Below are 57,671 nucleotides of genomic sequence, written 5' to 3' on the forward strand. Positions count from 1 at the left end.
TTTGCTTCGACCGAAGTCTAAGCTCCTTGCACATTTGGTTCGTTCATTCTTCATTCAGTTTTCAAAGGTCTAATGTGTCGCACGCTCTCACATGACAACTTCTATATAATACCACTTGCGGAACCAATTTGTCAACAACTTTTTCAAAAAATGTTATTTTTATGAATTGGTCTGAAAGTTCGTACGAGCATCAACAGCCGTGGATACTTTTTACGGGTATCCGTTTGGCCTGTCAACGAATATCAATCATACCTGTGATAGGGGTTTTTGGCAAGCCTTTTTTGATTATTTATATTTTTTTGTCGCATGCTAAAATCAAAAGGTCCTTGGAATAGGCCAATACTGCCATGGGCAGCAAAAAAGAAGAGCCCTACCAAAGTGATTTCTTCGGAAGGACTCTTCTTTACTATTTTGTTGTCTAAGAAAGCTTTCTACTTTTTCCAATGCGATTCGATATACGAATCTCTGCCTGAATGGGAACGATACCCATGATAATGCGCACTGCTTTTTTTGTAGAAATCCTGATGATATTCTTCTGCAGCATAAAACGGTTGTGCCGGTTCGATGGAAGTCACGATAGGTTTAGTGAATTTCCCGCTGTCTTGCAGCGCTTGTTTGGAAGCTTCTGCTATCTCTTTTTGTTCCGGTGAATGATAAAAAATAACCGGACGGTAAGAAGCACCGCGATCTACGAACTGACCCATGGCATCAGTAGGATCTGTCTGCTGCCAGTATACCTCCACTAAATCTTTGTACGGAAACAAAGCTGGATCAAATGTAATTTGGACGGCTTCCGTATGCCCGGTTGTTCCGGCGCACACTTCTTCATAGGTCGGATTCTCTTTATGTCCGCCAGTATAGCCGGAAACAACTGATTCGATACCCGGAAGGCTATCGAACGGCTTGACCATACACCAAAAACATCCTCCGGCAAAAGTAGCTTTTTCCAATCTTGGTTTTGTCACTTTTATCATTCCTTTCGTACGCATTTTCGTCTGAAATGATTGTATCACATGACCAAAAGCTTACTCGCATATCTTGCTTGCGATCAGCGTTTGTTGCTTGCGTTTTCTTTGGTTATTTTCGTGATGCCGCCCATGTATGGCACAAGTGCATCAGGGATCGTGACGGAACCGTCTTCGTTTTGGTAATTCTCAAGTATCGCAGTCACCGTGCGGCCGACAGCCAGCCCTGAGCCATTTAACGTGTGCACAAATTCCAGTTTCCCTGTTTCTTCGTTGCGGTAACGGATTTTCGCACGGCGGGCTTGGAATGCCTCCGTATTTGAACAAGAACTGATTTCCCGATAGGTATCTTGAGCTGGGATCCAGACTTCTATGTCATAAGTTTTGGCTGCGGAGAAGCCCATGTCACCCGTGCATAAAGTGATGGTTCGGTGCGGCAGGTTCAAGCCTCTCAGTACAGATTCAGCATCGTCCGTCATTTTTTCCAATTCTTCATAGGAAGTTTCTGGTTTGCTGAATTTCACCATCTCCACTTTATGGAACTGGTGCATCCTGATCAAGCCTCTTGTGTCGCGTCCTGCACTTCCAGCTTCAGAACGGAATGAAGGACTCATTGCCGTGAAATAGACAGGCAGTTCCGCTTCATTCATGATTTCATCGCGGTAATAGTTCGTCAAAGGAACTTCTGCTGTAGGGATCAGCGTGAAATTGCGCTCATCCGTCAACTGGAAGACGTCCTCTTTGAATTTAGGGAATTGTCCGGTACCGAACATAGAAGCTTCATTCGCCATGTAGGGAGGAATGATTTCCGTGTAGCCATGTTCTTCGGTATGCAAGTCCAGCATATAGTTGTAGCAAGCGCGTTCCAGGCGTGCTCCTAGGCCTTTATAGAAGACAAAACGGCTTCCGGTCACCTTAGCGCCACGTTCAAAATCCAGGATATCCAATGCCTCGGCGATATCATAGTGGGCTTTCGGTTCGAAATCGAACGCGCGCGGTGTCCCCCATCTTCTTACTTCCACGTTATCCTCTTCGTCCGCACCGACAGGAACGGAGGCATGCGGCAAGTTAGGCAATCTTGTTGCGATGTAGGTCGTCTTCTCTTCGATTTCATTCAGTTCTTCATCCAGCGCTTTGATTTTATCGCCGACTTCTTTCATTTCGGCAATCTTATCATCCGCATTCTCTTTGTTGCGTTTCAATTGCGCAATTTCCTGGGAAACACCATTGCGGTATTGCTTCAGGTTTTCCGTCTCAACGATTTTCTCCCGGCGTTGTGCATCCAATTCCTTGAACGTCACCAACTCTTCCGTTTTAACGCCACGTGCAGCCAACTTTTCTGCAGTGTCTTCAAATCCATCCCTCAAAAATTTTACATCCAACATACTCTTTCCTCCTCATTATGTGTACAAAAATAGCCACTCCATCCCTAGAATAATCTGGGACGAAATGGCTTTAACGTTCGCGGTACCACCCAACTTCAGCCAATCCTAAATAGGTCTGGCTGCGCTTCATTGCGTTAACGGACGGATCCGGAACAATTTAGTCAATTGCTTGTTTTCATTGTTCGCTTCATGTGGGGATTCAACAGGTGAAGGGTCAGTTCTCACCGAACCACTGACTCTCTGGGGCGCTTCACATCATCTACTGGTCACATGCATGGCTTTCTCTATTCAATTAGTCTAAGATTCGATATCCTCATTTTACTGAACAAACCCTATGCTGTCAACAAAGCGGCCGGTCCAAATTAGCCTGCAACTATTCCGGATCAGTCAAAAAATCCTCCGACAAAATCGGATACTGTTTGCCAAGCTTTACCGAACAAGTCTCCGACAACGCGGCCGCCGCGCACAAAGATATTGGCTTTCTCAACGCTGCTTGCCACCGCGACTTTGACATCTTCGGAAGTCGTTCCGTCCAAATAGCCCAACTCGTCGCCTTCAACCGTCACAGCGACAGATCCGACTTCTGTGCCTTTTTCGATAGGCGCTTCAATCTCGCCGTCTTCATTCAGGCTCTCTTTAGCCGGTGTGAAAACAGTTGTGAGCGCCAGCTCTTCTGCGCCTTTTTCGGTAACAGTCACAAGGTCTTCATTGTAGACTAGCCCGACTTCAGTTTGCTTCCCTTTGGCTACGGTAATCGGCTCTTGCGTGGAAACAGCATCGCCTTTCGCCGCTATTGTCGTCTTTTCGAAGGTCGAGAAGGCATAGTCCATCAAACGATCGGTTTCAGTGAAACGTTTGGTGCTCTCATCAGCGCCAATGACCACAGTGATGATCCGCATTTCATCTTGCACTGCGGTACCAGTAAAGGATGCACCGGATTCCAGCGTTGTTCCGGTCTTCAGACCGTCCACACCTTCACGGTAATAAAACATTCCAGGCAACATCACGTTATAGCTGTGCATCATGATTTCGTCGGAGGTTCCCGCTTGGAAAGCCAACTCCGGAATGGAAGTCGTTTCCAAAACTTCAGGGTAATCATCGATCAGATGATCCGCGACCATCGCGATGCCACGCGCTGTCATTTTGTTGTAGCCGTCAGCCGGAGCACCCGGATAAAGGTTTTCTTCCGCGACATCGCTGTTAGACAAGCCGGTTGCATTATAGAGCTCATAGTTTTCTACGCCCCACTCATCCAACTGGGCCTTCATCAGATCGACGAATTTCGCTTCCGAACCAGCCAAAGCTTCCGCCAAAGCGATCGTCGATCCGTTTGCGGAATAGATCAATGCGGATTGGTACAGCTCTTCCACAGAATACGTGATGTCCTGGCGCAAAGGCACATTCGAAAAATTGTAGTTCTGGCTGACTTCATAGACGTAGTCACTGACGGTGATTTGCTTGTTCCAAGTCAATTTGCCTTCTTCGATGGCTTCCAGTACCAAGTAGATACTCAGCATCTTTGTCATTGAGGCTATGCCCAGCGCTTCTTCCCCGTTTTGGTTGACAAGCACTTTGTCAGTCTCGTCTTCTATCACGAAAGCGGCTTTCGCATCGACAGAAGGTTGTTCAGCAGCCAAAGCAGCCGGTGCAGCAAACAAGCTGTTCGCCAATACAGCAGCAGCTGATAGTGTTCCCATAATCATTTTTCGGTTTTTTATAGTTATCATTGTTTGTAGTTATCTCCAATCAGTCATATCGTTCGGTTCATATACCCTTCTATGTTAGCGGAAATATTGTAAAAAGACAACCAAAAAAAGGAACGTACACAGAAAGCGTACGTTCCTTATTCATTGACAGGCGGAGTCTGTCTCAAAGGGAGATGAAGCACGAATTTAGTTTCCGCCTCATCCGATTCCGCATAGATATACCCGCCATGAAGCGTGACGATGCTTTGGGCGATCGCCAGCCCCAACCCGGTCCCGCCCGTCTCTTTGGAACGGGAATTTTCCACCCGATAGAAGCGCCCGAACAATTCCTGCAGCGATTCTTCAGGGATGCGCTCCCCGTTGTTTTTCACGGCAACGATCACTTCAGAGCCGATCTTTTCCGCTTCGATGTGTACCCAAGTGCCGCCATGCGCATACTTCAGGGCATTGGAAATCAAATTATTGAAGACACGGGCCATCTTATCGACATCCATTTCGATCATCAACGGATCCGTCTTCATGATGACCTCAGTCTCCATATGGCGTTTGCGCGACTCCAGTTCATAATCCGCGACGATCTGCTCCAAAAAATTGCCGATATTGATTGTCTTCAACAACAGCGGAGTCGTCGGTTGACGCACTTTTGTGTATTCGAAAAGATCATCGACAAGCACCTTCATCTGCAGCGCCTTTGTGTAAGCGATATGGATATAACGCAAGGCATCCTCTTCACTCGTGAATTGCTTGTCCTCTATCAATCCCAGGTAGCCGATGATCGAAGTCAAAGGGGTGCGGATATCGTGACTGACGTTCGTGATCAATTCATCCTTTGATTGTTCGATTTTCCGCTCCTCTGCCATCGCTTGGACCGTACTTTCCACCAGCGTATTGATGCTGTCGACAACATCAACATAGCTGCCGGCATTGTTTGCGTCGATTCGATGATCGAAGTGCCCCGCTGCGATATAATGCAACTCGTCCAGGATATGCGTCAACTGCATCTGCTTGTATCTCCTGGCCAAACGCCAACCGGTGAAGATGGCCGCAAAAATCGCCGCTATCCATTGGAAAACATCATCATATATGGTCAGAAACGCGTCAACCACCATCACGAATCGCCTTAATGAGGGGATTTCCTTCAAAATTGAGGGAGGGGTCGCGACCAGTCGGTTGAACATCAGCTCCATCCCGATATAGAGCAGATAGACGATGCCCAGCGTCAAAGCCCCTTCAAAAACGAGTTCACTCAGTTCTTTTTTCTTCAACTTGTTAAACAAAGCAGCACCCTCCCGACTCAGCTGATTTTTTCAGGCCTGCCCTTATGCAGGCCTGCCTACTCCCCGATCTTATAGCCTACACCCCATACTGTCTGGATGACTTTCTCGCCACCTGTAGCCTCTTCAATTTTATCGCGAAGATGGCTCACATGCACCATCACGGTTTTGGCGGATACGATGCTTTCCTGTTGCCAAACGCGTTCAAAGATTTCATCGGCACTGAAGACGCGATTCGGATGGCTCGCCAATAAATGCAGGATGCCGAATTCCAGCGCGGTCAACTGGATGCTCTTTCCGTTCAGTGTCTTCACTTCATGGGAATCCTTCTTGATGATCAGCGGACCTATTTCGATCGAGTCCACCTCTGAAGCATCCACCTGCATATTGGTCCGGCGCAAAAGCGATTTGATGCGGGCCATTACTTCCAGTGGGTTGAATGGCTTGGAAACATAGTCGTCCGCGCCTGTCGTCAAGCCTTGGATCTTATCCATGTCCGTGGATTTTGCGCTCAGCATCAGAATCGGGATCGGATTATTCTGTTCCCGCAGCTCCTTCACTACCGATATGCCGTCCTTCTTCGGCATCATCACATCCAAAATGATCAACTGGATGTCCGCATTTTCCTCCAACTTGCGAAATGCATCGGTGCCGTCATAGGCTTTTATCGGATCGTACCCTTCATTTTTGCAATAGATGCTCAGTAAATCCACGATTTCCCTGTCGTCATCGACGATCAACACTTTATTCATATAGGACAATCCTTTCCCCAAAATATATATTTTCCCTCATCGTACCAAATTGTTCTAAATTTTTGCTTAAGGAAGCATAAAGAAATTCCGTTTTAATTATATCAGAAAGCTCCCACAAACCGTGAGCATAAGAAAAAAATGTCCGGGAACAGTGTCCCGGACATTTTGGGTTCTTGCGTTGTTATCTTTGGATGGAGTAGTTTGGTGCTTCTTTTGTGATTTGGATGTCATGCGGGTGGGATTCGATCAATCCGGCACCGGACATCTTGATGAATTGCGCATTATCACGAAGCTCTTGCAAATTAGCTGCACCGACATAACCCATACCGGAACGGACACCGCCGAGCAGTTGGAAGATGATATCACTGGCTGCCCCTTTATAGGCTACACGACCTTCAATACCTTCCGGCACCATTTTCTTCGCTTCATTCACGCCGCCTTGGAAGTAACGGTCGCTTGAGCCTTTTTCCATTGCTGCCAGACTGCCCATACCACGGTAAGTCTTGAAACGACGGCCCTGGAAGATTTCGAATTCGCCCGGGGACTCATCCGTACCAGCCAACATGCTGCCCAGCATGACTGCGTGTCCACCGGCAGCCATCGCTTTGACGATGTCTCCCGAATACTTGATCCCTCCGTCAGCGATGATTGCTCTGCCGTATTCTCTCGCTACGCTTGCAGCATCATAGATGGCTGTTATCTGCGGAACACCGACACCGGCTACCACACGAGTCGTACAGATGGAGCCCGGTCCGATTCCGACTTTGACTACGTCGACCCCGACATCAAAAAGTGCGCGGGTTCCTTCTGCAGTCGCTACGTTTCCGGCAATCAGGGTCGCTTCAGGGAACTGTTCGCGGATTTCTTTAATTTTGCGGATAACGCCGGCGCTGTGGCCATGCGCTGTATCGATGACGATTGCATCTGCACCTGCGTCCAATAACGCTTGGGCGCGTTCGAATGTGTCACTTGTGACACCCACTGCAGCCGCAACGATCAAACGGCCGTGTGCATCTTTTGCGGAGTTGGGAAACTCGATTACTTTTTCGATATCCTTGATCGTGATCAGGCCAGCCAAACGGCCAGTTTCATCGACTAAAGGCAGTTTTTCGATTTTGTATTTTTGCAGAATGGATTCAGCGTCCTTCAAAGAAGTCCCTACAGGAGCGGTAACCAAATGTTCTTTGGTCATGACATCGCCGATTGGAACTTGGTAATCCGCAATGAAGCGCAGATCGCGGTTCGTCAAAATCCCTACCAACTTGCGCTCTCCCATATCGTTAACGATAGGCACGCCGCTGATGCGGTATTTGCTCATCAAGTTCTCTGCTTCAGCAACCAAGTGATCAGGAGTCAGGAAGAATGGGTCGATGATGACGCCACTTTCGGAACGTTTTACTTTGTGCACTTCTTCAGCCTGCGCTTCGATGGTCATGTTCTTGTGGATGACGCCCAAGCCTCCTTGGCGAGCCATTGCGATTGCCATTGCTGCATCGGTTACAGTGTCCATACTTGCGCTCATTATAGGAATATTCAAGTGTAAATTTTTAGCTAAATCAATCGATAAATCCACATCGTTAGGTAATACATGGCTTTCAGCCGGGACTAATAATACATCATCAAAAGTAAAACCTTCTTTAGCGAATTTTGTTTCCCAATTTGACATTTTCGATGAACACTCCTTTTTATTTGTGCTGATTTTTATCATCTAAAATACCACCACCAACAACCTACGTCAAGCGCAAAGCTCCCTTTATCATACAATTCTCATATAGAAGCGTTTTTATCGAATGCTGTTGATTCGCGACTGCCGTAACGTTCGGAATTGGCACTTACGTTTGCATCCAGGGATTCATATACAGTTTTTTTCTGTCAATATACGAAAATAGCCGAGATACAAGTTTTATTTGCATCTCGGCCTCCACCACTTGACGGCCTACAAAATGCCGCCCACGATATGATATTTTTTCTTCAGATATACTTTTGCGCCAAAACCTACACCAGCGATCCCAAGGTACAACCATGCAGGCAAAGCGATATTGATTGTGGCTGGAATAAGCATCATGGAAACAGTCATGATGAGCATCCAAAGCAACATAGCGGCCGTCGTCGCAAAGATGTATTTCCCGAAGCCTTTTTCACCTTTTGGTGCATCTGGATTCGGTGTGTATTTGGAGATGATGAGCATGGCGATGCCGCCTACGATAAAGTTAAGGATCAAGCTGATCAGACCCATTCCGATTACGTCTTCTCCACTGTTGGTCAGCAAGGAAACGCCTGAAATCATCGCGAAAAGAGACCCCAGCAATAAGCCGCCATCCAAAGCGATCAACCAATCAGTCGAACGCACTTTCAGTTCGTTGTCTGTCGGATTTACCAGGATGTTTGATGCGCACTCAGACACTGTGCCGTATAATTGGCGGGCAGTTTTACCGGTTTTTTGGGCGTCCAACAATTCCCGCATCATTTTGTTGTAGATTTCCTCTCTGCGCCCATCTTCCAGGTTTGCAGCTCTCAAGGTTCTGTCCAGCCCCAGCATGTATTGTTCATTTCTTTTTGTCAAACTCTGCCATAAGGCTTTGTTTTCGACCTTCATTTGTGCAACGCTCTTCGTTTCTTCCAATGGTAAATCCTCCCTTGATTACATGCGGTATCCTTTATAGAACGGTTCTGAATCCTAGAGTTCTCCGCCTAACACTGTTCAGGCCCACTCAGCCAAAACCGGGCTGCTTGGTCCTGACCTTCGTTAGTGCTTAAACTCTGAACTCAGGATTCATCACACTCTTATACGTTAAAGCGGAATTCCATTACGTCGCCGTCTTGGACTACGTAGTCTTTTCCTTCAAGTCTTACTTTTCCTGCTTCTTTGGCTGCTTGCATGCTGCCGTAAGCCAACAGATCATTGTAGGAAACTGTTTCGGCACGGATGAAGCCGCGTTCGAAGTCGGAATGGATGATTCCGGCTGTCTGAGGTGCTTTCATCCCTAATCTGAATGTCCAGGCACGTACTTCTTTTTCGCCTGCTGTGAAGTAAGTTCCCAGCCCAAGCAGCGTGTAAGCTTTTTGGATCAGTTGATCAAGCCCGGATTGTTCGATGCCCAACTCTGACAGGAATTCAGCTTTTTCTTCATCATCCAATTCGGCCACTTCTTCTTCGATACGGGCACAGACGGTAACAACCTCTGCGCCTTCTGTCGCTGCAAAATCTCGGACAATCTTCACCATTTCATTGTCTCCGCCAGCTATTACGTCCTCTTCGGAGATGTTTGCGACATACAGAACAGGTTTTGTCGTCAATAGGAACAGGTTTTTCACGTACACTTCTTCTTCAGGTGTGAATTCGATTGTGCGCGCGGATTTACCAGCTTCCAGCGTTTCTTTGATTTTATCCAATATCGCTAATTCGTAAACAGCATCTTTATCCTTCGTACGCGCAATTTTGCTGATGCGTGTATAGCGTTTCTCGATGGATTCCAAATCCGCGAAAATCAGTTCCAAGTTGATGGTTTCGACATCATCCAATGGATCCACTTTACCGCTGACGTGTGTGATGTTATCGTCTTCGAAACAACGGACAACATGACAGATGGCATCCACTTGGCGGATGTTGGCCAAGAATTTATTCCCTAGACCTTCTCCTTTGCTGGCGCCTTTTACGATTCCGGCGATATCCGTGAATTCAAAAGTTGTAGGGACGGTTTTTTTGGGTTTCACCAATTCTGTTAATTTATTCAAACGTTCATCGGGAACTTCGACTACTCCGACATTTGGGTCGATTGTCGCGAATGGGTAGTTTGCCGCTTCCACTCCCGCTTTAGTGATGGCGTTGAACAAAGTGGATTTCCCGACGTTCGGTAATCCTACGATTCCTGCTGTTAATGACATTTCTTCACACTCTTTCCACTTAATATTGCTAATATTTATTCCTTCAAAGACTTATTCGACAGTTTCTTCTGCCTTAGTCAGTACTTTTTTCATTTTCTTCTCGAATTCACGGCGCGGCATCATGACCATCTGCCCGCATTTCAGGCATTTGATCCGGATATCCATACCCATTCGGATGATTTCCCATGAGTTGTTTTTGCAGGGATGCGGTTTTTTCATTTCCACCACATCATGCAATCCATAATCTTGTTGTACCAAGGCTAGATGCACCTCTTTCTGATGTCTTCGTCTATTCTTAATCGTCCAGGGAAATTTGCAGGATATCCAAAATCCGGGTCAGGTCGGCTGGAGAAAGGTATTCAATCTCGATTTTGCCTTTTTCGCCCTTGCTGGATATTTGTACGGATGTCCCGAATTTGTCCATCAAGCGTTCTTCGCTCTCTTTGATGTATACTGGCTTCGTTTCTTTTTTCTTCTTGGTTGTCTTTTTAGCGACATCTCCAGGATTGTTCAGTTGTTGGACCAGCAATTCCAGATGTCGGACAGTGATGCCTTCCTCGGCAGCACGTTTCGCTAATTCACTGATCAACGATTCATCGTTCAAGCCTAAAAGTGTACGGGCTTGCCCCATGGAGACCAATCCCTCTTGCAGCATCCGTTTGACGTCCTGCGGCAGATTCAACAAGCGCAGGTGGTTGGCAATATACGGACGGCTCTTCCCTAATCTTTGGGCGACATCCACTTGCGTAAGATTCAGCTTGTTCATCAAGGTTTGGTAGCCTTCCGCCTCTTCCAGCGGAGTCAGATCCTCACGCTGCAGGTTTTCCAGAATGGCGACTTCTATCATTGCTGTTTCGTCAAATTCACGGACGATTGCCGGGATTGTTGTTTTGCCGGCCAAGCGGGACGCGCGGACGCGGCGTTCGCCTGCAATGATCTCATAACCTTTTACGCTGGATTGGCGCAGGATGACCGGTTGGATGACGCCGTTCAGCATGATCGAGTCAGCCAATTCCCGCAAAGTCGAGTCATCGAAGGTTTTCCGTGGCTGATAAGGATTGGGACGGATTTCGTCTAAAGTGATCTCCTGCACCTTCTCTGTCTTTTCATCGATCTTCTCGATATCTTCAAAGTTGCTGAAGAGCGCGTCGATGCCGCGTCCTAGCCCTTTGCTGTTTTTATTCGCCATCTGCTAACACTTCCTTTGCCAACTCAAGATAAACTTCCGCTCCTTTTGAACGGATATCATAGTCAACGATCGATTGTCCATAGCTTGGCGCTTCGGATAAGCGGACATTTCGTGGAATGATTGTCTTGTATACTTTCTCTTTGAAATATTTTTTGACCTCATCAACGACTTCGAAGCCGAGATTCGTACGGGCATCCAGCATCGTCAATAAGACCCCTTCCAATTTCAGGTCCTTATTGAAATGCTTCTGAACCAAGCGGAAGGTGTTCAACAGTTGGCTCAGCCCTTCCAAGGCATAGTATTCGCACTGGACCGGAATCAAAACGGAATCGCTGGCGGTGAAAGCATTGATCGTCAAATGCCCCAGCGATGGCGGGCAATCGATGAAAATGAAGTCGTATTCGTCACGCAACGACTGCACTGCATCATAAAGGCGCGCCTCACGATGCGGTTGATTCGTCAACTCGATTTCGGCTCCTGCCAATTGGATGGTTGCCGGCACGACCCATAAATTTTCCCGCGAGGATTCTCTGATGACATTCTCGATGGGCTCTTGGTTCACTAATACATCATATATATCTTTTTCAACATCTGCTTTTGAAATGCCGAGTCCGCTGGTGGCGTTCCCTTGGGCATCACTATCTATCAATAACACTTTTTTGCCTAAGTAGGCCAAAGAAGCTGCTAAATTGACGGTGGTCGTCGTTTTTCCGACGCCGCCTTTCTGATTTGCGACTGCAATAATCCGTGCCATCTATTCTCCTCCACTTTCTGTCGTTCATTTGAAGCTGCTGTACCGCCGTTCTACTTTTTTGCCTAAAAAAAGAGAAAAAACGATACCTGCGCCTTTTCTCCTACGCATTTCTTCAAAATGAATCATCATTTATCGCTCAGTATGTCTATTTATAAAAAAGGCTATAACTTTACCAGACTATTGTAACAAAAAAAATTGGAAAAATATAGGATAGATAAAACCGATGACATAAAATCACTTTATGCTCGCATCTCAAACCCAAAAAGCCCGGCCTGCCTGCAAAGAAGCAGACGGTCGGGCCGTTCCTTTTCCGATTTACAATGGATTTTTGTTCGGTGTCCCGGCTTTTCTCGGGTAGGTCTTCGGTGTTTCTTTCGTTTTCTTGATCTTCACAATATGGCGTTCGCCTGCATCATTCGGCAGTTCAAAAAAGATATCCTCTTCTAGTTTGCCGCCCAGAGTTGCGATGGCGCGCTCTGCATCGCGGAGCTCTTCTTCCGTACTGGCTGCTTTCATCGCGACAAAAGTACCACCTTTTTTGGCCAAAGGCAGACACAGTTCGCTCAGGACGCTCAAGCGCGCAACCGCACGCGCCGTCACCACATCGAATTGGGCGCGGAATTTCTTGTTCTGTCCAAAAGTCTCCGCACGGTCGTGGAAGCAGGAGACACCCGTCAAACCTAATTCGGCAACCAGCGTTTCCAGGAAAGTGATCCGTTTGTTCAATGAGTCCACGATCGTCACCTGCAATTTAGGGAAGGCGATCTTGAGGGGGATGCTCGGGAAACCGGCCCCGGCACCCACATCGCAAAGCGTGACTTCTTCTTCAGTGAAATCCATGTGGAATCCCAATGAAATGGAGTCATAGAAATGCTTCAGATAGACTTCATCCGGCTCAGTGATGGCTGTCAGGTTGATTTTTTCGTTCCATTCGCGCAATAAACGCAAATAGGTTGCGTATTGTTCGAGTTGCGTTTCATTCAAAAGGATCCCTTTTTCGGCAAGGGCCTCGGTAAATTGTTCTGGATTCATAATGTTTCCTTTCATCATTGGCTTCGTCTGTTTTTCTACCTCTCTACTTTATCCTGAAAGAGCGGTCTGTACAAGGGCTAAATCAACTTTAAAGCCGCCGTCCCGAATAAAGGACAGCGGCTTTTTCCAATCTATTTAAGCATCAAGCAGACTTGCGATGATGATTTCCAGTTCCACAAAGGAGTTGGCGATGCGATCGGGGTTTTCCGCGCGCAAGGTTTGGGCGGAACTCCCTCCCCAGGTGATGCCGATGGTCTTTGTGCCTGCCATTTTGCCCATCTGCATATCATAGATGGTATCACCGATCATCACGGTTTCTTCTTTCGCCATCGGGATTTTCTCCCAGGCGGTGAAGATGCCTTCCGGATTCGGTTTGTGCTGGTTCATGTTGTCCAATCCGATGACGACCTCCATCAGGTCCAACAGGTCCACTGCAGCAAGACTGCGCAGCAAAGCTTTGGTTGCTTTGTTGGAAATCACGCCGAGATGGTGTCCGTTCCCTTTCAGTTCCATTAAGGACTCCCGCGATAAATCGTATGGTTCCAACAGCATATTTTCAAATTTTTCGTATTTATCCCAAAAGACTTCCATCAGCTTATCCAGCTCGACCGGAGAGAGTGCGTGTTTCTTCAGATAGCCGATAAACTTCACAAAATGGGGCTTTCCTCTATCCTCACGCAGTTGCTCAGGGGTTGGAACGGGATAGCCGAAATGTTCAAATGTATCCATTGTAGCCATTTCGCTAATTTTGCATGTTTCCGCCAAGGTACCGTCAAAATCGAATAATAGTAATCCCATCTTCCATCTTCCCTTCGATCGCAAATATGAACCGGATGCGGACAATAGAGTGTACTCTACTTTTGGCGCAGGAGCCCAAAAATTCCGAATGTTCACTATAATCAAAATTATAGCAAACAAAAACGACAGAATAATGAGGGTTTATTTAGAATTTGGAAAGAATTCCCTAGTTTTCGCCGTCTCTAACCCGCAATTTCCGAACGTTAAGAGATGGACGGTTTATTAATGTACTGAATTTACCCGTCCACTTCTTGCCCGTTGCGGTCTCCATCTTGGGACAGGGGCAATTGACGGAATATCAAAATTTGCGTATGCTTTTTAATGAATCCTGAAAGGAAGTTGGAAATGGAATGACACAGAGAAAAGAACTGCGGCGCCAATTCGAAGAGGTGCCTATCGAAGCGGGTGTTTACGAAGTAAAGAACACAGAAAACCAAAAGAGTTTCATCGGCAAAACCCCGAACCTGAAGACCTTGAACGGCATGAAACATATTTTGAACATGGGGGCGAACAACAACAAGGAGCTCCAAGCCGATTGGAACCACTTCGGGCAGGACGCCTTCACCTTTACGATCTTGGAAGTGCTGAAAAAGAGCGAGGACCCTTCCTTCAACGAGAAGAAGGCCTTGGAACAACTGGAGGAAAAATGGCTGAGCGACAAGCAACCTTTCGGGGAACGCGGCTACAACCGCAGGCCTAAAGCATAAAAAAGAAAACAAGCGCTCGCGCCTGTTTTCTTTTTTAGTTGATGCGGTAAGCGTGATTGAGTGGGCCGCTGCCCTTGCCCAGATCCAGTCCGTCGCGCAGTGCGCCGGTGATGTAGGCTTTGGCCTTGCGGATGCTCTCTTCCATTCCGTGACCTAAAGCCAGATTCGCTGCGATGGCTGAGGAAAGCGTGCAGCCGGTGCCGTGCGTATTAGGGTTTTCGATCCGTTCCGACTCGAACCAGCTGACTTTCCCGTCCATAAAGAGCAAATCGTCGGCACTGTCCTTGAGATGGCCGCCTTTCAGGAGCACACTGGTTCCCGCTGCTGAAGCGATGCGGTCCGCTGCTTCCAGCATATCCGCTTTCGTCTCGATTTTGACACCGCTCAGCACCTCCCCTTCAGGAACATTTGGGGTGATCACATCAGCCAACGGCAACAGCAGCGTCCGCAAAGCCTGGCTGGCATCGTCCTGCATCAGGCTGCTGCCGCTGGTGGCCACCATGACCGGGTCCACGACGATATTCTCTGCTTTGTATTCGACCAGCTTCTCTGCGATGACTTTGATGATTGCGGCGTTCGACACCATGCCGATTTTTACTGCATCCGGGCGGATATCCTTGAACACGCAATCCAGCTGCTGCGCCACAAATTCGGGCGTCACTTCCATGATTCCGGCCACGCCTGTCGTGTTCTGTGCCGTCAGCGCCGTGATCACGCTCATCCCGTAGACTTTGTGCGCCATCATCGTCTTCAGGTCCGCTTGGATCCCCGCTCCGCCGCTGCTGTCCGAACCGGCGATCGTCAATACTGTTTTCATGTTTTGGCTCATCCTTTCCAATCCGAAAATGAATAGATGTACTGCTCCGTCAACGCTTTGATGCGCTCCCTATCCTGTGCTGATGTCTCATCATAGACGCCGACTACCCGGAAACCGGCTGCCGTTGCCGTTACGATGGCATGCAGGGCATCCTCAAAGACGACGGTCTTCCTGGAGGGAGCCCCAAGCTGTTCGAGCGCCCGCTGGTAAATGAGCGGATCCTCTTTGCCTGCCTTTACCTCACTGCTGGTCAGGATGGTGCTGAAATATTTCCGGATGCCCAATCGTTCCAAGGCGCTCTCGGCCAAATGCCTTTCGGTCGCGGTGGCGATGCACATCTTCACATTCTGTGCCTGCAATTTCTGCAGGTATTCCGCTACGCCAGCTTTAAGCGGGACTTCATAGCGGTAAAAATCCGCAATCAGCGTTGTTATTTCCGAAAGGATCGTTTCTTCGGCTTCGCGCAATCCGTAGACCGCTTGAAAATGTTGTGCGGCTTGCGGCAGGCTCATCTTCTTCAACGCATCCTGCAGACCTCGAGCCGGCTGCAGCTTTTTCTGAAGCAAGTAATTTTCTCCCAATCCTTGCCAGATCGGCATGGAATCCAGCAGTGTCCCGTCCAGATCGAAGATGGCTGCTTCCAGTTTCATGATTGCACCATCGCTTCTGCTAACGGGCGCAGCCTTTTCACTGCCGCGGTTATGTCAGGCTGCGCAAAGATAGCGGATACGACGGCAACCCCATCAATGCCGCTGCCCTTCAGGTTGAGGATATTCCCTTCAGCGATGCCTCCGATCCCCACAATCGGTATGCTCACCGCTTGGCAGATCTGCTGCAGCGTTTCGATCGACAGCGTGTTGACATCCAGCTTCGTCGCTGTCCCGTAGATGGCACCGACACCCAGATAATCGGCCCCATTCCGTTCCGCCGCCAGCGCCTCTTCGACGGAATGGGCAGAAACGCCCAAGATTTTCTCCTCGCCGATCCGGCTACGGACATCTCCCGCCTGCATATCGCTCTGCCCCACGTGGACGCCATCCGCATCCAGCGCCAAGGCCACATCGACCGCATCATTAATGATGAAGGGAACGCGGTGGCGTTTGGCCACGGCCTGCAGTTCCTTGCCCAGGGAGACAAAGGCGTCGAAATCCAGTTCCTTCTCCCGCAACTGCACGACGGTAACGCCCGCCTGGATGGCTTCTTCAAGCTGTTCCGCCAAAGACGCATTGCCCAGCCATTGGCGATCGGTCACCGCATAAAGCAGCAAATCATTCTTATCTACTCTCAATTTTAGCGCCCCCTTCCAGTTTTTCGGCCGACATCTTGCTGATTTCATCGATGATGTAGCTGCGGTAGGATGAAGTCCCTGTGGCATTGCTTATCATCCTTTCGTAAGCCAACTCGCCGCTGACTCCCATTAGGCATACCGCTGCCGCCGTGGCATCCAGCAATTGCTCCGGATTCGCTCCGCAATAGGCTGCGATCAATGCCGACAGCATGCACCCGGTTCCGGATACCTTCGCCATCTGCGGATGTCCGTTGCGGATGATGAAAGCTCTGTCCCGGTCCGCGACGATATCGATCGCACCGGTGATCGCGACGACCGCATCATTCCGGTCGGCCAATCGTTTGGCGAAAGCGACAGTTGCCTCAAGCGTCTCTTCGGTCACGGCATCACTGATGTCGGCATCGACGCCTTTCGTCGTGCCACTGCCGGAATGGATCGTCTTCATTTCCGAAATGTTCCCTTTGATCACGGTGAAGGCAATTTCCTCCAGCAATCTGAATGTCGCTTCGGTCCTGAAAGGGGATGCCCCCGCACCGACCGGATCCAAAACGACGGGATGGGAGAGCGCATTGGCTTGGTGCCCTGCCAGCAGCATGGACTCCACGGCTCGGCTATTCAGTGTTCCGATGTTCAGATTCAGGGATGTACAAATGCTTGTGATATCCGCTACTTCCTCGGGGGCATCCGCCATGATTGGGGAGCCTCCAGCAGCCAAAAGGACATTGGCGACATCATTCACAGTGACATAATTGGTGATGCAGTGGACCAGTGGTGTCTGTTGCTGTACATTTTCGAATAGCTTATTGAACATGGGTTACCTCCAAATAGTTTGTTTGATGCGACAAAAAAAGCGGGAAATGTCCGAATAGGCATTTCCCGCTGAATGGATTCATTCAATGTTATTTCCCTACGTTGGCATTATCCAAATCAGGTAATAGGTCGAAGTTGATTACTTCCTCTCAGCCTGCTGACACAAGCTCCCTTTTTTCGTATGCAGTTATGACCTCATCTTAGCATATGAGCCATCCTTACTCAAGGATGATTTTTTATTTCGATTGATCGTTCAGCCACTCGAAAATATTTGTATAAGTGGTTTCGCCGACTGTCGCTGCAGCGGTTCCCCCTCCGGTAGCGTTGCTTGCTTCGAAGCCGAATGTTTCAGCGTCAGCCGAGGCAGCGATCGCCGCTTTGTCCTGAACGCCCGTCACCTGGTTATTGAACAAGTAGATCCAGGAGAAATGGCCTAGGTAAGTAGTGCTCGGGCTGTCCGTTCCTTCAACCGTTTCAAAGTAGGAAACCCAAGTGTTTTCCGCTCCTGCCTGGACGAGTGCCTGGTAAGTCGGCAACAGATAGTTCATAGGTACGACAACCGGATCGTCCGCGGATTGGACCAACCAGATCGGCAAGTCTTTGATCGCTTGGATTTTTTCTTCCGTGAACCAAACTTGTTCTGTTTTGACAAAACTGGATGTTCCGGTAGCTTCATCATCCGTTTTCACGTACGTGCCGTCGCTGTTGCGTTCGTATTCATAATACGCATATGCCTCGCAGACAGGGTAAGCCGCCGCAAAATAGGCAGGGTATTGGATGGCCATATTCATGGTCATGTAGCCGCCGTTCGAGCAGCCTCCAAGATAGATGCGGTCGGTATCGACATCCGGATGGGCAGCGACATAGTCATCGATCGTGTCCATCAAGATTTCCGTGTATCGGGAGATGCCGCTGCCGTTTCCGTTCGTTCCGTCCCCTTCATCCATCCAATAGGTAGGCGTTTGGACAGTCAAAACGTAAGCACCGGTCACGTCATCGGTTTGGAAATAGGACTGGATTTCCTCTTTTGCCAAGGCGGACACTTCATTCCCAAGGATGGCGATATCGGGATCGGTCCCGCCTTCCCCTTGGCCGTGCAGCCAAATGACCAACGGATTCGCTTCCCCTTCGGCAAGTTCTGCCGGCTCATAGGCAGCTGTCGAGAGCGTCAATTCCTCTTCCAGATCCGTCAGCGGATTCACGTAGGTGCCGCTGAAAGTCCCTCTGGCCGTGAATAAGTCGGTATCCGGTGAGATGCGGTTGTTCACGGCATCCTCCGTGATGCTCAAGGAGTAGGTTTCATCCTCGATTGTGACGGCCGGCGCAGCGATTGCGACCTCATAAGCTGGGGACCATTCATTCATCGATGTCGTCGTATTGTAGGTGAATGGGGATCCGACCACGCTGAAGGTTTCATCATTAAACCCGGTCTCCATATCGATCGCGATGAAGTTTGAGTTTTCCTGCGGATTCCCGTTCTCATCGGATGTGTAGACGTCCGTAACCGTGCGTTCCGCCCCGGCTGTCATGACCTGCCAGCCACTAGGATCGACACTGTCGACCGCATCCGCCAGCTCGATGATAAGCTTCGGTACGCCCGGTCCTCCTTCGTAGCCTTTCACATAGATGCTGGTCTTGACGACGCCATCGTATGTCTCCGCCTGTTGCATACTTTCTTGTTTGGCCGAATCCTGTTGATCCGCCGATTCTCCGGATCCGCAACTGGCAAGCAAGCCTGCCGTTATCCCTAATGTTAAAATCGTGCTGAATGTCTTACGTCTCATTCCCTAATCCCTCCATATCCCATTTATCCATCCAAACAGGTAAAAACCTACCCTTCTATAAAACGGTTTCATTCTAACAATAGCCGAAACGGGTAGCGCTTTCCCTACTTGTTATTTTAGGGAATTTCCGGCAGAAAAAGGGGCGATTTGTGCCATCATTATGGGCAGTTTATGCCCTGTTCTCATCCCGGTAACGTTTCGGAGTCAGGCCGTATTTGTTTTTGAAGGCCGACGAAAAGGATTTTTGATTGGGAAAACCGCAAGCATCCACAATGTAACGGATGTTTTTGTCCGTGAACATCAGCAGTTTCACTGCTTTGTTGAGGCGTTGTTCTACAATATAGCTGTGGATCGTGCTGCCGGTTTCCTTTTTGAACAATCTGCACAGATGCGTATAGGAGAGATGGAAGGCCGCTGCCAGTTTATCGACCGCCAGATCTTTGTCCAGATTCTCGTCGATGTATTCCGTTATGGCGGAAATCAGCGGCAACGAAGCGATGCCTCTGTTCTTCTCCATTTTTGGGACAGAAAAGTACGTATCCAGAAGAAAGAGGATCTGGTACAGCATCCCTTTCAGCAAAAGTCTGGATTTTACGGCGCCGTCGCTTTCCATAACGAAAAAGTAGCGGTCCAGCAAGACGCGCAATTCATTCAGCTTCTCTCTTTGCAGATCTGTGAAGCCAGTTCGATTCGTCAAACGGAAGCTTTTGTTATCGTAGTCAGGTATCTCGGATTTGATGAAGGCATACGGGAAAATGAGCGACAGAGCTTTCGTCTTGTTGTGATCATCCCATATGGAATGGATTTCATTTGAATTGACGACGAGGATGTCGCCGGCATTCGTTTCGTGGATGGTCCCATCGATCGTGAATTCGCTGATCTTTCCCGACATCGTATAGCTGATTTCCAGTGATTTGTGCCAATGGGCAAGGACGCCGGAATCCGTTCTTTCGTTGTGATAAATATAGAACACGGGGAGTTCCGGATTCGATTCGATGATTTCATGATGATAACGCATCTGCTGCCTCCTATCCTTCTTGATTCAGTTCCAGAAGACGCTTGAACTTCTAAAACTCAAGCTCCATTATACTATAATTTCCCCTTCAAAAATCCAGGTCTGCAATCAAAAAAGCCGCTGCCCACTTATTCGGGCAACGGCTTCATACTCTATTAAACGCGTTCTGAATCCCAGAAATCTGCGCCTAAGCTGATTACCACAAGCGGACAAAAGCGTCCGCGTTGTGGTAATCCTCTTAGTGCTCGATTTCTACCCGGGATTCATCTCGCTCTCATTCATTCTGAAACTTTAGCGATTTTCCCTTGGGTCACGTAGACCATCAAAACGGAAATATCGGCTGGGTTGACGCCGCTGATCCGGCTTGCTTGGGCAATCGTTTCCGGTTGGATCTTCTTCAGATTTTGTTTGGCTTCGTTGGCGATTCCGTTGATGGCATCGTAATCGATGTTCGCAGGGATGCGTTTTTCTTCCATCTTCTTCAGCTTGTCCACTTTTTCGGCGGCTTTCTTGATGTAGCCAGCATATTTGATCTGCACTTCCACTTGTTTGATTACCTCTTTCGGCAAGGCTACTTCAAACGGCGCAAAAGCGATCAGGCCTTCATACTTCAATTCCGGACGCTTCAGCAGGTCGGCAAACAAAATGCCGTCCTTCAGCGGAGCGGATTCTTGTTCCGCAAGAAAAGCCTGCAGTTCTTCAGTCGGTTTCAGACGGGTTTTTTCAAGGCGGGCGATTTCCTTTTCAACGGACTGTTTTTTCTCCAGGAAGGTTTCGTAGCGTTCTTCCGTCACCAAACCGATCTCACGGCTCATTTCGGTCAAGCGGAAGTCGGCGTTGTCATGGCGAAGCAACAGACGGTACTCGGCACGTGAAGTCAACAAGCGATAAGGCTCCATTGTTCCTTTGGTGACCAAATCATCAATCATGACGCCGATGTAGCCATCGCTGCGTTTCAGGATCATTGGTTCTTTCCCTTGCACAGCCAAAGCGGCATTGATGCCGGCAACGATGCCTTGTCCGGCAGCTTCTTCATAACCGGATGTGCCGTTCGTTTGGCCGGCAGTAAACAGATTCTTCACCAATTTCGTCTCCAAGGAAAGGCGCAACTGATGCGGTTTCACGACATCGTATTCGATGGCATAGCCTGTCCGCATCATTTGCGCATTTTCCATCCCCGGTACGGAACGGATCAGATCAAGCTGAACATCCTCCGGCAATGAGGTGGATAAGCCTTGCACATAGACTTCTTCGTTCTCGCGGCCTTCAGGCTCAAGGAAGAGCTGATGGCGCGGTTTGTCGCTGAAACGGACGATTTTGTCTTCGATTGATGGGCAATAACGCGCCCCTACGCCTTCCACGATACCCGTGAACATCGGCGCGCGGTGAAGATTGTCGCGGATGATTTCATGGCTTTCCGGACTCGTATAAGTCAGCCAGCAGGATAATTGATCCTTCAGATAGTCTTCATCTTTGGAAAGGAAGCTGAAATGGTTCGGCTCAACGTCACCGGGTTGTTCCTCGGTTTTGGAATAATCGATGGTCGAAGCCATCACCCGCGGCGGCGTGCCGGTCTTGAAGCGCGCCAATTCAAATCCCAGATCAAGCAGATTTTCGGATAACTTGATGGATGGCTGCGAGTTGTTGGGTCCTGATGAATAAACCAAGTCCCCGATGATGATTTTTCCTCGTGAAGAGGTTCCGGCCGTGATGACGACAGCCCCGGCGCGGTAAACAGCACCAGTATGCGTCACTACGCCTTTGACTTCGCCGTCTTCTACGATCAATTCCTCAACGATGGCTTGCTTCAGCAGCAGGTTCTCCTGTTTTTCGATGGTGTGCTTCATATGGTGGGCATAGTCATCCTTATCCGCTTGTGCGCGCAACGCTTGGACGGCAGGGCCTTTCCCTGTGTTCAGCATACGCATTTGGATATACGTCTTGTCGATGTTGCGTCCCATCTCGCCGCCCAATGCATCAATTTCTCTTACGACGACACCTTTCGCAGGCCCGCCAATGGATGGGTTGCAGGGCATAAAGGCGACCATGTTCAAATCGATCGTGACCAGCATCGTGCTGCATCCCATCCGCGCAGCGGCAAGCGCCGCTTCGGATCCGGCATGTCCGGCTCCTACAACAATCACATCAAAACTTCCAGCTTCAAATCTGTTCATTTTTCCATTCCTTTCGTTTGTGCTATCTATTTGTTCTTATTATTTTAGTTGATTTCTGAATTCTTTTAGAACGGTTCTGAATCCTAGAGTTCTCCGCCTAACGCTGATCTCAGGATTCATCACACACTGTTATTTACCCAAGCAAAACTGTGTGAATAGTTGGGTGAGGAGTTCGTCTTGGACGCTGTCGCCGGTGATTTCTCCGAGGAGATCCCAGCATCGGGTGAAATCGATCTGGACGAGGTCGATCGGCATGCCTGATTCGATGCCGCTCAGCACTTCATCCAGCGAATCCATCGCATCATTCAACAGCGCGATATGGCGGACGTTGGATACATAGGTTGCATCCGTCTCGCCGGTTTCCCCGGAGAAGAACATCTTCGTGATCTGTTTTTCCAGTTGGTCCAGGCCGGTTTCGCTCAACATCGATGTTTCGATGATTCTTTCAGGATCGCTCCAAGGTTCCAGCTCACCGGTTGTCATCTTCGCTTCCAGATCCATTTTGTTCATAAGGATGATGCGGTTCATGTCCTTCGTGTCTTCCAGAAGCTGCTTGTCCTCTTCCGTCAGCCCTTCGTTCTGGTTGATCAGCAGGAGAATCAGATCGGCTTCAGCCAAAGCTTTGCGGCTGCGTTCGACCCCGATCTTTTCCACGACGTCATCCGTTTCGCGGATGCCCGCAGTGTCGATCAGCTTCAAAGGAACGCCTCTGACGTTTACGTATTCCTCGATCGTATCGCGGGTGGTGCCGGCGATGTCCGTCACGATGGCTTTCTCTTCGCGCAACAGGCGGTTCAGCAAACTGGATTTCCCTACGTTGGGGCGGCCGATGATGGCTGTCTGAAGGCCTTCGCGCAGGATCTTCCCTTGCTTGGCGGTATCCAACAGATGCTGGATGTGTCCGCGCACTTCAATGGTGCGTTCCTGCAACAGCTTCGTCGTCACTTCCTCGACGTCATCGTATTCCGGGTAGTCGATGTTCACTTCGACCTCAGCCAACGTGTTCAGGATGATCTGACGGATATCACGGATCATGCCGGATAATTTTCCGTCCAACTGATGCAGAGCCACATTCATCGCGCGATCGGTTTTGGCACGGATCAAGTCCATGACCGCTTCGGCCTGCGACAGATCGATCCGGCCGTTCAGGAAGGCGCGCTTCGTGAATTCCCCTGGCTCGGCCATGCGGGCGCCGTTCTGGAGAATCGTCTGCAGAATCCGGTTGACGCTCACGACACCGCCATGGCAGTTGATCTCCACGACATCTTCGCGGGTGAAGGTCTTCGGTCCGTGCATGACTGACACCATGACTTCATCGATCATGTCGCCTGTGCGCGGATCATAAAGGTGGCCGTAATTGATGGTGTGCGTGGCGACATCGGCCAAGTGCTTCGTCCCGGATCGGTATAGGGCATCGGCTATCTGGATCGCTTGGTCCCCGCTCAAACGCACAATCCCGATGGCCCCTTCTCCCGGCGGCGTCGAAATGGCGGCGATGGTATCAAATTCATTTATAATCATTCATTATCGTCCTTTCTCGGTTGTTTCAGCGTACAAAAAAAGCGCCCACTCCTCCCCTTCGTTCAAGCGGGAGGAAAAGCACTTTGACTGCATTTCATTTTGGATATTCTTTTCAGCTTACTATAAATAGATTTCTAGCCGATTATACAAGCAATGCCGGCGCAATGCAAGCATTTAATGAACGGCTATTTATTTCATCATCAGGTAGGCCGTACTCAACAAACCGCCGGTCACCAATAAGATGATCACGTTGCGGATGTATCTTTTCCTGTCTACCTGGACACGCAATTGGATGTGCATCAAATCCATCACACCCAACACAATGATCATCACGACACCCACAAACCCTACGATCAAAGTAATCATCGATACGATGAACAACAACTCACTGGTATTCACGGAAATCCTCCTCAAATAGTATGCGCTGAACTTCTAAAATAGTATAGCACAGCGTTTTGAGGAGGTCCTGCTTTCCCGCCGGATTTATTTTATCCATTTTATTACGGATCAGCCGATCTGCAGGGCGATTTTCCCCGTCTGTTCGGCATTTTCCAACCGCATGAAGGCCGATTTGAAATCCTCTGCAGGATAAACGGCGTCCACCACAGGATGGAGCGCATATTCCTCAACAAAACGGATCATCGCTTCATATTCTTCAAAACTGCCCAGCGTCGAACCTTTCAGCGTGTACTGTCCGTAAAAAAATTTCCGCAGATCGAAGGTGACCAGATCGCCTGTCGATGATCCGAAAGTCACGATGGTGCCGCCTCTGCGGACCGCATCCAGCGATTTGTCGAAAGTAGCTGCGCCGACCGACTCGATCACCACGTCCACTTTTTCGCCGCCCATCGCTTCCACCCAATCCTCATCGTGCAGCAAACCTTTGGCGGCTCCGTGCTGCAGGGCCTTCGCCAATTTTTCTTGGGAGCGGGAAGTGACATATACAGTCGCTCCGGCGGCCTTGGCGAATTGCAGCAGGTAGGTGGCCACTCCGCCGCCGATGCCTGGAATCAGGACTTTCATGCCTTCCGACACGCCGCCTTTTGTGAATAAGGCGCGGTAAGCCGTCAACGCGGACAGGGACAGGACGCCTGCTTCTTCCCAAGACAGATGAGCCGGTTTATGGACAGCATTCTCTTCGGAAACAACGATTTCCTCCGCCATCGCGCCCTGTTCGGAACTCCCGAGGATCGTGAAAGTTGCCGGGGCTGTGTCGCTGTTCTCGCGCCAACCGCTTCCGGGATAAAGCATCACTTCATCGCCGATCTTGAAACGAGTCACTTCTTCACCTACAGCCACGACGATGCCGGCAGCATCTGAGCCGATGACCACCGGGTGCTTCTCATGGACTTGGCTCAAGGCAAAAAGGTCGCGATGATTCAGTCCGGCTGCTTTGACCTTTATTTTTATCTCGGAAGGTCCTGCCGGCTGTTCCGCACGGTCTTCCCATTTCAAACCTTCCAGTCCGACTTTTCCGCTGTGAATCAATGTTTTCACCATATCGATCACTCCTCAAATGGATATTTCTGTTAGATTCAGTATAGCTTTCCCGGGCAGAAATACAAAGAGGGAGACCGCAGCCTCCCCCTCAACTTGCTATTTTTCCGTAAAACGGATCGCTTTTGCTCCGATGTCGGAACGGTAGAACGTATGCGCAATCGGATTTGCGTTCAGGTAACGGTAAGCTTTGTCTTGCGCAGCCTGCAGCGTTTCGCCTTGGCCAGCGATCAACAGGATGCGTCCGCCGTTTGACAACAAACCTTGTTCGCCATTCTTCACGCCTGCTGCATAGACGATGCAGTCCGCATTTTCCGTATCCAGATCAGGCAACGGAATATCTTTCATCGGCGCTTCCGGATAGCCTTCAGCGGCGACAACGACACCCAACGTGTAACGATCGGTATACATTTCGATGACCGGATCTTTTCCATTCAGGATGTCATCGATGACTTGCGCCAAGTCGGAAGCCATCTGGTTCATGATGACCTGCGTTTCCGGATCTCCGAAACGGGCATTGAATTCGATGACGCGCAACCCTTTGGCGGTGATCATCAAGCCGGCGTAGACAACACCCTTGAATGGGATGCCCTCAGCTACCATCGCCTCTACAGTCGGTTTTACGACCGTATCCAGCACTTCTTGAATCATCGCTTCAGATACTTGCGGTACAGGCGAATAAGCGCCCATTCCGCCCGTATTAGGGCCTTTGTCTCCGTCGTAGGCACGCTTGTGGTCTTGTGCGACGCCTGAATAATAATACTTCGCACCGTTCGCCAGCGCGAACAACGAGAATTCTTCCCCTTCAAGGTACTCTTCGATGACGACTTTCGGCTTGCCGGCTGCATATTTCCCTTGCAGGAGCATGTCGTTCAGTGCATCCAGAGCCTCAGTCATCGTCATCGCGACAACGACGCCTTTGCCGGCTGCCAGACCGTCCGCCTTGATGACGATCGGAACACCATTGGCTTCCACGTAAGCGACAGCTGCTTCATAGTCTTCGAATGTCTCATAGGCTGCAGTCGGGATGCCATATTTTTTCATCAGGTCTTTTGCGAATTGCTTGGAGCATTCCAAGTCGGCCGCTTTTTTGCTAGGTCCGAAGACTTTCAGGCCAGCCGCTTCAAATACATCCGTAACACCTTCAAACAAAGGGATTTCCGGTCCGACGAAAGTCCAAGCGATGTCGTTTTCTTTAACGAATTGAACCAATCCTTGATGGTCGTTTTCCGCAATGTCGACTAACGTGATGCCGTCCTGGGCCATCCCTGGGTTGCCTTTGGCGCAGTAAACTGTCTCCACCAACGGGCTTTGAGTTAATTTTTTAGCGATGGCATGCTCGCGTCCGCCACTGCCGATTACAAGAAGTTTCATCTTTGAGATCCTCCAACCTTTTATATGAAGCTTGATATTAGTGCCAGTACTCAAAATGCTAAAGACCTCAAACGTCGCACTGTGACGTTTGAGTGCCTAAGCTGTCAACCGCACACGGGCAAAAAATGCCCGCTTTGCGGTTGCCCTCTTAATGTCTGAAGTGTCTTACGCTTGTTTTCAGCATCGTGATGCCGTATTTGTTTGCCATTTCGATCGAATCTTGGTCCTTGATGCTGCCGCCTGGTTGAACGATTGCTTTGATGCCGTGTTTGGCAGCATATTCCACGCTGTCGTTCATCGGGAAGAAAGCGTCACTCGCCAATACAGCGCCTTCGATGGCGTTGGCTGCTTCAGCTTGCTCGATTGCGATTTTGACCGATCCGACACGGTTCATCTGGCCTGCGCCGATGCCGACTGTCTGTTTGCTGTTTGCCAATACGATGGCGTTGCTCTTCACGTGTTTAACGACTTTCCAGGCGAAATCCATTGCTTTCATTTCGTCTTCAGTCGGTTGACGTTCGGTCATGACTTCCCAATTAGCCGGTACGTCTTCTGTGTTGATGTCTTGCGTCTGTTCCAACATGCCGCCCAATACGGAGACAAATTCTTTTCCGCCTGCTTTTGCTGCAGTGAAGTCCAGCGTCATGATGCGGACGTTTTTCTTCTTGGACAAAATGGCCAAAGCCGCTTCCGTATAGCTTGGCGCCAGAACGATTTCCAGGAACATGCTGTTCAGTTTTTCGGCAGTCGCCACATCCAAAGGACGGTTCGCAACCACGATGCCGCCGAAGATGGATACAGGATCAGCTGCATAGCAACGATCGAAGGCTGCATCGATGTCGTCTGCGATACCGACGCCGCATGGATTCATGTGCTTGACGGCAACCACAGCGGGCTCGTCAAATTCGCGGGCGATACGGATGGCCGCATCAGCATCTTTGATGTTGTTGTAGGACAATTCTTTTCCGTGCAATTGGATTGCGCTCGCGATCGAGAACGGCACAGCCAATGGTTCTTGGTAGAAAGTCGCGGTTTGGTGGCCGTTTTCTCCGTAACGCAGGCTTTGTTTCAGATCATAAGTCAATGTCAATTTTTCAGGTTCGGTTTCGCCGACCACATTGGTCAAATATTGCGCAATCAAAGCATCATAACTGGCTGTATGACGGAACACTTTTGCAGCCAAAGCTTGGCGCGTCTCGAAAGTCGTTTCGCCTGCATCTTCCAATTCGGCAAGGACTTTTGCATAGTCGATCGGATCGGTCAGGACAGTCACGCTCGCGTAGTTCTTAGCCGCGCTGCGGAGCATGCTCGGGCCGCCGATGTCGATGTTTTCGATGGCATCAGCCAAAGTCACATCGTTTTTGCTGATGGTTTCCTTGAATGGGTACAGGTTGACGACAACGAAATCAATCGGTGCAATATTGTGCTCTTTCATGGCTTGCATATGGTCCGCAAGATCGCGTCTGCCCAAAAGTCCGCCATGGATCAGTGGGTGCAATGTTTTTACGCGGCCGTCCATCATTTCAGGAAAGCCGGTTACATCCTCTACGGAAATAGTCGGTACGCCTGCATCTTCCAAAGCCTTCTTCGTTCCGCCAGTTGAGATGATTTCGATTCCTTTTGCTGCTAATGCCTGTGCAAATGCTACAACGCCTGTTTTATCTGAAACACTGATCAATGCTCTTGTCACTGTGTGTCACTCCTTAAATTTATGATGGATTAATGCGGTTCTAACAAAAGGAAGGACTTCCGCAAGCGCGGAGTCCTCATCCATTTTGTTAACCTTTATTCTTTTGTGCCAATTGCTGGATCACTTGCGGGAAGATCCGGTGCTCCACTTGATGGATACGAGTCTCCAAAGTATCCAGCGTATCCTCCGGAAGGATCGCCACTTTTTCTTGGGCGATGATCGGGCCGGTGTCGACCCCTTCATCGACGAAATGGACGGTGACGCCTGTCTCCGGAACGCCTGCTTCGAAAGCGTCCTGGATGCCATGCCGACCCGGGAAATCAGGCAGCAAGGACGGGTGGATGTTGACGATGCGGTCGGCGTAGGCCGTCAATAAAGTCGGTCCGACGATCCGCATATAGCCGGCCAGTACGACCAAGTCGACCTTTTCTTCAGCCAGATGCTTCAAAATTTCATTTTCGTAGGCGACCCGATCCTCGAAGCCTTTCGGCGTAAAGGAGATCACCGGGATATTGTATTGTTTGGCGCGCTCGATCGCATATGCTTTCGGCTTGTCGCAGAACAGGAAAGCGATCGTCGCATCCACTTCGCCTGACGCGATGGCTTCGGCGATGGCTTGAAAATTCGAGCCGTTTCCTGAAGCAAAGACAGCTATCCTCATGCTTGAGCCTCTTTCAGGATAACCTCTTTTTCTGATGTTTTTGCAGCCACGGATCCGATCACATAGGCTTTTTCATCGTTCTCAGTCAGAACGCCCAGTACTTCCGTCAAGTTTTCGGGAGCGACCGCCAGCACCATGCCAATGCCCATGTTGAAGATTTCGTACATTTCAAGAGCCGGAATGTTGCCGATTTTTTCCATCACTTGGAAGATCGGTAAGACAGGCCAGCTGCCTAATTGGATTTCCGCTTGGACGTTCTCGGGAAGCATGCGCGGCACATTTTCGACGAAGCCGCCGCCTGTGATGTGGGCAACGCCATGCAACAGCTGTTTTTTGATCAACGGCAATAGGGCATTCACGTAGATTCTTGTAGGAGTCAATAAAACGTCGCCCAATTCTTGGTCTTCGATGCCTTCCACTTTGTCGGCCAATTTGTAGTCATTGTCCTTGAAGAAGATTTTGCGCACCAAAGAGTAGCCGTTCGAATGGATACCTGATGAAGGCAACCCAACCAACACATCGCCTTCTTTGATCAATGCAGGTGTCAACAAAGCATCTTTTTCCGCAATCCCTACCGTAAATCCAGCCAGATCGAAATCTTCCGGATCGTACATATCAGGCATTTCAGCTGTTTCTCCACCGATCAGGGCAGCACCGGCTTGGACGCAGCCTTCAGCTACGCCAGCAACGATCTGCTCCAATTTTTCCGGACGGTTTTTGCCGACAGCTACATAATCCAAGAAATAAAGAGGTTCTGCACCTTGCGCTACGACATCGTTGACGCACATTGCGACACAATCGATCCCGATCGTATCGAATTTTCCGGCTTCGATGGCCAGCATCAGCTTCGTACCGACACCGTCCGTACCCGATACAAGCACAGGTTTTTTGTAGTTCAATTCAGAAAGGTCAAAGTTTCCGCCGAATCCGCCGACTTCACCAAAAACGCCTGGACGTTTTGTGCGGTCGATGTGTTTCTTGATGCGGCTTACTGTTTCATAACCGGCTGTGACATCCACACCCGCTTTTGCATATGCGTTTTCCATCAAACTTGTCCTCCCTTTAGATTCTCTTTTTGAATAGCTGTCATGTTGTTCACGTAATCCGCTTCATAGTCATAAAGCCCAGTCGGGTAGACCCCGTTGAAGCTGTCCATGCACAAGCCTGAATATGGCATATCAAATTTCAAACCGATTGAATCGATCAGACCTTCTTGGCTAAGGAAAGACAAGCTGTCCGCACCGATATACTCACAGATTTCGTCAACCGTCATTTTGGCAGCGATCAGTTCAGCTGACTTGCTGATGTCGATGCCGTAAAAACTTGGGTAGATCAACGGCGGGGAAGAGATGCGGACATGCACTTCTTTGGCTCCCGCTTCTTTTAATAAAGTCACGATGCGTTTGCTGGTCGTCCCGCGCACGATGGAATCGTCCACCATGACGACGCTCTTGCCTTGGACAACCCCTTTTACGGCGGACAACTTCATTTTTACTCCCAATTCGCGCAGCTCCTGCGTCGGTTGGATGAACGTTCGTCCAACATACTGATTCTTGATCAATCCCATTTCGTAAGGTGTTCCGCTCTCTTCCGCGAATCCGCTCGCTGCGGACAAGGAAGAGTTGGGCACACCGATGACGATATCGGCTGTCACTGCAGGTGCTTCGATGGCCAAACGCGTTCCCATCCGTTTGCGCGCAGTATGCACGTTCACGCCGGCAATATTGGAATCCGGACGCGCGAAGTAGATATACTCCATCGCAGCGATGGAGATGGTTGTATCATCGGTATATTTTTCGATCGTCAAGCCGTTGTCGTCAATAATCGCCAGTTCGCCGGCGTTGACGTTGCGGACAAAATCAGCGCCGATCGTATCGATGGCACACGTTTCGCTGGCCATCACATACGCGCCATTCGGCAATTGGCCGATGACAAGCGGACGGAATGAATTCGGATCGACGGCACCGAACATTTTCTCTTCGGTCAAAAGGATATAAGTGAAGCCGCCTTTAACTTGGTTCAAGCTCTCTTTGATCTTTTCGATCAAGCTGTCTTTCTGGCTGCGTCTGATCAGATGCATCAGAACTTCCGTATCCGAAGTCGAATGGAAGATGGCGCCATTTTCCTCAAGATTGCGGCGCAATGATTTGGCATTCACCAAGTTGCCGTTGTGGCAAATGGCGATGTCCATATCATAGAAATGATACAAAAACGGCTGCACATTCTCTATGCTGTTCTGTCCGGAAGTGGAGTAACGCACATGCCCGATGGCACGGTTACCGGTCAACCTCTGCAGATCCGCTTCGTCCTTGAAGACTTCGCTGATCAACCCAAGATTGCGGTGCACCAACAGTTTTCCTTCATCACATGAAACTATCCCCGCACCCTCTTGTCCGCGGTGCTGCAAGCTGTGCAAACCGAAGTAAGTCAACTGGCTGGCATTGTCGTCTCCCCAAATGCCGAATACGCCACATTCTTCGTTTAAGCTTTTTGTTTCAGCAAGCATGGAATAGCCTCCTCCCATTTCGTTTGTACTTCTTTAACATCCAAAGTGATTGTTTCGTTCTCGGCAGCGATTTTTGCGACAGCGTCAGCAGTCACGGTTCCGATTTGTGCAGCAGCTGATCCGAAGATTGCTTCCACAGCGGCAACATTTTCAGGTTTCACGGTCAGGATGAAGCGTGATTGCGTTTCGCTGAACAACAACGTTTTATCCATGTCAACCGTTACATCAAAACCTAGGCCAGTGTCAAAGACGCTCTCCATCAAGCCGACAGCCAAACCGCCTTCTGATAAGTCATGCGCGCTTGCGATCAGACCAGCTTTGATTGCTTTCAGGACGTTCGCTTGGTTTTCTTTTTCGACAGCCAAGTCAAAGTCCATCAGTTTCCCTTCGATTTTGCCCAATTCCATTTTTTGCAGTTCGGACCCGTTGAAGTCCGCTTTTGTAGCGCCGATCAGGACAATGCGGTCGCCGGCAGTCTTGAAGGCTTGCGTTGTGATGTGCGCAAGATCCTCGATCAAGCCGACCATACCGATCATCGGTGTCGGATAAACGGCCACGCCGTCGGTTTCATTATAAAGTGACACGTTACCTGAGATGACAGGAGTATCCAATTGGCGGCAAGCTTCAGAGATGCCGTCTGCGGAAGTGCTTAATTCCCAGAAAATTTCTGGTTTATCAGGGTTTCCGTAGTTCAAGCAGTCTGTGATCGCCAATGGTTTCCCGCCGCTGGCAACGATATTGCGGGCAGCTTCAGCGACAGCGATCTGTCCGCCGATTTCCGGGTTCAAATACAGGTAACGGCCGTTGCAGTCTGTTGTCATTGCGATCGCTTTTTTGGTGCCGCGGACGCGGACAACTGCAGCATCGCTTCCTGGTCCTACGACCGTGCTGGTGCGGACCATGGAATCATACGTGTCGTAGACGCTCTTCTTGGAAGCCAACGTCGCTTGTTGCAATAAAGACACTAAGGTATCCTGCGCTGATGTGAAGACAGGTTTGTAGTCTTCCATAGCTGCGAATTCAGCGATGCGCGCAGGTACTGCAGTCGGTTTGTAGTAGACCGGTGCATCTTCAGCCAAAGCATCCACCGGAAGTTCAGCCACCACTTTGCCTGCATGGGATAGACGGTACATACCATCATCGGTAACTTCACCGATCACGACTGCATCCAATTCATATTTTTTGAACAAGTCGACGATGCGTTGCTCTTCGCCCTTCTTGATGCACAAAAGCATACGCTCCTGCGACTCGGAAAGCATCATTTCGTAAGGTGTCATTTCTGTTTCGCGCTGCGGAACATCATCAAGGTTCAAAAGCAAGCCGCTGCCTGCCTTTGAAGCCATTTCCGAGCTGGAGGAGACCAAACCGGCAGCACCCATGTCCTGGATACCGATCAAAGCGTCGGAGTAGTCATAAATGCATTCCAAACAAGCTTCCATCAATAGTTTTTCCATGAACGGATCGCCTACTTGGACAGCCGAACGTTGAGCTTCTTCCTCTTCCTTGAATTCTTCGGAAGCGAAAGTGGCGCCATGGATACCATCGCGGCCAGTTTTTGCACCCACGTACATGATCGAGTTGCCGACTCCGGCAGCTTGACCTTTTTGCATATCTTTTTGATCGATCAAGCCGACGCACATTGCGTTGACTAACGGGTTGCCTTTGTAGCAAGGGTCGAAGACCGTTTCGCCGCCGACAGTCGGGATGCCGATACAGTTGCCGTAACCGCTGATGCCGGCAACGACTTCTTCGAAGATGTGTTTCGTGCGGTCATTGTCCAATTCGCCGAAACGCAAAGAGTCCAGGATCGCAATCGGGCGCGCGCCCATGCTGAAGATGTCACGGATGATTCCGCCGACACCGGTAGCCGCGCCTTCATAAGGCTCGATAGCTGATGGGTGGTTGTGGCTTTCCGCTTTGAAAACGACAGCTTGGCCGTCGCCGATGTCCACGATACCAGCGCCTTCACCAGGTCCTTGCAATACTTGCGGGCCGGTAGTAGGGAATTTTCTCAGGACTGGTTTTGAATTTTTATAAGAACAGTGTTCGCTCCACATAACGGCAAACAGGCCAGTTTCAGTATAATTCGGCAAACGATGCAAAATTTTATCGCAGATTGTGCCGTACTCTTCGTCTGTCAGACCCCATTCACGATAAATTTTGGATTCTTTTACTTGTTCTGGCGTTGGTTCTAAAAATGCCATTATTTGTTCAGCTCCTTCTTATAATTTTCAACCATGGATTGGAACAGGCGAAGGCCGTCCGCTGATCCCAGCAAAGCTTCGACAGCACGCTCCGGGTGAGGCATCATGCCTAGGACGTTGCCTTTTTTGTTGATGATGCCGGCGATGTCTTCGATGCTTCCGTTCGGGTTGCCGTTGGCATAAGTGAATACGATTTGGTTGTTGGCTTTCAGGTCAGCCAAAGTCTCTGCATCGCAGAAGTAGTTTCCTTCACCATGTGCGATCGGAACAGAGATGATTTCGCCTTCTTTATAGAGGGAAGTGAATTGCGTATCGGCATTCACGACTTTCAGATCCTGCGGTTTGCAGACGAACTTCAATGTGTCATTGCGGCGCAAAGCACCAGGCAATAAGCCGGCTTCAGCCAAAATTTGGAATCCGTTGCAAGTGCCGAATACAGGCTTGCCTTCTTCAGCGAAACGGACTACTTCGCTCATGATGTTCGCAAAGCGGGCAATCGCACCTGTACGCAAGTAATCGCCATAAGTGAATCCGCCGGGCAATAGGACAGCATCGAAACCTTCAAGACTTGTTTCATAATGTTGCACATACTCTGCATCTTCTCCAAGAATATCTTTAATGGCTGCATACATATCTAAATCACAGTTAGATCCAGGAAAAACGATGACAGCGAATTTCATTAAGCTTCAACCTCCTGGATTTCATAACGGTAAGTTTCCATAACCACGTTAGCCAGCAACTTGTCGCAGATCTCTTCGATGACTTGTTCAACGTTCTCTTCATCTTTGGATACTTGGATTTCAAAATATTTTCCTATGCGGATATCTTCGATTGTTGGGTAGCCCATACGGTGGACGGCACCCTTCACGGCTTCCCCTTGCGGGTCCAATACTGAGTCTTTATACGTTACATACACGGTTACTTTATACATGTCCAAATTCCTCGCTTTTGTTTTTTTATTTTTTGTTTTTTTGTTTATTCGTTGGTTTCATTCGGATGGCTTACATTTTGTTCAGGCGGTCCAGCACTTCCACGTAGACAGGGATCAGATCTCCCAAGTCACGGCGGTAGATGTCTTTATCCAAGTGTTCGTTCGTTTCGATATCCCAAAGGCGGCAAGTATCCGGTGAAATTTCATCAGCCAGGATGATTTCTCCCTCAGCTGTCTTGCCGAATTCGATTTTGAAATCGATCAGGCGGATGCCGATTGCCTTGAACATCTCGATCAAGGCTGCATTGATCTTCAGCGCTTGCTTCTTGATTTCCGCGACTTCTTCTTCCGTTGCTGCTCCCAAAACTTGTACATGGGCATCATTGATGAACGGATCATTGAGGGCATCGTCTTTGTAATAGAACTCCAAAACAGGGAACGGCAAGTCGATGCCTTCCTCCATGCCGAAACGTTTCGCGAAGCTTCCTGCGGATACATTACGCACAACCACTTCCAATGGGAACATATTGACTCTTTTTACTGATTGTTCGGTTTCTGATAGTTCTTGGATGTAATGGCTTGCGATTCCCTTTTTAGCCAGGTACTCGAAGATGCGGCCGGTGATCTGGTTGTTGAGTCTGCCTTTGCCCTCGATAGTGTCCTTCTTTACGCCGTTTAATGCGGTAGCCTGATTTAGGTATTCTGCCCAAAGGACATTCTCCTGATCTGTAGCGTACATCTTTTTAGCTTTCCCAGTATAAAGCAATTCTTTTCTTTCCATCGTCCCCGTCCCTTTCTAAATCCGAACATTAATTTGTATAAACACCTAATTCATTCGTTTATATTGTATCATCTGCCACCCGCTTGTCAATGGAATTTTCATGAAAATTGAAATAAATTTCCGATTTTTTTCAATGATTTCAAGGCATCCGGTGGACGAAAAAAGGCCGGAACCGTAGTCCCAGCCTTTCCATCAGTCGCCTAAACCAAGTCTTTCGAATACTTCGTCGACGTGACTCAAGTGATAGTTATAGTTGAAGGCATCAGCGATGTCTTCTTTCGTTAATTTTGCCATAATGACTTCGTCAGCTTCCACCAATGGACGGAAATCGGTCTGATTATCCCATGAAAGGGCAGTCTTCGGCTGTACCAAGTCATAAGCTTCTTCACGGCTCATGCCTTTGTCGATCAATTTCAACAGAACGCGTTGGCTATAGATCAAGCCGAAAGTCGCATTCATGTTGCGGAGCATATTTTCAGGGAACACTGTCAAGTTCTTGATGATGTTCGCAAAACGGTTCAATTGGTAGTTCAACAATGTCGTTGCATCAGGCAGGATGATCCGTTCCGCTGAAGAGTGCGAAATGTCGCGTTCATGCCATAAGCCTACATTTTCGTAAGCAGTGACCATGTAGCCGCGGATGACGCGGGCAAGGCCTACCATATTTTCGGAACCGATCGGATTGCGTTTGTGCGGCATAGCCGAAGAACCTTTTTGGCCTTTCGCGAAGAATTCTTCAACTTCACGTGTTTCCGATTTCTGCAATCCACGGATTTCTGTAGCGAAGCGTTCGATGCTTGTCGCAATCAAAGCGATAGTTGCCATATATTCGGCATGCAGATCGCGCGGCAGAACCTGTGTCGAAATTTCTTGCGGTCTTGTGCCCAATTTTTCGCAGACGTACTCCTCCACGAATGGCGGGATGTTTGCGAAAGTCCCGACAGCCCCACTGATTTTTCCGGCTTCAACGCCTTTAGCTGCGTGTTCAAAACGCTCGATGTTGCGCTTCATTTCCGAATACATAGTAGCCAGCTTCAGTCCGAATGTCGTAGGTTCCGCATGCACACCATGCGTACGGCCCATGCAGACAGTCTTTTTGTGTTCTTTCGCTTTTTCGCCGATGATTTCCAGCATGTTCTGCAGATCCTTGCGTAGGATATCATTGGCTTGCTTCAATTGGTAACCGTAGGCAGTATCGACCACATCGGTACTCGTCAGGCCATAGTGGACCCATTTTCTTTCTTCTCCCAAAGATTCGGAAACGGCGCGTGTGAACGCTACTACGTCATGTCTGGTCTCTTTTTCGATTTCAAGGATACGGTCGATATCAAAAGTTGCATTCGCGCGGATTTTAGCCACGTCTTCCGCAGGGATTTCGCCTAGGGCAGCCCAAGCTTCATCAGCAAGGATTTCTACCTCCAACCAGCATTTGTAACGATTGTATTCGGACCAAACTTCAGCCATCTCAGGGCGTGTATAACGTGTAATCATTTTAAATTGTTCCTCCGTTCCAGATTTGGGTGTTGTCTATTTCTGTTAAGGTTGCTTCTTGATCATCCGTCAATATGGTGATATGTCCCATTTTTCTGTCTGTGCGTGATTCCGCTTTGCCGTAGTAATGGAAAAACCAATCCGCTTTTTCTTCCCGCAGCGCAATCGTTCCTTCCATATGCTGTCCCAGGATATTTACCATGATGGCAGGCGACAATTGGCGCGCTGTCGGCATCGGCAATCCGGCGACTGCTTGGATATGGGCATCAAATTGGGAAACGTTCATTGCTTCGATTGTGTAATGGCCCGAATTATGCGGACGCGGCGCCAACTCATTGATGAAAATCGTGTCATCCGCTGCCAGGAACATTTCGATACCCAGCGTACCCACCAACTGAAGCGCATCGGCGATCTGGTGGGCCGCTTTGTTTGCTTTTTCGGCCACCGCAGATGTGACGCGAGCCGGCACGATCGATTCGTGCAGAATATTATTGATGTGGATATTTTCAGAAACCGGGAATACCGTAGCTTCGCCTTTTTGGTTGCGTACAATCATGACGGAAAGCTCTTTGGTGAACGGAACCCAGGCCTCCAAAACGCAGATGCTGTCCGCTGCCAGTTTCATGGCTTCCTCTTTGTCAGATTCCGATTTCAGGACAACCTGTCCCTTACCATCATACCCGAAACGGGTCGTTTTTAAAACACTCGGATAGCCGATTTTGGCGATGGCCGCATCCAGTTGTTCCGCATTTTCGACTACCGCGAATTGCGCGATTGATACCCCGGCGGATTGAAGGAATTCCTTCTCCTTGATGCGGTCCTGCGTGATCGTCAAAATTCCGCTGCCTTGCGGAATGCTGGACAGTGTTTCCACTTCCTGCAGGGCTGCTGCATCGATGTTCTCAAATTCGAATGTCACGACATCGGATTTTTCGGCCAGTTCACGCAATGCCACCGCGTCAGCGTATGCCGCTTGGATGTGCCAATCCGCTACTTGGGCTGCCGGGCAGTTCTCGCCCGGATCCAAAATCCCGACGGTGAATCCCATCCGCTTTGCGGACTGTGCCAGCATGCGCCCTAATTGTCCCCCGCCGATGATGCCGATTACGTCATTTGGTTTCAGTACTTTATACAAGGTCTTCACTGCTTTCCAATACTTTTTGTTTTAAAGCTTCCCGTCTCTTTTCCAATTGATCGGCCAAATCCTGATTTTCGATCGAAAGGATCTGCACGGCCAGCAGACCGGCATTGATCGCCCCTGCTTTGCCGATGGCTACCGTCGCAACCGGAACACCGCCGGGCATCTGGACGATGGACAACAAAGAATCCATGCCGCTCAATGCGCGCGATTGGACAGGGACACCGATGACCGGAAGGGTCGTTTTCGCGGCGATCATACCCGGAAGGTGCGCTGCTCCACCCGCGCCGGCAATGATGACTTTCGTTCCTGCAGCCCGAGCTTGTTCCGCAAAAGTGAACATCAAATCCGGTGTCCGGTGAGCCGAAACGACCTTCTTTTCATAAGCGATACCGAATTCATCCAGTATCAAGCAAGCTTCTTTCATAGTTTCCCAGTCAGAAGTACTACCCATTACGACAGAAACAACCGTATTCATCCATTTTTCCCCCATTATCAATTTTTCATTTTTAATATAGCACATCATCTCTCATTATTCCAAACGTTTTTGGGAACATACGGCATTTTCGTTCGGAAATAATCTGTTTTGATTCCATTCCGGACAACCAATGCCCGAATTTTGCATTAAAAAAATCCCTGTTTTTTTATTCAAAAATCAACCCTTTCCCACCTTGAATGGCAATAATATGATAAAATGATGATGTGCAAACCCTTCCAAACTAAAAAAATTACTGATTTCCTTTTTATTTCTGTTCTTATCCTATAGAATAAAATGGAATAATATTATTAAACATGATTTTTTCAACTTACTTATTTAATTTCCAACAAACCCATCTGCTCACAGGAGGAACGATGATCATGAATAAATTCTTCGATATCTATATGGATTTGAGAAAAAAAATTGAGCATGCAGAATTCGAAACCGGATCCCTGTTGCCCAGCGAAAAGACCCTGTCGGACCAGTATAATGTTTCACGGGAAACGATCAGAAAGGCTTTGGCGCTGTTGCTGGAAGGTGGCTATATCCAGAAGAAGCAGGGCAAAGGATCGATCGTGCTGGACATCAGACGGTTCAATTTCCCCGTTTCCGGGCTGACCAGTTTCAAAGAGCTTCAGGATTCCCAGCAGATCCCAAATGAAACGATTGTCATCAAGAATAAGCTCGAGACCATTCCGGATTTCCTTGCCGAAGATCTGAAAGTGGATCCCGGCCGCAAAGTGATTTCCCTTATCCGGCTGCGGAAGATTGCCGGGGAAGTCGTCATCATGGATAAAGACTACCTCTTCCATGACATCATCGAGCAAATCCCTTCCGAAGCTGCCGAAAACTCCATCTATGCGTACTTGGAGAATGAATTGGGTCTGAACATCGCTTATGCCAAAAAGGAATTCGTCGTAGAGGCGGCTACGCGGGAAGACCACAAGCTGATGGATCTGAAGGATGACACGCACGTCGTCGTCGTCAAGAGTGAAGTTTATCTGGAGGATACCCGTCTGTTCCAGTACACAGAGTCGCGCCATCGTCTGGACCGCTTCCGATTCGTCGAGTTCGCCCGCAGAAAACACAGCCTATAAGAAAAAAAAAGATGAAGCCAAGCCGGCTTCATCTTTTTTGCTTATGTAAGAGCTGATCACTCATTGACATTCGTATAATCAACGGTGAAATAGGCCCCCTCGGCCATCAGGATATGCCCTGATTCATATGGGTTTCCGGCCACAGTAAGGTAGACTTCCTGCACACCGTAATATTCCCCGATCGTATTGACGACACCCTGCAAAATCAGGGATTCAGCCGATGTCCCGGCATTCATCTCAGAAACGAATTCCTGCGAGAAGTCCACATAGACACGCCCGTCGTCACTCAAGGACAAGCTGTTGATGGAGACATTCGGTCCGATCAGACTTCCCCCTGGTGCATCCGGCACGTTCTTCAACGCCTCCGCCAGAATGGTGCGGGTAATGTCATTGGTCGCATAGGATAAGGAAACACTTGTTGCATCCAATCCCATCAGATCGCTATCCGGAAAAAAGACGCGCAACTGTTGCGTTTCCGGAACATTCTCGTTGCGGGCTTCCAGACTGGAAGAGACAATCATATCATCCCCAAGATCCGTGACCCGTTTCACCAAGCCCATATCCCTTACGTAATAGTCTTTGGTAGTAGAGGTTTCATATGTAGTCGTCACTTCAAGCGCTTCGAAATTACCCATCGGCGTTTCGATCTGTGCAGTCAGATTCGTGATTTCGGAAGGGACTCCGCTCGCATTCACCCAACTGTTCCCGACTTCCAAAGGCTCCTTCAACAGAATATCCAACTGGTTGGCGGCATCGCCGCTTGCTGTTTTTTCCAGCATGTTTTCCCTGAAGTAGGTTTCCGGACGCGTGAATACTTCCCTGAGTTCCCCGTCAGCCAATTCCACTACCGTCACGATCTGCGTGCCTCCGTTGTTGGAAGTGATCTGCATCCGGTTGCCTTCGATGTATTGCGGGTAGACCGTGAAGGAAGCGTACTCATTCCCTTCGCCCAAATATTTGGTGAATACGGATGCGCTGAACGGATAATAAGCCTCGATTGTTGTTGCATCTGCGGGTTCGGAAGAGGACGAGGAAGCCGAGCCGCTGTCTGTTGAACTGGACACGGAAGAAGCCACACTGCTGACACCTGAAGAATCGGATGAGGCATCGGAGCCTCCAAAGAGACTGCAAGAAGCTAATAGGGGCACCAACAACGCTACCATCAGGTTCGAAACTTTCTTTCTCATATTTTCTCCCACCTTCTGCCTTAGTTGTCTTCATTATATCACAACCGCTTTCTAAGGCATTGCCCTAACTATCGCTGCAACGCACGAATGCTGTAGCATCCAGCAGCTCCTTTCAAGTATAATGAAGCCAGCACGAAACCAAAAGAAACATTTCACAAATTCAAATAGAGGTGGAAAATTTATGAAAGAAATCAGTTTGAACGATACCGTCTACAACCTGGTGAAGCAGTACCCTGAAATCAGGGAAGTCATCATCAGTCTGGGCTTCGAACCCTTGCGCAGCGACAAGATGCTGAATACCGCCGGCCGGATCATGACCATCGGGAAAGCTCTCAAACGCAATGACGTACCGGAGGATGCATTTGTTGAAACCCTGGCAAAAAATGGGTTCAGCGTGAAGGAATTGACGTCGGCAGCAGTTGCTCCAAGCGAAGCGGCAGAGACCGCCGCTCTAACCGGCGGAATTGCCCGTATGGGGTCAACGGAATTCCAGGAGCGCCAGGACATTCTGCAGAGCCTCATCCTGCGCTTGCATAAAGGAGAGGATTGGGATGCGGTGCAAGCCGACTTCAAGAAACATTTCACGGGCGTCAGCGCCTATGAGATTTCCGTCATGGAGCAAGGCTTGATGGGCAAAGGGATAGACGCCGAAGACATCCAACGCCTCTGCAACGTGCACGCATCGCTCTTCGGCGGATCCATCGAAGCGGTCTACACCACTTCAGCGGAACAGCAGCATGCCGGGCATCCGATCCAAGTTTTGAAACTCGAAAACTTGGCCATCGAAAACACGCTGGAGAAGGTCAGCAAATTATTGGCCGTCTACCTTGAAACGAAGGAACCCAGCCTGAAAGCAGGCATCCAGAAACAATTGGCGCTGCTCGGCGAATTCGACAAGCATTATGCCCGCAAAGAATACGCCATTTTCCCGATCATGGAGAACAAAGGCATCACTGCCCCGCCGAAAGTCATGTGGGGTGTCGATGACGATATCCGCGCCATGTATAAGGACTTCAAAACCCTTCTGCAAAACGAGGACTTCGCTGCGATTCCAAAAGCATTCTCCGACCTGAAATACGAAATGACGGAGATGATCACGAAGGAAGAAGACATCCTCCTGCCGATGATCATCGACATCTTCAATGAGGACCACTGGCTGCAGATCGCCAAGGAGTCCGAAGAGATCGGCTACTGCATCGTCAAACCGGAAGCAAAATGGGTGCCGGAACGTTCCATTCCCGAGGATGTTTCACATGAAACACTGACGACTGAAGCGAATCCTTACATCACTTTCCAAACCGGGCACCTGACGCCTCACCAACTGGAAAAGATGCTGAACAACATCCCTTTGGAATTGACTTTTGTGGATGCGGACAACATCGTGCGCTACTACAATGACAACGGCGAAGAAAAATTCTTCAAGCGCACCAGCAGCGCAATCGGCCGCGATGTCATGAACTGCCATCCGCCGAAGAGCCTGCCGATCGTCACAAAGCTGCTCGCCGACCTGAAATCGGGCGCGAAAGAAAGCGAATCGATGTGGTTCCGCGCGATGGGCAAATTCATCATGGTCACCTACCGCGCCGTCAGGGATGACGACGGCAGCTATATGGGAACCCTTGAATACGTGCAGGACATCCAACCGATCATCGATCTTGACGGCGAAAAGCGGACACTGTCCTAAACCGCCTTCGCGGGAAACTACCGAAAACAAAACAAATGCAAGCTGTCTCTTTTTGAGGCAGCTTTTTTCGCCCTCAGACAACTTTCGGTATCCCCCTCCTCCTGCGAGCGGAGGCCCCGCCGGAGGAGGCCAACGTTCTCTCCTGCGTACTCCGACGAGGGCAGCTTCACCGGAGGGCACACGACTGACCATCAGTGTGTTCCGGTGGACGCACGCTTCACCGGATCTGAGAAGAGATTCCGCCATCCTTCTCCGGCCAGCCGGCAGCTCACCCAAAAGAAGGGCCATCCCAAGGAGATGGCCCTTCTTGCTGGTTATTTGGTTATCCTGAAAGCAATGGTTTCGTATGGCTTCAGCGCGAAGGCCGCCGTGACCTGTCTTTCCCCATAGTTGCCGGCCAAGAAACTGCTGGCCGTGTTTGCCCATTCTTCCGGTATGCTGATTGTGTACTCGCCGGCATAGAAATGGTTCAGGACAAGCACTTTTTCCGATTCATTCTCCCGGATGTAGGCAAACACTTCGGGATCGTCCAACAAGATACTCTCGTAGGAACCGTCGGAAATGACCGGATGTTCTTTGCGGATACGGATCAACTCCTGGTAGTAACGGAAAATTTTGCCCTCAGCGAGCTCCTTCTCGACGTTCACTTCCGGATAATTGGCCGCCACTTGCAGCCAAGGTTCGCCTGTCGTAAAGCCGGCGTGCGGGCTGCTGTCCCATTGCATCGGCGTCCGGCTGTTGTCGCGGGATTTTTGTTTGATGATGCGCATGGCCTCCTGATGCGTCAATCCGGCAAGCTTCAGGTCGCGGTAGGCATTGTGCGACTCGATATCCCGATAAACGCTGATGTCGTCATAGTCCGGATTCGTCATGCCGATTTCCTCGCCCTGATAGATGTAAGGCGTGCCCCGCAGCAGATGGATCGTTTGCGCCAGCATGGAGGCTGTTTCGAAAGGATAACGGATCGGATCGCCGAAGCGGCTGTTGGCGCGCGGCTGATCATGATTGTTCCAGAACAGTGCGTTCCAGCCGTTTCCGTCCGACATTCCTGCCTGCCACTCATTCAAAATTCGCTTCAGTTCAAGAAAATCGAAGGGATGATCCGTCCATTTTTCACCATCTTTGTAGTCGACCTTCAGATGGTGGAAGCTGAAGATCATCGACAATTCGTTCCTGTCCGGATTCGAATAAAGGATCCCGTTTTCGACAGTGGTCGAGGACATCTCGCCGACCGTGATGATATCCTCCAATGTGCCGAACGATGCCTGATTCAGCTCGTGGATGTATTCATGGACAATCGGACGATCCGTGTAGAGGCTCTTTTCGTTGCTTCCTTCACTGTCCACCAACGCGACATCCTTGCCGATGAGGTTCAAGACATCAAAACGGAAACCCTTGATGCCTTTTTCCAACCAGAAATTGACGACTTCCTGCAGTTCTTGGCGCACTTTCGGATTGCGCCAATTCAGATCCGCTTGCGTGACATCAAACAGATGCAAATAGTACTTGCCGGTGTTCCCGAATGGCGCCCACGCCTCCCCGCCGAATTTCGAACCCCAATTGGTCGGCAGGCTGCCGTCTTCTTTCGGATCGCGGATGATGTAATAATCCTGGTACTCTTTGTCCCCTGCCAATGCCTTCTGGAACCACTCATGCGTAGTCGACGTATGGTTGAACACCATGTCGAACATGATTTCGATGCCGTGCTGCTTCAGCTTGCGGATCAGTTCTTCAAAATCTGCCATCGTGCCGAAAACAGGATCGATGGCATAATAATCAGTGATGTCATATCCATTGTCCATCTGCGGAGATACGAAGATCGGATTCATCCAGATCATATCGATGCCCAACTCCGCCAAATATGGCACTTTGCTGATGATCCCCTGGATGTCACCGACGCCGTTGCCGTCGGAATCCTTGAACGATTTTGGATAAAGCTGATAAATCACTTTTTTTTGAAAGTCTTTCATTGTAATTCCCCCCTGTCTTCTCACTATGACTGAAGGCAAAAAGCTCCACTAACAGCTTTTTGCCTTCAGTAATTCAATTTTTACTTTTGAGTTTGGATAACCGGTGCGTCCTCGACTTCGCCTTTGGGAACGAAAAGTTGTTTCTTATCAAACGCAATCGTCAACAGGAATGGCACAACGATCGCAATGGCCATACATACGATGAACATCACCATCGAATCAGTCTGGATGCTGAGGAAACCAGGAATCCCGCCGACTCCGATACTGTTCGCCATGACATTGAAGGTCGTAGCCACCAAACCGGCGATCCCGGATCCGATCATCGCTGCAACGAACGGATAGATGTATTTGATGTTGATACCGAACATGGCCGGCTCGGTTACGCCCAAGTAGCAGGAGATGGCGGCCGGTATGGAAACCTGTTCCTCTTTTTCATTCCCTCTGTGCAGGAAGATGATCGCCATAACGGCCGATCCTTGTGCAATGTTCGAAAGGGCGATCATCGGCCACAGGTTCGTGCCGCCGAAATCCGCGATAAGCTGCAGGTCGATGGCATTGGACATATGGTGAAGCCCCGTTATGACGAGCGGCGAATACAGCGTACCGAAGAACAGACCGAACAGCCATCTGAAGTCCCCTGTCAATCCGGCATAGACGACTTCGGAAACCCATTGTCCGATTGTCCAACCGATAGGACCCAGCACGGTATGCGCGATGATGACAGTAGGAACCAAGGCCAACAACGGAACAACAATCATCGAAATGTACTGCGGAATCCATTTACGCAGCCAGATTTCCAAGTAGGCCAACACAAACCCAGCCAACATGGCAGGAATGACTTGCGCTTGATAACCGATCTTGTTGATTGTGAAAGCACCGAAATCCCAGAATGGAATCTGTTCCGCCCCGGCGACACCATAGGCATTCAATAATTGCGGTGATACCAATGTGATCCCGAGAACGATACCCAGAATTTGCGTAGTGCCCATCTTTTTCGTGATGCTCCAAGTGATACCGACTGGCAAGAAGTGGAAAATCGCTTCACCGATCAGCCAAAGAAAATCATTGACGCCTGTCCAGAACTGCGAGTTGGAAACAATCGTACCGTTGGCAAAATTGATTCCTTCAAGCACGTTGCGGAAACCGAGGATAAGACCCCCTACTACGATGGCCGGAATCAGCGGCGTAAAGATTTCCGCCAGAACAGCCATGGCACGCTGCACAACATTCTGATTCTGCTTAGCTGCCGCTTTTGCCTCATCTTTTGAGACGCCCTCTTTGCCGGATACCTTCGCGAACTCGTTATAAAATTGTGGCACTTCATTACCGATGATGACCTGAAATTGTCCTGCTTGGGTGAAGGTTCCTTTAACTGCGGGTATGTCTTCGATCTTCTTGATGTTGGCGGCAGCGGGGTCATTCAGGACGAAACGCATCCGAGTGGCACAGTGACTGACTGCAGAAATATTATCGGGTCCCCCGATATACTCCAGCAAATCTTTTGCATCTTTGTTGAAATCTACCATTTTTTCTCCTCCTCAACTTGTATATACATGTTCCTGACATTTCTATTTTACCGCGAAACATTCTATAATGCAAACGTTTTCCGTCTGCTTCGTTTTTACTTGTATAGACAAGTTTCCTGTTTTCCGTATTTTATGAAGCGTTAACAAGCTGGACAACACCCTAAAAAAAAACGACAAAAGAATCGGATGATGCCCGGTTCCTTGCCGTTTTTTGATTATGCTGAGTCGTTCATATCCCGTTTTTCACTTTCACCAACGTACGCCCATGCATCTTTCCGTCCATGATTTTCTCGAAAGCCTCTGGCAAATCTTCCAGCGTGATTTCCTGTTCGACCAGCAACTCGAGATTTTCCGGCTTCAGATCGCCTGCCATGCGCCCCCAAAGTTTGATGCGCTCAACGTACGGATGGTTCACCGAGTCGATCCCCACAAGCTTGACACCCCTCAGGATGAATGGCAGCACGGTCGCTTCGAATGCGATTCCGCCGGCATTTCCGCTCAAAGCCAGACAGCCGCCGTAGTGCAGCTGCGCCAACAAATCAGGCAGCATCGGACCGCCGACCGGATCGACGATCGCCGCCCAACGTTGCTGCGCCAATGGCCGCTTCTTATCCAGCGCCACTTCATCGGGATGGAATACCGCTTCAGCTCCGAGTCCCTTCAGGTAATCCAGGCAGTCCACTTTCTTCCGGGACACGGCTTCGACCGTATACCCAAGACGCTTCAGCATGGCAATCGCCATCCCGCCGACACCGCCGGAAGCTCCCCTCACCAAAACAGCACCCGTTTGCGGCTGGATGCCTTGTTGCTCCAAAGCATCAACCGATTCCGCCGCTGTGTACCCGGCCGTTCCGATGATCATCGCTTCCTTCAGGCTCAAACCTTCAGGCAACGGCACGACCCAGGCCGCAGGGACCCGGGCATATTGGCTGAATCCGCCGAAATGATTCACCCCTAAACCGTAGCCAGTCACGATTACCTCATCCCCTGCCCGGAAAGCCGGATCGAGCGATTCCACAACCACACCGCTCAGGTCGATCCCCAAAATCATCGGATAATTGCGGATGACTCCGCTTTTCGGATTGGTTCCGGCCAGCCCGTCCTTGTAGTTGACGCTCGAATAGTGCACTTTGATCAGCACCTCCCCATCAGGCAAGTCCTCTTTTTTGAATGTTCTGATTGTTGTCTCCACTTTTGCATCTGTATTTTCCGCCCATAAAGCCTTGAACTCTTCCATACTGCATTCCCCTCTTTTCCGCTTGTATTTTATTAAGTTTAGTCCATCTTCCCATAATTTGCGACCTCTTCCCCGCAACCCACAGGAAAAAAGAGCCAAATAAAAAAACCTTCGCCAGGGATCAGCTTGATTCCCGGTGAAGGTTTTGGATGTACGCTTAGTCCGCTATCTCAACGACCAAATAACGATGCGGCTCTTTGCCCTCGGAATGGGTTTTGATGCGTTTGTTCTGGCTCAAACGCGCATGGATCTGTTTTCTTTCGAAAGCAGGCAGCGGCTCAAGGAACACGGGTTGTTTCGTTTTGATGACGCGTTCCGCAGTACGGTCGGCGATGCTTTCCAATACGGCAGCTCTGCGCTCACGGTAGTCCCCGACATTCACGATTACGGACAGGCGACGACGCACATAGCGTTGCACCAGCGCTTGCGCCAATATCTGCAGAGCATTGACGATTTTTCCGTATTTGCCGATCAATAACCCTGGCTTTTCGCTTTCCATTTGGAAAATCAGCATATTGTTCTTCTCTTCGACCGTCACGATCGCAGGAGCCCCGTATGCTTCAGCTACCGAAGTAAGATACTCGGTGACAGCGGCAATCGCTTCATCACGGCCGGATTCTTCATCATAATCTTCATATTCTTCGGCTTCTTCATCCTCATCAGAAGAAATCAGTCTATCAATTTCAGGTTGATCAGCCAATATCTTTTCCGCAGTTTCCGGATAATCCTCTTCAAGATCTTCTACGATATCTTCGACTGTCTCTTCGATTTCAGCTAACTGGATATCGCTTGCTTCATCAAAGTCCCTGATTTCTTTGAGCGTGATTTCAACGACTGCCTCTTTTTGTCCGAATCCAAAAATCCCTTTTTTACCTTCAGAGATTACGACGATATCGGCTTCATGGCTATCTACGCCCAGCAAATCCAGACCTTTGCGAATCGCTTTATCAACGGTCGTATCTTTCGCAATTACTTTATCCATAATAGAATGTCATCCTTTCCTACTTCAAAGTATAACTAGTTTTTCTTTTTCTTTTTAGGATTTTGAGCTTTCTTCAATGCTTTTTCGCGCGCTTTTATTTGTGCTTCCGCTTGTTCGCGCTCGCGGATAGCCTTGTATGGGTTGTTCAGCATCAGCGTCTGACCGACCGAGAAGGCATTGCTTGCTACCCAGTACAATGACAAGGCGCTCGGGAAGTTGATACCCATCATCAAAATCATGATCGGCATCGTGTAAGTCATCGATTTTGTCGCGGGATTCGCTTCCGTCTGTGACATCATCGTCAGCTTGCTTGTGGCATACGTCAGGATGGCGGCCACTACCGGCAGAATGAAGAATGGATCGCGTTCTCCCAAGTTCATCCATAGGAAGCTGCCGCTCTTCAAAATTTCAGTTCTGCTGATCGCTTGGTACAACGCCATCAAGACAGGCATTTGAACCAAAACAGGCAAACAACCCATATAAGGATTTACATCGTTATCTGCATAAAGCTTGGAAACTTCTTTCTGCAGATGTTCTTGCGTTTCCCGATCTTTAGAGGCATATTTTGCCTGCAACGCTTTTATCTGCGGTTGAACAGCCGACATTTTTTTCGTGCTCTTCGTCTGGAAATGATTGAGTGGTAACAGGATCACCCGGATAATGATCGTGAAGGCAATGATTCCTAGGCCATAATTACTGAAAAATAGATCGGACAACCACACGATCATGTTGGAGAAATTAAAGACAACATAACGATCCCAAAAACCGGCACTTTCTGAGGTGATGGGTTCCGTTCCACACGCTGATAGGACAATCATAACAGCAAATAAGCTGAGTGTAAAAAGTAATCGCTTACGCTTTGACAAGAGAACTCCTCCTTAATAGGAATAACATAGTTTATTTATTGTTTAAAAGGTTGGAAAGCTTAAGGACATGGACCAGACTCTTCTTGACTTCCGCAGACGACATTTCAGCAACCGGTTTGCGCGCGATAACGATGAAGTCAATATCCTGAACCAAATCTGCCTTCAATTCCGTGAGTGCTTGGCGGATTTTTCTTTTGACGGCATTCCGCACCACGGCATTGCCGATTTTTTTGCCAACGGACAGACCGACACGAAAATGCGGTTGCCCCTTTTTATCGAGCACGTAGATCACGAATTGGCGGTTCGCTTTGGACACGCCATTATGAAATACTTTCTGAAATTCTTTTTCTTTCTTAACACGAAAAGATTTCCTCATGTTCTTCCCTCAAATCTGCAATCATAACATGCAAAAAAAATCTCCCCCAAATGGAGAAAAACAGAAAAATTTCTCTCTCCGTTATCATCACAAATATGAACCCACTCCCGAGGCATTGCTGCTTTCGGTTCTGTTGGACACATTTGTCATACTCTCCATTTAAGAAAGACATTTTTGCATTTTTCGAAATACTTAAAAAAAAAGACCACTGAAACGGTCAGTGATCTATGCAGAGATAACTTTTCTGCCTTTAGCGCGTCTTCTTGCTAATACTCTACGGCCGTTTTTTGTGCTCATACGTTTACGGAAACCATGAACAGATTGACGGTGACGTTTTTTAGGTTGGTATGTTCTTTTCATTGATCTTTACACCTCCTGATAAACTATCTTTCAAATAGGTTATATTTCACTGTTTAGACAGTCCATTAACATTATAAAGAGACAGAATGTGACCTGTCAAGTAAAATTGGTTCATTTTATTGAACTCACTGAGATATAATAGCACAAAACATTGAAAGATAAAACACCTTTCTTGAAAAAAATTTGATTCTCATCAAAATAAAATTATCCACAACCTTTTTTTTAATACACAATGCCACGGGATAACTCCTGTAGCCTCCTTGATTGCTCACACCTTCGACCCGATTTATCCACATTCCTACAGCATGTGCATTTCTTCCGAAACCCCACTCCCAAAACCTGTGGAAAAGTGTATCAAACGCTGTAACAATCAACATTTTCAGAACGCGTCATTCCACAACAGACAGTGGACAACCGCTTCGTCCACAAACCTTGTCCACACCCTCCGCAAGCCTGTGGACAACTATTTATGCACCGGTTAATTGTTTTATTCACAGCTGAAAAGAGTTGTGGAAAACTTTTTGATATAATGCTAAAATAAAAAGGACTCACTAAAAGGAGGTGTCCCATTTGGATGACATCTATTCATTATGGCGTTATCTGCAAGAAAAATTTCAAGAATCATTGTCCAAAGTCAGCTACGATACTTGGATAGACAGCGCAGTCCCGGTCCGACTGACTGATACGAATATCATCATCGAAGTTCCCTCTTCTTTACATAAAGATTATTGGCAAAATAATTTGATGAGCAGAATTGTCGAAGGCATCTACGAATTCAGCGGCAAAGAACTGACTCCCATTTTTATGATCAAGAATGAGGAAATGCCTGATATTGCAAAACCGACCATAAAACGCACCAACAACAATCGTCTCTTCAAGGATGCCCAACTGAACAGCAAGTATACCTTTGACACCTTTGTTATAGGAAAAGGAAACCAGATGGCTCATGCTGCCGCCCTCGTCGTGGCGGAGGAACCCGGCACAATCTACAACCCGCTCTTCTTCTATGGAGGCGTCGGCTTAGGCAAGACCCATTTGATGCACGCCATCGGCCATCAAATGCTGCAACTGCGGCCAACCGCACGGGTAAAATATGTCAGCAGCGAAACGTTCGCCAATGATTTCATCAATTCCATCCAGAATCGGACGCAAGAGCAATTCCGCAATGAATACCGCAGCGTCGACTTACTGATGGTCGATGATATTCAATTTTTTGCCGACAAAGAAGGAACGCAGGAAGAGTTCTTCCATACTTTCAATGCGCTTTACGATGAACGCAAACAGATTGTACTGACGAGCGATCGCTTGCCGAACGAAATCCCTAAACTGCAGGAACGGCTTGTCTCCCGTTTTGCTTGGGGCTTATCGGTTGATATCACGCCGCCCGATCTGGAGACGCGCATCGCCATTCTGCGTAAAAAAGCCAACAGCGAACGCCTTGAAATTCCCGATGACACTCTCAGCTATATCGCTGGGCAGATAGATTCCAACATCAGGGAACTGGAAGGTGCCCTCGTGCGGGTTCAAGCCTATTCAGCGATACAAGGGACCGACATCACCACCAGTCTGGCGGCGGACGCGCTGAAGAGCATCATGCCTTCCGAAAAACCAAAAGCTTTATCCATCTATGCCATCCAGCAGGCGGTAGGGAAATATTACCATGTGACCGTCGAGGAATTGAAAGGCAAAAAGCGCACTAAGGGAATCGTCGTGCCAAGACAAATCGCCATGTATCTTTCCCGAGTGATGACCGACAATTCCTTACCGAAGATCGGTTCCGAATTCGGCGGCAAGGATCACACAACCGTCATTCACGCCCATGACAAGATTGCCCTTTCCGTAAAAAAAGACCCTGTTCTGCAACGCGAAATCGAGACGATCCAAAACAGTCTGAAAAAATGATCCTCTCGCGCATTGTGGATAAGCCAATAAATAAGACGGCATTTACGAACACGTTATCCACAGGTGGAAAACTATTGGTTTTGTCAGCTTCTTTCACTTATCCACAGTATGAACAGGCCCTACTACTATTACTAATATTATTTAATTTATATTAATAACCATCGGAGGTCCCTTATTATGAAATTTTCCATTAATCGTCAGGTTTTGATCAAACACTTATCTGACGTACAAAGAGCTATTTCCAGCAGAACGACAATCCCTATTTTGACAGGGGTAAAAATCAGTGCTGATGAAAATGGGATCGTATTGAGCGGAAGCGACTCGGATATTTCTATCGAAACGCTGATTCCTGTGTCAGAAGAAAATAACCAGATCGAAATCCACACACAAGGCGGCATTGTCCTGCCGGCTCGTTTCTTCAGCGAAATCGTAAAAAAATTAGCTGACGAAAAAATCACGATTGAAGTCAAAGATCATTTCCAGACAAACATCACTTCTGCAAAAGCATCTTTCACCATCAACGGAATCGATGTAAACAACTATCCGAATTTCCCGGTCATCGATTCGAATGAAGTCATCACCTTGCCGACCGCTTTATTCAAACAAGTGATCCAGCATACGGTAATCGCAACGTCGACACAGGAAAGCCGTCCGATCTTGACTGGGGTGAACATGACCATCCAAAATGGGAAATTGACAGCTGTCGCTACGGACAGCCATCGTTTAAGCCAGCGCATCATCTCGATCGCGGCTCCGGAATCACAGCTGGAAAAAACCTACAATGTCATCATTCCCGGAAAAAGCTTGGTGGAACTCTCACGGATCGTTGAGAACCAAGCGACGATCGAAATGATGATCACGGAGAACCAAGTCCTTTTCAAAGCCGAAAATGTTTATTTCTACTCGCGCTTGCTGGAAGGCTACTATCCGGATACAAACCGGTTGATTCCGGCCAGCTCCAGCACGCAGATCGTCCTGAATGCCTATGATTTGCTGCAGGCTACCGACCGTGCCTCCCTGCTTTCGCATGAAGGCAAAAACAATGTCGTCAAACTGTCCATCGACGCAAACAAAGTCGAGTTATCTGGAAACTCTCCTGAAGTCGGCAATGTGGAAGAATCCTTGGCTTATGAGTCCGCCAGTGGCGATCCGCTGATCATTTCCTTCAATCCTGATTACATGAAGGATGCGCTGCGCACATTCGGCCAACAGGATGTCCAAGTCAATTTCACTTCGGCTGTACGCCCGTTCACGGTCGTGCCCGCAGATCGTGAAGACGATAACGATAATTCGTTCATCCAATTGATTACGCCTGTAAGGACCTATTGATCCGAAAGATATAGTCAAAAAAGCAAGGAGACGATCCGATCGTTTTCTTGCTTTTTGCTTATCCAAAAATGAAAACGCTCGGACCAGCCGTTTTTCCCATAGGAAGAAAGTCCGCATCCGCTCCATTTGTTCAGTTAAAGATAAAATGACCGAAAAACGCGAATTTTAAATTTATAAGCCTATAGACGCGTTCGTTGGGATATAGCTAATTTGTATTGTTTTCGAAAAAAATTGAAATAAGGGCCTTTTTTTTCGCGAAAATTTGAAATTGATCAAAAAAAATAGTATAATAAACATATTAATGAGCGTTGTTGCGTGGATTTTATTTTCCACGCTTATTTTATTGGAAAATAGGTGAATTTCTTGAAAAATATTGTGAATATTGATGCAGAGTTCATTACTCTTGGTCAACTACTGAAACATGTCAATCTGATTTCCAGCGGCGGAATGGCCAAATGGTTCCTTTCAGAATACGTGGTGTATGTAGATAACGAAAAAGAAGACCGCAGAGGCCGTAAATTGTTTCCCGGTACGATGATTGATATCCCTGGTGAAGGCACTTTCTTCATCCAGTCAACAAAATCGGATAAAGAAGAGGCTGAGCAAGACAACAGTGAGTCCGAAGCATGATCCTGAAAGAAGTGACGCTGCAAAATTTTCGGAATTATCCGTCTCTTTCCGTGTCCTTTTCAGATGGCATCAATGTGTTTTTGGGTGAGAATGCGCAAGGCAAAACCAATCTCATGGAAGCAATCTATGCATTGGCTTTGGCAAGGAGTCCGCGCACGTCAAATGAAAAAGAAATGATCCGGTGGCAAGAAGAGTCCGCCAAGATATCCGGAAAAATCCAAAAAAGGGTTTCTACGTTCCCTTTGGAAATCATTTTTTCCAAAAAAGGTAAGATTGCCAAAGTCAATCACCTGGAGCAAAAAAAGCTGAGCCAATACATCGGCCAACTGAACGTTGTGCTGTTTGCCCCGGAAGACCTGAATCTGGTGAAGGGCGCACCCGCCAACCGGAGAAAATTCCTGGATATGGAACTGGGCCAGATGAACCCTGTCTATCTGCATGATCTTGTGCAATATCAGCGGATACTGAAGCAACGGAATCTTTATCTGAAGCAGTTGGTGACCGGCAAAGCCAAGGATGAAGTCTATTTGGATGTGCTGACTGAGCAATTGGCCATTTTGGGTGCCGATCTGTTGGTCTACCGTCTGCAGTTCATCAAAAAATTGGAAGCCTGGGCCCAACCGCTGCACAAAGAGATTTCTTTGGAGCGGGAAGAACTGACGATCGCCTACAAGTCCAATATCGAGTTGTCTGATGAGATGGATAAAGACGCTATTTTTTTGAAATTGATGGAAGCGTTCCGCCAAGGAAAAAGCCGGGAAAGGGATCAGGCGGTCACCCTATTCGGTCCGCACCGCGATGATCTGATCTTTCAGGTGAACGGGCGCAATGTCCAAAACTACGGCTCTCAAGGGCAGCAAAGAACGACTGTCCTCAGTCTAAAACTGGCGGAGATCGAATGCATGAATGAGGTCCTGGGGGAGTATCCGATCCTGTTGCTGGATGATGTCCTGTCAGAATTGGATGATGAACGCCAGACCCATCTGCTGAAAGCGATCGAGAAGAAGGTACAGACCTTTTTGACGACAACCAGTTTGGATGGCATAAAAAAGAACAAGATAGACGAACCGACTATCTACCATATAAAAAACGGTGAAGTAGAAATGGAAGGTGTGTAACAGAATGGCAGAAAACGAAATGAACAAAGCTGAACGAGCAAAAGAATATGATGCCAGTCAGATCCAGGTCCTGGAAGGACTGGAAGCAGTCCGCAAACGTCCTGGGATGTACATCGGCTCCACCAGTGGCGCAGGTCTGCACCATTTGGTCTGGGAAATCGTGGATAATTCCATCGATGAAGCGCTAGCCGGCTTTGCGACGAAAATTGAAATAATAATCGAAAAAGACAATAGCATAACCGTAACCGATAATGGCCGTGGTATTCCAGTCGATATCCAAGCGACGACTGGCCGCCCCGCTGTAGAAACGGTCTTCACCGTTCTTCATGCAGGCGGAAAATTCGGCGGTGGGGGCTACAAAGTTTCAGGCGGTCTCCATGGTGTTGGCGCGTCTGTCGTGAATGCCTTGTCTTCTGAATTGACCGTAAATGTCTATAAAGACAATAAAATTTATACCCAAACGTTCGTACGCGGGGACATCACATCCGATTTGACCATCACGGGAGATACCGATAAGCATGGTACGGAGGTCCGTTTCCTGCCCGATCCGGAAATTTTCAAGGAAACGACTGTCTTTGAGTTTGAAAAACTGGCCGTACGTGTCAGGGAATTGGCTTTCTTGAACAAAGGATTGAACATTTCCATCACGGACAGACGTCCAGAAGAACCTGTGGAACAAGACTATTATTACGAAGGCGGAATCAAGAGTTACGTCGAGTTTCTGAACCGCAATAAAAAAGTCCTTTTCGAAGAGCCGATTTACATCGAAGGCGAACAGGATGATATCCAAGTTGAAGTAGCGATGCAATATACGGATGGCTATCATACAAACTTTCTGAGTTTCGCCAATAATATCCATACCTATGAAGGCGGAACCCATGAATCCGGTGCAAAGACCGCTTTGACCCGTGTCATCAATGACTATGCGAAACGCAATAAAATCATCAAGGAAAATGAAGAAAATCTGACTGGTGAAGATGTACGTGAGGGATTGACACTCGTTCTCTCCATCAAACATCCTGATCCGCAGTTCGAAGGACAAACAAAGACAAAATTGGGCAATTCCGAAGCGCGTACCATCACCGACCGACTTTTTTCAGCGTACTTTGATAAATTCCTGATGGAAAACCCGCAAGTCGCCCGTCAGATTGTCGAAAAAGGCATGTTGGCTGCACGTGCGCGTTTAGCAGCCAAAAGAGCCCGTGAAGTGACCCGCAAGAAGAGCGGATTGGAAATCAGCAATCTGCCCGGTAAACTGGCCGATTGCTCCAGCAAAAATCCAGCAGAATCAGAATTGTTCATCGTCGAAGGGGATTCAGCCGGAGGTTCGGCAAAACAAGGCCGCTCGCGTTTCTTTCAAGCAATCCTGCCGATCCGCGGTAAGATTCTGAACGTAGAAAAAGCATCCATCGACAAAATCCTTGCCAACGAAGAGATCCGTTCGCTGTTTACGGCGATGGGTACCGGCTTCGGCGGAGACTTCGATGTTGCCAAAGCGCGCTATCATAAATTGGTCATCATGACCGATGCCGATGTCGATGGTGCACACATCCGTACGTTGCTGTTGACTCTTTTCTATCGCTACATGCGTCCTTTGGTTGAAGCAGGATATGTGTATATCGCACAACCACCTTTGTATCAAGTGAAACAAGGCAAAAAAGAGAAGTATCTCGATACCGATCAGGAGCTGGAAGAGTACTTGGCATCCATCCCTGACTCTCCAAAACCAAGCATCCAACGCTATAAAGGGCTTGGAGAAATGGATGCAGAACAATTATGGGATACGACCATGAACCCTGAAAACCGTCACTTCCTGCAGGTGACCGTCGATGATGCCGTCAAAGCTGACGAAACATTGAATATGCTTATGGGGGATCATGTAGAACCAAGAAGGAACTTCATCGAAGAAAATGCGGTTTACGTGAAGAACTTGGATATCTAAAAGGGGGTTGGAAATTAAATGTCTGATGAAATTGAAAAAATAAATGATCAAGCCATGGAACAAAGGGAATTAAGTCATGAAATGGAAACTTCATTCCTGGAATATGCCATGAGCGTTATCGTAGCCAGGGCTTTGCCTGACGTCCGTGACGGACTCAAGCCGGTCCATCGCCGTATTCTGTACGGTATGAGCGAATTAGGCGTTACGCCTGATAAAGCACACAAAAAATCCGCACGTATCGTCGGGGACGTAATGGGTAAGTACCATCCCCACGGTGACAGTGCCATCTATGAATCCATGGTGCGTATGTCCCAGGATTTCAGTTACCGTTATCCGTTGGTCGATGGACACGGAAACTTCGGCTCCATCGATGGAGACAGCGCCGCAGCAATGCGTTACACCGAAGCGCGGATGTCAAAAATCGCCTTGGAAATGCTGCGCGACCTCAACAAAGATACAGTCGATTACCACGACAACTATGACGGTTCCGAAACTGAGCCTGATGTATTGCCGGCCCGCTTCCCTAACCTCTTGGTGAATGGTGCTTCCGGTATCGCCGTTGGGATGGCGACAAATATCCCGCCGCATAACCTGACGGAAGTCATTTCCGCCCTGCATATTCTGATGAATGATCCGGAGGCGACGACTGCCGATTTGATGGAGGCCGTTCCCGGCCCCGATTTCCCTACAGGCGGTATCGTCATGGGCAAATCAGGCATCAGAAAAGCCTATGAAACGGGCAAAGGCTCCATCATTGTCCGCGGACGTGTAGAAGTCGAAATCCTGAAAAACGGCAAAGAACGCATCATCATTTCCGAATTGCCTTACATGGTCAACAAAGCGAAATTGGTCGAACGG

52 protein-coding genes, 1 riboswitch and 1 other annotated feature (1 of these 54 running past the window's edge) are annotated in these 57,671 nt (G+C 48.7%); of the genes, 9 read left to right on the forward strand and 43 right to left on the reverse strand.

Features of this window, described 5'->3' with window-relative positions; genetic code table 11:
• Positions 1-431: 431 nt before the first annotated feature.
• The 13 genes from msrA to C7R73_RS10505 all read right to left on the reverse strand — a co-directional run bounded on the left by msrA (position 432) and on the right by C7R73_RS10505 (position 13,740).
• Positions 432-974 carry a peptide-methionine (S)-S-oxide reductase MsrA gene (msrA, locus tag C7R73_RS10445; RefSeq protein WP_218131858.1) on the reverse strand — a complete coding sequence of 181 codons (543 nt, stop codon included), beginning with the start codon at positions 972-974 and terminating at the stop codon, positions 432-434.
• Between the two features lie 74 nt (positions 975-1,048).
• Positions 1,049-2,350, reverse strand: coding sequence for a serine--tRNA ligase (serS, locus tag C7R73_RS10450; RefSeq protein WP_106450465.1), 1,302 nt, complete (start codon positions 2,348-2,350; stop codon positions 1,049-1,051).
• Between the two features lie 52 nt (positions 2,351-2,402).
• Positions 2,403-2,635, reverse strand: a binding site (T-box leader).
• Between the two features lie 98 nt (positions 2,636-2,733).
• A complete protein-coding gene (locus C7R73_RS10455; protein WP_106450466.1) occupies positions 2,734-4,077 on the reverse strand; it encodes a serine hydrolase in 1,344 nt (447 codons plus the stop codon).
• Positions 4,078-4,193: 116 nt separating this feature from the next.
• Positions 4,194-5,333: a sensor histidine kinase gene (locus C7R73_RS10460; protein WP_239992623.1), complete on the reverse strand. Its 1,140-nt coding sequence runs from the start codon at positions 5,331-5,333 to the stop codon at positions 4,194-4,196.
• A 56-nt stretch (positions 5,334-5,389) separates the two neighbouring features.
• Positions 5,390-6,082 carry a response regulator transcription factor gene (locus C7R73_RS10465; protein ID WP_106450527.1) on the reverse strand — a complete coding sequence of 231 codons (693 nt, stop codon included), beginning with the start codon at positions 6,080-6,082 and terminating at the stop codon, positions 5,390-5,392.
• Positions 6,083-6,263: 181 nt separating this feature from the next.
• Positions 6,264-7,748 (reverse strand): IMP dehydrogenase, encoded by a 1,485-nt coding sequence (gene guaB / locus C7R73_RS10470; protein WP_086986303.1) that lies wholly within the window; start codon positions 7,746-7,748, stop codon positions 6,264-6,266.
• Between the two features lie 270 nt (positions 7,749-8,018).
• A complete protein-coding gene (locus C7R73_RS10475) occupies positions 8,019-8,705 on the reverse strand; it encodes a DUF1129 domain-containing protein (RefSeq protein ID WP_106450467.1) in 687 nt (228 codons plus the stop codon).
• 161 nt (positions 8,706-8,866) lie between these two features.
• A complete protein-coding gene (gene ychF / locus C7R73_RS10480; protein ID WP_086986305.1) occupies positions 8,867-9,967 on the reverse strand; it encodes a redox-regulated ATPase YchF in 1,101 nt (366 codons plus the stop codon).
• 51 nt (positions 9,968-10,018) lie between these two features.
• Complete coding sequence (locus C7R73_RS10485; RefSeq protein ID WP_086628836.1) at positions 10,019-10,225, reverse strand: DUF951 domain-containing protein; 207 nt, start codon at positions 10,223-10,225, stop codon at positions 10,019-10,021.
• A gap of 37 nt (positions 10,226-10,262) precedes the next feature.
• A complete protein-coding gene (locus tag C7R73_RS10490) occupies positions 10,263-11,156 on the reverse strand; it encodes a ParB/RepB/Spo0J family partition protein (RefSeq protein WP_106450468.1) in 894 nt (297 codons plus the stop codon).
• Complete coding sequence (locus tag C7R73_RS10495; protein ID WP_086628685.1) at positions 11,146-11,910, reverse strand: ParA family protein; 765 nt, start codon at positions 11,908-11,910, stop codon at positions 11,146-11,148. The genes C7R73_RS10490 and C7R73_RS10495 overlap by 11 nt, the downstream gene beginning before the upstream one ends.
• A 315-nt stretch (positions 11,911-12,225) precedes the next feature.
• Positions 12,226-12,942: a 16S rRNA (guanine(527)-N(7))-methyltransferase RsmG gene (rsmG, locus tag C7R73_RS10500; protein ID WP_106450528.1), complete on the reverse strand. Its 717-nt coding sequence runs from the start codon at positions 12,940-12,942 to the stop codon at positions 12,226-12,228.
• A gap of 135 nt (positions 12,943-13,077) precedes the next feature.
• Positions 13,078-13,740, reverse strand: a complete 663-nt coding sequence (locus C7R73_RS10505; RefSeq protein WP_106450469.1) for an HAD family hydrolase — start codon at positions 13,738-13,740, stop codon at positions 13,078-13,080.
• A 350-nt stretch (positions 13,741-14,090) separates the two neighbouring features.
• Between C7R73_RS10505 and C7R73_RS10510 the strand changes: the two genes are divergently transcribed.
• Entirely contained in the window at positions 14,091-14,447 is a 357-nt protein-coding gene (locus C7R73_RS10510; RefSeq protein ID WP_106450470.1) for a GIY-YIG nuclease family protein, read from the forward strand.
• Positions 14,448-14,481: 34 nt separating this feature from the next.
• Here the strand turns inward: C7R73_RS10510 and thiD are convergent, their stop codons facing one another.
• From thiD to purE, 22 genes are all read right to left on the reverse strand, one after another.
• Entirely contained in the window at positions 14,482-15,264 is a 783-nt protein-coding gene (gene thiD, locus C7R73_RS10515) for a bifunctional hydroxymethylpyrimidine kinase/phosphomethylpyrimidine kinase (protein ID WP_106450471.1), read from the reverse strand.
• An 8-nt stretch (positions 15,265-15,272) separates the two neighbouring features.
• Positions 15,273-15,914, reverse strand: a complete 642-nt coding sequence (locus C7R73_RS10520; protein WP_106450472.1) for an HAD family hydrolase — start codon at positions 15,912-15,914, stop codon at positions 15,273-15,275.
• Positions 15,911-16,552 (reverse strand): thiamine phosphate synthase, encoded by a 642-nt coding sequence (gene thiE / locus C7R73_RS10525; protein WP_106450473.1) that lies wholly within the window; start codon positions 16,550-16,552, stop codon positions 15,911-15,913. The genes C7R73_RS10520 and thiE overlap by 4 nt, the downstream gene beginning before the upstream one ends.
• Positions 16,539-17,363 (reverse strand): hydroxyethylthiazole kinase, encoded by an 825-nt coding sequence (thiM, locus tag C7R73_RS10530; RefSeq protein ID WP_106450474.1) that lies wholly within the window; start codon positions 17,361-17,363, stop codon positions 16,539-16,541. Before thiM ends, thiE begins: the two co-directional genes overlap by 14 nt.
• A 75-nt stretch (positions 17,364-17,438) precedes the next feature.
• A riboswitch (TPP riboswitch) is annotated at positions 17,439-17,546 on the reverse strand.
• Between the two features lie 52 nt (positions 17,547-17,598).
• The gene (locus C7R73_RS10535; protein WP_106450475.1) at positions 17,599-19,146 is read right to left on the reverse strand and encodes a prolyl oligopeptidase family serine peptidase; all 1,548 of its coding nucleotides are present in this window, start codon (positions 19,144-19,146) and stop codon (positions 17,599-17,601) included.
• A gap of 169 nt (positions 19,147-19,315) precedes the next feature.
• On the reverse strand, positions 19,316-20,164 hold the full coding sequence (locus C7R73_RS10540; protein ID WP_106450476.1) for a helix-turn-helix domain-containing protein: 849 nt from the start codon (positions 20,162-20,164) through the stop codon (positions 19,316-19,318).
• A gap of 275 nt (positions 20,165-20,439) precedes the next feature.
• Positions 20,440-22,335, reverse strand: coding sequence for a tRNA uridine-5-carboxymethylaminomethyl(34) synthesis enzyme MnmG (mnmG, locus tag C7R73_RS10545; RefSeq protein WP_106450477.1), 1,896 nt, complete (start codon positions 22,333-22,335; stop codon positions 20,440-20,442).
• A 129-nt stretch (positions 22,336-22,464) separates the two neighbouring features.
• Entirely contained in the window at positions 22,465-23,856 is a 1,392-nt protein-coding gene (mnmE, locus tag C7R73_RS10550) for a tRNA uridine-5-carboxymethylaminomethyl(34) synthesis GTPase MnmE (RefSeq protein WP_106450478.1), read from the reverse strand.
• A gap of 189 nt (positions 23,857-24,045) precedes the next feature.
• Positions 24,046-24,255 carry a hypothetical protein gene (locus C7R73_RS10555; RefSeq protein ID WP_106450479.1) on the reverse strand — a complete coding sequence of 70 codons (210 nt, stop codon included), beginning with the start codon at positions 24,253-24,255 and terminating at the stop codon, positions 24,046-24,048.
• A gap of 108 nt (positions 24,256-24,363) precedes the next feature.
• The gene (locus C7R73_RS10560; protein WP_106450480.1) at positions 24,364-25,356 is read right to left on the reverse strand and encodes a zinc-binding dehydrogenase; all 993 of its coding nucleotides are present in this window, start codon (positions 25,354-25,356) and stop codon (positions 24,364-24,366) included.
• A gap of 96 nt (positions 25,357-25,452) precedes the next feature.
• Positions 25,453-26,727, reverse strand: coding sequence for a phosphoribosylamine--glycine ligase (gene purD, locus C7R73_RS10565; RefSeq protein ID WP_106450481.1), 1,275 nt, complete (start codon positions 26,725-26,727; stop codon positions 25,453-25,455).
• A 148-nt stretch (positions 26,728-26,875) separates the two neighbouring features.
• Positions 26,876-28,417, reverse strand: a complete 1,542-nt coding sequence (purH, locus tag C7R73_RS10570) for a bifunctional phosphoribosylaminoimidazolecarboxamide formyltransferase/IMP cyclohydrolase (protein ID WP_106450482.1) — start codon at positions 28,415-28,417, stop codon at positions 26,876-26,878.
• A gap of 88 nt (positions 28,418-28,505) precedes the next feature.
• Positions 28,506-29,078: a phosphoribosylglycinamide formyltransferase gene (gene purN / locus C7R73_RS10575; RefSeq protein WP_106450483.1), complete on the reverse strand. Its 573-nt coding sequence runs from the start codon at positions 29,076-29,078 to the stop codon at positions 28,506-28,508.
• On the reverse strand, positions 29,075-30,124 hold the full coding sequence (purM, locus tag C7R73_RS10580; protein WP_086988975.1) for a phosphoribosylformylglycinamidine cyclo-ligase: 1,050 nt from the start codon (positions 30,122-30,124) through the stop codon (positions 29,075-29,077). The genes purN and purM overlap by 4 nt, the downstream gene beginning before the upstream one ends.
• Entirely contained in the window at positions 30,124-31,584 is a 1,461-nt protein-coding gene (gene purF / locus C7R73_RS10585) for an amidophosphoribosyltransferase (RefSeq protein WP_106450484.1), read from the reverse strand. Before purF ends, purM begins: the two co-directional genes overlap by 1 nt.
• Positions 31,560-33,788, reverse strand: coding sequence for a phosphoribosylformylglycinamidine synthase subunit PurL (purL, locus tag C7R73_RS10590; protein ID WP_106450485.1), 2,229 nt, complete (start codon positions 33,786-33,788; stop codon positions 31,560-31,562). The genes purF and purL overlap by 25 nt, the downstream gene beginning before the upstream one ends.
• The gene (purQ, locus tag C7R73_RS10595) at positions 33,788-34,468 is read right to left on the reverse strand and encodes a phosphoribosylformylglycinamidine synthase subunit PurQ (protein ID WP_086628702.1); all 681 of its coding nucleotides are present in this window, start codon (positions 34,466-34,468) and stop codon (positions 33,788-33,790) included. The genes purL and purQ overlap by 1 nt, the downstream gene beginning before the upstream one ends.
• Entirely contained in the window at positions 34,468-34,719 is a 252-nt protein-coding gene (gene purS, locus C7R73_RS10600) for a phosphoribosylformylglycinamidine synthase subunit PurS (protein ID WP_068562113.1), read from the reverse strand. The genes purQ and purS overlap by 1 nt, the downstream gene beginning before the upstream one ends.
• A 70-nt stretch (positions 34,720-34,789) precedes the next feature.
• Positions 34,790-35,500: a phosphoribosylaminoimidazolesuccinocarboxamide synthase gene (gene purC / locus C7R73_RS10605; protein WP_106450486.1), complete on the reverse strand. Its 711-nt coding sequence runs from the start codon at positions 35,498-35,500 to the stop codon at positions 34,790-34,792.
• 192 nt (positions 35,501-35,692) lie between these two features.
• Positions 35,693-36,991: an adenylosuccinate lyase gene (gene purB, locus C7R73_RS10610; RefSeq protein ID WP_086986327.1), complete on the reverse strand. Its 1,299-nt coding sequence runs from the start codon at positions 36,989-36,991 to the stop codon at positions 35,693-35,695.
• Position 36,992: 1 nt separating this feature from the next.
• Positions 36,993-38,135 (reverse strand): 5-(carboxyamino)imidazole ribonucleotide synthase, encoded by a 1,143-nt coding sequence (gene purK / locus C7R73_RS10615; RefSeq protein ID WP_106450487.1) that lies wholly within the window; start codon positions 38,133-38,135, stop codon positions 36,993-36,995.
• On the reverse strand, positions 38,119-38,607 hold the full coding sequence (gene purE / locus C7R73_RS10620) for a 5-(carboxyamino)imidazole ribonucleotide mutase (RefSeq protein ID WP_086986329.1): 489 nt from the start codon (positions 38,605-38,607) through the stop codon (positions 38,119-38,121). Before purE ends, purK begins: the two co-directional genes overlap by 17 nt.
• A gap of 380 nt (positions 38,608-38,987) precedes the next feature.
• Between purE and treR the strand changes: the two genes are divergently transcribed.
• On the forward strand, positions 38,988-39,704 hold the full coding sequence (gene treR, locus C7R73_RS10625) for a trehalose operon repressor (protein WP_106450529.1): 717 nt from the start codon (positions 38,988-38,990) through the stop codon (positions 39,702-39,704).
• A gap of 56 nt (positions 39,705-39,760) precedes the next feature.
• Here treR and C7R73_RS10630 read toward each other — a convergent pair whose 3' ends face one another.
• Positions 39,761-40,891: a GerMN domain-containing protein gene (locus tag C7R73_RS10630; protein ID WP_106450488.1), complete on the reverse strand. Its 1,131-nt coding sequence runs from the start codon at positions 40,889-40,891 to the stop codon at positions 39,761-39,763.
• A 181-nt stretch (positions 40,892-41,072) separates the two neighbouring features.
• Here C7R73_RS10630 and C7R73_RS10635 point away from each other — a divergent pair, with 181 nt between their 5' ends.
• Positions 41,073-42,575, forward strand: a complete 1,503-nt coding sequence (locus tag C7R73_RS10635; RefSeq protein WP_161525929.1) for a DUF438 domain-containing protein — start codon at positions 41,073-41,075, stop codon at positions 42,573-42,575.
• A 314-nt stretch (positions 42,576-42,889) separates the two neighbouring features.
• Here C7R73_RS10635 and treC read toward each other — a convergent pair whose 3' ends face one another.
• The 7 genes from treC to rpmH all read right to left on the reverse strand — a co-directional run bounded on the left by treC (position 42,890) and on the right by rpmH (position 49,892).
• Positions 42,890-44,545 (reverse strand): alpha,alpha-phosphotrehalase, encoded by a 1,656-nt coding sequence (treC, locus tag C7R73_RS10640; RefSeq protein ID WP_106450490.1) that lies wholly within the window; start codon positions 44,543-44,545, stop codon positions 42,890-42,892.
• A gap of 80 nt (positions 44,546-44,625) precedes the next feature.
• On the reverse strand, positions 44,626-46,071 hold the full coding sequence (treP, locus tag C7R73_RS10645; RefSeq protein ID WP_106450491.1) for a PTS system trehalose-specific EIIBC component: 1,446 nt from the start codon (positions 46,069-46,071) through the stop codon (positions 44,626-44,628).
• A gap of 229 nt (positions 46,072-46,300) precedes the next feature.
• The gene (locus C7R73_RS10650; RefSeq protein ID WP_106450492.1) at positions 46,301-47,308 is read right to left on the reverse strand and encodes an oxidoreductase; all 1,008 of its coding nucleotides are present in this window, start codon (positions 47,306-47,308) and stop codon (positions 46,301-46,303) included.
• Between the two features lie 157 nt (positions 47,309-47,465).
• On the reverse strand, positions 47,466-48,290 hold the full coding sequence (jag, locus tag C7R73_RS10655) for an RNA-binding cell elongation regulator Jag/EloR (RefSeq protein WP_106450493.1): 825 nt from the start codon (positions 48,288-48,290) through the stop codon (positions 47,466-47,468).
• Between the two features lie 35 nt (positions 48,291-48,325).
• A complete protein-coding gene (yidC, locus tag C7R73_RS10660) occupies positions 48,326-49,156 on the reverse strand; it encodes a membrane protein insertase YidC (RefSeq protein ID WP_106450494.1) in 831 nt (276 codons plus the stop codon).
• 31 nt (positions 49,157-49,187) lie between these two features.
• A complete protein-coding gene (gene rnpA / locus C7R73_RS10665; protein WP_106450495.1) occupies positions 49,188-49,532 on the reverse strand; it encodes a ribonuclease P protein component in 345 nt (114 codons plus the stop codon).
• A gap of 225 nt (positions 49,533-49,757) precedes the next feature.
• Entirely contained in the window at positions 49,758-49,892 is a 135-nt protein-coding gene (rpmH, locus tag C7R73_RS10670) for a 50S ribosomal protein L34 (protein ID WP_072763781.1), read from the reverse strand.
• A 570-nt stretch (positions 49,893-50,462) separates the two neighbouring features.
• On the opposite strand from rpmH, the gene dnaA reads away from it, so the two are divergent.
• The 6 genes from dnaA to gyrA form a co-directional block, all read left to right on the forward strand.
• Positions 50,463-51,794, forward strand: coding sequence for a chromosomal replication initiator protein DnaA (dnaA, locus tag C7R73_RS10680; protein WP_068562126.1), 1,332 nt, complete (start codon positions 50,463-50,465; stop codon positions 51,792-51,794).
• A 177-nt stretch (positions 51,795-51,971) separates the two neighbouring features.
• The gene (gene dnaN, locus C7R73_RS10685) at positions 51,972-53,123 is read left to right on the forward strand and encodes a DNA polymerase III subunit beta (RefSeq protein ID WP_106450497.1); all 1,152 of its coding nucleotides are present in this window, start codon (positions 51,972-51,974) and stop codon (positions 53,121-53,123) included.
• 363 nt (positions 53,124-53,486) lie between these two features.
• On the forward strand, positions 53,487-53,753 hold the full coding sequence (yaaA, locus tag C7R73_RS10690) for a S4 domain-containing protein YaaA (protein WP_068562139.1): 267 nt from the start codon (positions 53,487-53,489) through the stop codon (positions 53,751-53,753).
• The gene (recF, locus tag C7R73_RS10695; RefSeq protein WP_106450498.1) at positions 53,750-54,871 is read left to right on the forward strand and encodes a DNA replication/repair protein RecF; all 1,122 of its coding nucleotides are present in this window, start codon (positions 53,750-53,752) and stop codon (positions 54,869-54,871) included. The genes yaaA and recF overlap by 4 nt, the downstream gene beginning before the upstream one ends.
• Before the next feature lie 4 nt (positions 54,872-54,875).
• A complete protein-coding gene (gene gyrB, locus C7R73_RS10700) occupies positions 54,876-56,813 on the forward strand; it encodes a DNA topoisomerase (ATP-hydrolyzing) subunit B (RefSeq protein ID WP_106450499.1) in 1,938 nt (645 codons plus the stop codon).
• A 54-nt stretch (positions 56,814-56,867) separates the two neighbouring features.
• Positions 56,868-57,671, forward strand: the beginning of a protein-coding gene (gene gyrA, locus C7R73_RS10705) for a DNA gyrase subunit A (RefSeq protein WP_239992627.1). Its footprint extends 1,788 nt past the window's final position; the window shows 804 of its 2,592 coding nt (coding positions 1-804); the start codon lies at positions 56,868-56,870; the stop codon falls past the right edge of the window.

Source organism: Trichococcus alkaliphilus, from assembly GCF_003008695.1.
Taxonomy (GTDB): Bacteria; Bacillota; Bacilli; order Lactobacillales; family Aerococcaceae; genus Trichococcus; species Trichococcus alkaliphilus.

Bases quoted from the DNA above. Each gene is read 5' to 3' on its own strand.
- thiD (WP_106450471.1), bottom strand. From the start codon at position 15,264: ATGAAAACAGTATTGACGATCGCCGGTTCGGACAGCAGCGGCGGAGCG.
- C7R73_RS10635 (WP_161525929.1), top strand. From the start codon at position 41,073: ATGAAAGAAATCAGTTTGAACGATACCGTCTACAACCTGGTGAAGCAG.
- rsmG (WP_106450528.1), bottom strand. From the start codon at position 12,942: ATGAATCCAGAACAATTTACCGAGGCCCTTGCCGAAAAAGGGATCCTT.
- purB (WP_086986327.1), bottom strand. From the start codon at position 36,991: ATGATTACACGTTATACACGCCCTGAGATGGCTGAAGTTTGGTCCGAA.
- C7R73_RS10490 (WP_106450468.1), bottom strand. From the start codon at position 11,156: ATGGCGAATAAAAACAGCAAAGGGCTAGGACGCGGCATCGACGCGCTC.
- purC (WP_106450486.1), bottom strand. From the start codon at position 35,500: ATGGAAAGAAAAGAATTGCTTTATACTGGGAAAGCTAAAAAGATGTAC.
- C7R73_RS10465 (WP_106450527.1), bottom strand. From the start codon at position 6,082: ATGAATAAAGTGTTGATCGTCGATGACGACAGGGAAATCGTGGATTTA.
- mnmG (WP_106450477.1), bottom strand. From the start codon at position 22,335: ATGAACAGATTTGAAGCTGGAAGTTTTGATGTGATTGTTGTAGGAGCC.
- recF (WP_106450498.1), top strand. From the start codon at position 53,750: ATGATCCTGAAAGAAGTGACGCTGCAAAATTTTCGGAATTATCCGTCT.
- gyrB (WP_106450499.1), top strand. From the start codon at position 54,876: ATGGCAGAAAACGAAATGAACAAAGCTGAACGAGCAAAAGAATATGAT.
- rpmH (WP_072763781.1), bottom strand. From the start codon at position 49,892: ATGAAAAGAACATACCAACCTAAAAAACGTCACCGTCAATCTGTTCAT.
- C7R73_RS10630 (WP_106450488.1), bottom strand. From the start codon at position 40,891: ATGAGAAAGAAAGTTTCGAACCTGATGGTAGCGTTGTTGGTGCCCCTA.
- purF (WP_106450484.1), bottom strand. From the start codon at position 31,584: ATGCTTGCTGAAACAAAAAGCTTAAACGAAGAATGTGGCGTATTCGGC.
- treR (WP_106450529.1), top strand. From the start codon at position 38,988: ATGAATAAATTCTTCGATATCTATATGGATTTGAGAAAAAAAATTGAG.
- treC (WP_106450490.1), bottom strand. From the start codon at position 44,545: ATGAAAGACTTTCAAAAAAAAGTGATTTATCAGCTTTATCCAAAATCG.
- C7R73_RS10560 (WP_106450480.1), bottom strand. From the start codon at position 25,356: ATGGTGAAAACATTGATTCACAGCGGAAAAGTCGGACTGGAAGGTTTG.
- purE (WP_086986329.1), bottom strand. From the start codon at position 38,607: ATGAATACGGTTGTTTCTGTCGTAATGGGTAGTACTTCTGACTGGGAA.
- thiM (WP_106450474.1), bottom strand. From the start codon at position 17,363: ATGTTCAATAAGCTATTCGAAAATGTACAGCAACAGACACCACTGGTC.
- mnmE (WP_106450478.1), bottom strand. From the start codon at position 23,856: ATGATTATAAATGAATTTGATACCATCGCCGCCATTTCGACGCCGCCG.
- purM (WP_086988975.1), bottom strand. From the start codon at position 30,124: ATGGAAAACGCATATGCAAAAGCGGGTGTGGATGTCACAGCCGGTTAT.
- purL (WP_106450485.1), bottom strand. From the start codon at position 33,788: ATGGCATTTTTAGAACCAACGCCAGAACAAGTAAAAGAATCCAAAATT.
- C7R73_RS10505 (WP_106450469.1), bottom strand. From the start codon at position 13,740: ATGGGATTACTATTATTCGATTTTGACGGTACCTTGGCGGAAACATGC.
- msrA (WP_218131858.1), bottom strand. From the start codon at position 974: ATGATAAAAGTGACAAAACCAAGATTGGAAAAAGCTACTTTTGCCGGA.
- purD (WP_106450481.1), bottom strand. From the start codon at position 26,727: ATGAAACTTCTTGTAATCGGCAGTGGCGGACGCGAGCATGCCATCGCT.
- C7R73_RS10535 (WP_106450475.1), bottom strand. From the start codon at position 19,146: ATGAGACGTAAGACATTCAGCACGATTTTAACATTAGGGATAACGGCA.
- C7R73_RS10510 (WP_106450470.1), top strand. From the start codon at position 14,091: ATGACACAGAGAAAAGAACTGCGGCGCCAATTCGAAGAGGTGCCTATC.
- C7R73_RS10495 (WP_086628685.1), bottom strand. From the start codon at position 11,910: ATGGCACGGATTATTGCAGTCGCAAATCAGAAAGGCGGCGTCGGAAAA.
- purS (WP_068562113.1), bottom strand. From the start codon at position 34,719: ATGTATAAAGTAACCGTGTATGTAACGTATAAAGACTCAGTATTGGAC.
- ychF (WP_086986305.1), bottom strand. From the start codon at position 9,967: ATGTCATTAACAGCAGGAATCGTAGGATTACCGAACGTCGGGAAATCC.
- purN (WP_106450483.1), bottom strand. From the start codon at position 29,078: ATGAGGATAGCTGTCTTTGCTTCAGGAAACGGCTCGAATTTTCAAGCC.
- treP (WP_106450491.1), bottom strand. From the start codon at position 46,071: ATGGTAGATTTCAACAAAGATGCAAAAGATTTGCTGGAGTATATCGGG.
- C7R73_RS10650 (WP_106450492.1), bottom strand. From the start codon at position 47,308: ATGGAAGAGTTCAAGGCTTTATGGGCGGAAAATACAGATGCAAAAGTG.
- C7R73_RS10520 (WP_106450472.1), bottom strand. From the start codon at position 15,914: ATGAAACTGGAAGCAGCCATCTTCGATCTGGACGGGACACTGCTGGAT.
- jag (WP_106450493.1), bottom strand. From the start codon at position 48,290: ATGGATAAAGTAATTGCGAAAGATACGACCGTTGATAAAGCGATTCGC.
- purQ (WP_086628702.1), bottom strand. From the start codon at position 34,468: ATGAAATTCGCTGTCATCGTTTTTCCTGGATCTAACTGTGATTTAGAT.
- rnpA (WP_106450495.1), bottom strand. From the start codon at position 49,532: ATGAGGAAATCTTTTCGTGTTAAGAAAGAAAAAGAATTTCAGAAAGTA.
- guaB (WP_086986303.1), bottom strand. From the start codon at position 7,748: ATGTCAAATTGGGAAACAAAATTCGCTAAAGAAGGTTTTACTTTTGAT.
- dnaN (WP_106450497.1), top strand. From the start codon at position 51,972: ATGAAATTTTCCATTAATCGTCAGGTTTTGATCAAACACTTATCTGAC.
- C7R73_RS10455 (WP_106450466.1), bottom strand. From the start codon at position 4,077: ATGATAACTATAAAAAACCGAAAAATGATTATGGGAACACTATCAGCT.
- serS (WP_106450465.1), bottom strand. From the start codon at position 2,350: ATGTTGGATGTAAAATTTTTGAGGGATGGATTTGAAGACACTGCAGAA.
- C7R73_RS10540 (WP_106450476.1), bottom strand. From the start codon at position 20,164: ATGCGTTATCATCATGAAATCATCGAATCGAATCCGGAACTCCCCGTG.